At 63.3% G+C, this 55,379-nt stretch carries 54 protein-coding genes (1 of these 54 running past the window's edge); 26 read left to right on the forward strand and 28 right to left on the reverse strand.

The genetic code is table 11. The features are described 5' to 3' along the window. Positions 1-606: 606 nt before the first annotated feature. The 11 genes from hslU to regB all read right to left on the reverse strand — a co-directional run bounded on the left by hslU (position 607) and on the right by regB (position 16,201). On the reverse strand, positions 607-1,914 hold the full coding sequence (hslU, locus tag BHD06_RS13800; protein WP_080457563.1) for an ATP-dependent protease ATPase subunit HslU: 1,308 nt from the start codon (positions 1,912-1,914) through the stop codon (positions 607-609). Further along, entirely contained in the window at positions 1,911-2,465 is a 555-nt protein-coding gene (hslV, locus tag BHD06_RS13805) for an ATP-dependent protease subunit HslV (protein ID WP_080457564.1), read from the reverse strand. Before hslV ends, hslU begins: the two co-directional genes overlap by 4 nt. Before the next feature lie 63 nt (positions 2,466-2,528). Beyond that, the gene (locus BHD06_RS13810) at positions 2,529-3,677 is read right to left on the reverse strand and encodes an amidohydrolase (RefSeq protein WP_080457565.1); all 1,149 of its coding nucleotides are present in this window, start codon (positions 3,675-3,677) and stop codon (positions 2,529-2,531) included. 681 nt (positions 3,678-4,358) lie between these two features. Then, complete coding sequence (gene trxA / locus BHD06_RS13820; protein ID WP_080457567.1) at positions 4,359-4,679, reverse strand: thioredoxin; 321 nt, start codon at positions 4,677-4,679, stop codon at positions 4,359-4,361. Between the two features lie 60 nt (positions 4,680-4,739). Next, complete coding sequence (gene addA / locus BHD06_RS13825; RefSeq protein WP_080457568.1) at positions 4,740-8,096, reverse strand: double-strand break repair helicase AddA; 3,357 nt, start codon at positions 8,094-8,096, stop codon at positions 4,740-4,742. After that, a complete protein-coding gene (gene addB, locus BHD06_RS13830) occupies positions 8,093-11,032 on the reverse strand; it encodes a double-strand break repair protein AddB (protein WP_080457569.1) in 2,940 nt (979 codons plus the stop codon). Before addB ends, addA begins: the two co-directional genes overlap by 4 nt. After that, a complete protein-coding gene (locus BHD06_RS13835) occupies positions 11,025-11,708 on the reverse strand; it encodes a nucleotidyltransferase family protein (protein WP_139784744.1) in 684 nt (227 codons plus the stop codon). Before BHD06_RS13835 ends, addB begins: the two co-directional genes overlap by 8 nt. Next, positions 11,705-12,715 carry an aminoglycoside phosphotransferase family protein gene (locus BHD06_RS13840; protein WP_080457571.1) on the reverse strand — a complete coding sequence of 337 codons (1,011 nt, stop codon included), beginning with the start codon at positions 12,713-12,715 and terminating at the stop codon, positions 11,705-11,707. Before BHD06_RS13840 ends, BHD06_RS13835 begins: the two co-directional genes overlap by 4 nt. Continuing rightward, positions 12,708-13,184, reverse strand: coding sequence for a tRNA (adenosine(37)-N6)-threonylcarbamoyltransferase complex ATPase subunit type 1 TsaE (gene tsaE, locus BHD06_RS13845; RefSeq protein ID WP_080457572.1), 477 nt, complete (start codon positions 13,182-13,184; stop codon positions 12,708-12,710). Before tsaE ends, BHD06_RS13840 begins: the two co-directional genes overlap by 8 nt. Positions 13,185-13,224: 40 nt before the next feature. After that, on the reverse strand, positions 13,225-14,727 hold the full coding sequence (locus BHD06_RS13850; RefSeq protein WP_254892422.1) for a PAS-domain containing protein: 1,503 nt from the start codon (positions 14,725-14,727) through the stop codon (positions 13,225-13,227). Between the two features lie 88 nt (positions 14,728-14,815). Beyond that, on the reverse strand, positions 14,816-16,201 hold the full coding sequence (gene regB, locus BHD06_RS13855; protein WP_080457574.1) for a sensor histidine kinase RegB: 1,386 nt from the start codon (positions 16,199-16,201) through the stop codon (positions 14,816-14,818). An 89-nt stretch (positions 16,202-16,290) separates the two neighbouring features. Between regB and BHD06_RS13860 the strand changes: the two genes are divergently transcribed. From BHD06_RS13860 to BHD06_RS13880, 5 genes are all read left to right on the forward strand, one after another. Further along, a complete protein-coding gene (locus tag BHD06_RS13860) occupies positions 16,291-16,917 on the forward strand; it encodes an SCO family protein (RefSeq protein WP_080457575.1) in 627 nt (208 codons plus the stop codon). Between the two features lie 71 nt (positions 16,918-16,988). Further along, on the forward strand, positions 16,989-17,540 hold the full coding sequence (locus tag BHD06_RS13865; protein WP_074787883.1) for an ActR/PrrA/RegA family redox response regulator transcription factor: 552 nt from the start codon (positions 16,989-16,991) through the stop codon (positions 17,538-17,540). 139 nt (positions 17,541-17,679) lie between these two features. Beyond that, positions 17,680-18,666, forward strand: coding sequence for a glycosyltransferase family 2 protein (locus BHD06_RS13870; protein ID WP_080457576.1), 987 nt, complete (start codon positions 17,680-17,682; stop codon positions 18,664-18,666). A gap of 19 nt (positions 18,667-18,685) precedes the next feature. Next, entirely contained in the window at positions 18,686-20,386 is a 1,701-nt protein-coding gene (locus BHD06_RS13875) for a beta-1,6-N-acetylglucosaminyltransferase (RefSeq protein ID WP_080457577.1), read from the forward strand. A 6-nt stretch (positions 20,387-20,392) separates the two neighbouring features. Further along, positions 20,393-21,820, forward strand: coding sequence for a sulfotransferase family 2 domain-containing protein (locus BHD06_RS13880; RefSeq protein WP_080457578.1), 1,428 nt, complete (start codon positions 20,393-20,395; stop codon positions 21,818-21,820). 16 nt (positions 21,821-21,836) lie between these two features. Here BHD06_RS13880 and BHD06_RS13885 read toward each other — a convergent pair whose 3' ends face one another. Next, on the reverse strand, positions 21,837-22,742 hold the full coding sequence (locus BHD06_RS13885; protein ID WP_080457579.1) for a LysR family transcriptional regulator: 906 nt from the start codon (positions 22,740-22,742) through the stop codon (positions 21,837-21,839). 107 nt (positions 22,743-22,849) lie between these two features. Between BHD06_RS13885 and BHD06_RS13890 the strand changes: the two genes are divergently transcribed. From BHD06_RS13890 to murJ, 5 genes are all read left to right on the forward strand, one after another. Continuing rightward, positions 22,850-24,088, forward strand: coding sequence for a urate hydroxylase PuuD (locus BHD06_RS13890; protein ID WP_080457580.1), 1,239 nt, complete (start codon positions 22,850-22,852; stop codon positions 24,086-24,088). Positions 24,089-24,221: 133 nt separating this feature from the next. Further along, positions 24,222-25,115 (forward strand): UTP--glucose-1-phosphate uridylyltransferase GalU, encoded by an 894-nt coding sequence (gene galU / locus BHD06_RS13895; protein ID WP_080457581.1) that lies wholly within the window; start codon positions 24,222-24,224, stop codon positions 25,113-25,115. Positions 25,116-25,136: 21 nt separating this feature from the next. Beyond that, entirely contained in the window at positions 25,137-26,120 is a 984-nt protein-coding gene (gene galE / locus BHD06_RS13900; RefSeq protein ID WP_080457582.1) for a UDP-glucose 4-epimerase GalE, read from the forward strand. A 35-nt stretch (positions 26,121-26,155) separates the two neighbouring features. Continuing rightward, on the forward strand, positions 26,156-27,187 hold the full coding sequence (locus tag BHD06_RS13905) for a glycosyltransferase family 2 protein (RefSeq protein ID WP_080457583.1): 1,032 nt from the start codon (positions 26,156-26,158) through the stop codon (positions 27,185-27,187). Between the two features lie 86 nt (positions 27,188-27,273). Further along, a complete protein-coding gene (murJ, locus tag BHD06_RS13910; protein WP_080457650.1) occupies positions 27,274-28,812 on the forward strand; it encodes a murein biosynthesis integral membrane protein MurJ in 1,539 nt (512 codons plus the stop codon). A 13-nt stretch (positions 28,813-28,825) separates the two neighbouring features. Here murJ and BHD06_RS13915 read toward each other — a convergent pair whose 3' ends face one another. After that, positions 28,826-29,512 (reverse strand): rhomboid family intramembrane serine protease, encoded by a 687-nt coding sequence (locus tag BHD06_RS13915; RefSeq protein ID WP_080457584.1) that lies wholly within the window; start codon positions 29,510-29,512, stop codon positions 28,826-28,828. A 74-nt stretch (positions 29,513-29,586) separates the two neighbouring features. Here BHD06_RS13915 and trpS point away from each other — a divergent pair, with 74 nt between their 5' ends. The 9 genes from trpS to BHD06_RS13960 all read left to right on the forward strand — a co-directional run bounded on the left by trpS (position 29,587) and on the right by BHD06_RS13960 (position 37,747). Continuing rightward, positions 29,587-30,615 carry a tryptophan--tRNA ligase gene (trpS, locus tag BHD06_RS13920; protein ID WP_080457585.1) on the forward strand — a complete coding sequence of 343 codons (1,029 nt, stop codon included), beginning with the start codon at positions 29,587-29,589 and terminating at the stop codon, positions 30,613-30,615. Between the two features lie 66 nt (positions 30,616-30,681). Next, positions 30,682-31,164 carry an RNA pyrophosphohydrolase gene (locus BHD06_RS13925; RefSeq protein WP_080457586.1) on the forward strand — a complete coding sequence of 161 codons (483 nt, stop codon included), beginning with the start codon at positions 30,682-30,684 and terminating at the stop codon, positions 31,162-31,164. Positions 31,165-31,181: 17 nt separating this feature from the next. Beyond that, positions 31,182-31,649 (forward strand): hypothetical protein, encoded by a 468-nt coding sequence (locus tag BHD06_RS13930; RefSeq protein WP_254892423.1) that lies wholly within the window; start codon positions 31,182-31,184, stop codon positions 31,647-31,649. A gap of 193 nt (positions 31,650-31,842) precedes the next feature. Beyond that, positions 31,843-34,701, forward strand: a complete 2,859-nt coding sequence (locus BHD06_RS13935; protein WP_080457651.1) for a monovalent cation/H+ antiporter subunit A — start codon at positions 31,843-31,845, stop codon at positions 34,699-34,701. 1 nt (position 34,702) lies between these two features. Further along, positions 34,703-35,056, forward strand: a complete 354-nt coding sequence (locus tag BHD06_RS13940; RefSeq protein ID WP_080457588.1) for a Na+/H+ antiporter subunit C — start codon at positions 34,703-34,705, stop codon at positions 35,054-35,056. Further along, positions 35,053-36,570 carry a monovalent cation/H+ antiporter subunit D gene (locus tag BHD06_RS13945; RefSeq protein ID WP_080457589.1) on the forward strand — a complete coding sequence of 506 codons (1,518 nt, stop codon included), beginning with the start codon at positions 35,053-35,055 and terminating at the stop codon, positions 36,568-36,570. Before BHD06_RS13940 ends, BHD06_RS13945 begins: the two co-directional genes overlap by 4 nt. A gap of 14 nt (positions 36,571-36,584) precedes the next feature. After that, the gene (locus tag BHD06_RS13950) at positions 36,585-37,076 is read left to right on the forward strand and encodes a Na+/H+ antiporter subunit E (protein WP_080457590.1); all 492 of its coding nucleotides are present in this window, start codon (positions 36,585-36,587) and stop codon (positions 37,074-37,076) included. Beyond that, on the forward strand, positions 37,073-37,342 hold the full coding sequence (locus BHD06_RS13955) for a K+/H+ antiporter subunit F (protein ID WP_050663755.1): 270 nt from the start codon (positions 37,073-37,075) through the stop codon (positions 37,340-37,342). Before BHD06_RS13950 ends, BHD06_RS13955 begins: the two co-directional genes overlap by 4 nt. A 12-nt stretch (positions 37,343-37,354) precedes the next feature. After that, positions 37,355-37,747 carry a Na+/H+ antiporter subunit G gene (locus BHD06_RS13960; protein WP_080457591.1) on the forward strand — a complete coding sequence of 131 codons (393 nt, stop codon included), beginning with the start codon at positions 37,355-37,357 and terminating at the stop codon, positions 37,745-37,747. 18 nt (positions 37,748-37,765) lie between these two features. Here the strand turns inward: BHD06_RS13960 and zapE are convergent, their stop codons facing one another. Continuing rightward, positions 37,766-38,836: a cell division protein ZapE gene (gene zapE / locus BHD06_RS13965; RefSeq protein ID WP_080457592.1), complete on the reverse strand. Its 1,071-nt coding sequence runs from the start codon at positions 38,834-38,836 to the stop codon at positions 37,766-37,768. A 46-nt stretch (positions 38,837-38,882) separates the two neighbouring features. Continuing rightward, on the reverse strand, positions 38,883-39,857 hold the full coding sequence (gene pip, locus BHD06_RS13970) for a prolyl aminopeptidase (protein ID WP_080457593.1): 975 nt from the start codon (positions 39,855-39,857) through the stop codon (positions 38,883-38,885). Between the two features lie 49 nt (positions 39,858-39,906). On the opposite strand from pip, the gene ubiG reads away from it, so the two are divergent. Then, the gene (gene ubiG, locus BHD06_RS13975; RefSeq protein WP_080457594.1) at positions 39,907-40,656 is read left to right on the forward strand and encodes a bifunctional 2-polyprenyl-6-hydroxyphenol methylase/3-demethylubiquinol 3-O-methyltransferase UbiG; all 750 of its coding nucleotides are present in this window, start codon (positions 39,907-39,909) and stop codon (positions 40,654-40,656) included. On the opposite strand, the gene BHD06_RS13980 is transcribed toward ubiG, so the two are convergent. The 4 genes from BHD06_RS13980 to BHD06_RS13995 are packed head-to-tail and all read right to left on the reverse strand — an operon-like array spanning position 40,640 to position 42,935. Beyond that, positions 40,640-41,080 (reverse strand): MarR family winged helix-turn-helix transcriptional regulator, encoded by a 441-nt coding sequence (locus BHD06_RS13980; RefSeq protein ID WP_080457595.1) that lies wholly within the window; start codon positions 41,078-41,080, stop codon positions 40,640-40,642. The two genes, ubiG and BHD06_RS13980, sit on opposite strands and share 17 nt — an antisense overlap. Next, the gene (locus BHD06_RS13985; protein WP_080457596.1) at positions 41,081-41,911 is read right to left on the reverse strand and encodes a carbon-nitrogen hydrolase family protein; all 831 of its coding nucleotides are present in this window, start codon (positions 41,909-41,911) and stop codon (positions 41,081-41,083) included. It abuts the gene before it with no gap. Between the two features lie 4 nt (positions 41,912-41,915). Continuing rightward, positions 41,916-42,173, reverse strand: a complete 258-nt coding sequence (gene grxC, locus BHD06_RS13990) for a glutaredoxin 3 (protein ID WP_080457597.1) — start codon at positions 42,171-42,173, stop codon at positions 41,916-41,918. 30 nt (positions 42,174-42,203) lie between these two features. Further along, entirely contained in the window at positions 42,204-42,935 is a 732-nt protein-coding gene (locus tag BHD06_RS13995; RefSeq protein WP_254892424.1) for a ComF family protein, read from the reverse strand. A 15-nt stretch (positions 42,936-42,950) separates the two neighbouring features. On the opposite strand from BHD06_RS13995, the gene BHD06_RS14000 reads away from it, so the two are divergent. Continuing rightward, positions 42,951-43,769 (forward strand): methyltransferase domain-containing protein, encoded by an 819-nt coding sequence (locus tag BHD06_RS14000; protein ID WP_080457599.1) that lies wholly within the window; start codon positions 42,951-42,953, stop codon positions 43,767-43,769. A 59-nt stretch (positions 43,770-43,828) separates the two neighbouring features. After that, entirely contained in the window at positions 43,829-44,893 is a 1,065-nt protein-coding gene (hemH, locus tag BHD06_RS14005) for a ferrochelatase (RefSeq protein WP_080457600.1), read from the forward strand. A gap of 71 nt (positions 44,894-44,964) precedes the next feature. On the opposite strand, the gene BHD06_RS14010 is transcribed toward hemH, so the two are convergent. Further along, on the reverse strand, positions 44,965-45,153 hold the full coding sequence (locus tag BHD06_RS14010; RefSeq protein WP_080457601.1) for a hypothetical protein: 189 nt from the start codon (positions 45,151-45,153) through the stop codon (positions 44,965-44,967). A 145-nt stretch (positions 45,154-45,298) separates the two neighbouring features. After that, complete coding sequence (locus BHD06_RS14015) at positions 45,299-45,901, reverse strand: L,D-transpeptidase (protein ID WP_080457602.1); 603 nt, start codon at positions 45,899-45,901, stop codon at positions 45,299-45,301. A 168-nt stretch (positions 45,902-46,069) separates the two neighbouring features. Between BHD06_RS14015 and BHD06_RS14020 the strand changes: the two genes are divergently transcribed. Then, entirely contained in the window at positions 46,070-46,588 is a 519-nt protein-coding gene (locus BHD06_RS14020; RefSeq protein ID WP_080457603.1) for a CAP domain-containing protein, read from the forward strand. Here the strand turns inward: BHD06_RS14020 and BHD06_RS14025 are convergent, their stop codons facing one another. The 5 genes from BHD06_RS14025 to BHD06_RS14045 all read right to left on the reverse strand — a co-directional run bounded on the left by BHD06_RS14025 (position 46,589) and on the right by BHD06_RS14045 (position 51,121). After that, entirely contained in the window at positions 46,589-47,089 is a 501-nt protein-coding gene (locus tag BHD06_RS14025; protein WP_080457604.1) for a murein L,D-transpeptidase family protein, read from the reverse strand. Positions 47,090-47,171: 82 nt separating this feature from the next. Further along, positions 47,172-48,395: a class I SAM-dependent RNA methyltransferase gene (locus BHD06_RS14030; protein ID WP_080457605.1), complete on the reverse strand. Its 1,224-nt coding sequence runs from the start codon at positions 48,393-48,395 to the stop codon at positions 47,172-47,174. After that, positions 48,392-49,537, reverse strand: a complete 1,146-nt coding sequence (locus BHD06_RS14035) for a CCA tRNA nucleotidyltransferase (RefSeq protein ID WP_080457606.1) — start codon at positions 49,535-49,537, stop codon at positions 48,392-48,394. The genes BHD06_RS14030 and BHD06_RS14035 overlap by 4 nt, the downstream gene beginning before the upstream one ends. After that, positions 49,534-50,157 carry a CoA pyrophosphatase gene (locus BHD06_RS14040; protein WP_080457607.1) on the reverse strand — a complete coding sequence of 208 codons (624 nt, stop codon included), beginning with the start codon at positions 50,155-50,157 and terminating at the stop codon, positions 49,534-49,536. Before BHD06_RS14040 ends, BHD06_RS14035 begins: the two co-directional genes overlap by 4 nt. Beyond that, positions 50,126-51,121 (reverse strand): Hsp33 family molecular chaperone HslO, encoded by a 996-nt coding sequence (locus tag BHD06_RS14045; protein WP_080457608.1) that lies wholly within the window; start codon positions 51,119-51,121, stop codon positions 50,126-50,128. The genes BHD06_RS14040 and BHD06_RS14045 overlap by 32 nt, the downstream gene beginning before the upstream one ends. A gap of 78 nt (positions 51,122-51,199) precedes the next feature. On the opposite strand from BHD06_RS14045, the gene BHD06_RS14050 reads away from it, so the two are divergent. After that, the gene (locus BHD06_RS14050) at positions 51,200-51,643 is read left to right on the forward strand and encodes an NUDIX domain-containing protein (protein WP_080457609.1); all 444 of its coding nucleotides are present in this window, start codon (positions 51,200-51,202) and stop codon (positions 51,641-51,643) included. On the opposite strand, the gene BHD06_RS14055 is transcribed toward BHD06_RS14050, so the two are convergent. Next, on the reverse strand, positions 51,618-52,901 hold the full coding sequence (locus BHD06_RS14055; protein WP_080457610.1) for a PP2C family protein-serine/threonine phosphatase: 1,284 nt from the start codon (positions 52,899-52,901) through the stop codon (positions 51,618-51,620). The two genes, BHD06_RS14050 and BHD06_RS14055, sit on opposite strands and share 26 nt — an antisense overlap. A gap of 141 nt (positions 52,902-53,042) precedes the next feature. Between BHD06_RS14055 and BHD06_RS14060 the strand changes: the two genes are divergently transcribed. Beyond that, positions 53,043-53,378: an Hpt domain-containing protein gene (locus BHD06_RS14060; RefSeq protein ID WP_080457611.1), complete on the forward strand. Its 336-nt coding sequence runs from the start codon at positions 53,043-53,045 to the stop codon at positions 53,376-53,378. On the opposite strand, the gene ilvA is transcribed toward BHD06_RS14060, so the two are convergent. Then, the gene (ilvA, locus tag BHD06_RS14065) at positions 53,375-54,613 is read right to left on the reverse strand and encodes a threonine ammonia-lyase IlvA (RefSeq protein ID WP_080457612.1); all 1,239 of its coding nucleotides are present in this window, start codon (positions 54,611-54,613) and stop codon (positions 53,375-53,377) included. The two genes, BHD06_RS14060 and ilvA, sit on opposite strands and share 4 nt — an antisense overlap. Before the next feature lie 105 nt (positions 54,614-54,718). On the opposite strand from ilvA, the gene BHD06_RS14070 reads away from it, so the two are divergent. Then, on the forward strand, positions 54,719-55,379 hold the 5' portion of the coding sequence (locus BHD06_RS14070; protein ID WP_080457613.1) for an argininosuccinate synthase. It continues 566 nt past the right edge of the window; 661 of the gene's 1,227 nt are visible here — the first part of the coding sequence; it begins with the start codon at positions 54,719-54,721; its stop codon lies off the right edge, out of view.

Below are 55,379 nucleotides of genomic sequence, written 5' to 3' on the forward strand. Positions count from 1 at the left end.
AGCCCCAGAGGACATTGCCGTCCGCCGTTAACCCGGACGCAGATCACGCTCGAGCTCGTCATGGCACCCTCGCGCAAAACATGGTCTCACGGCCGATCATACAGGTGTCGTGAATTATCCGGGTTAACTCAAGCGCGTTATCTTGTCTTCCTTTAGGCTCGGCCAAAAGGATTATAGGTATCGGAAAACCGTTGATGATAGAATCGATGAAACTCTGTTTCTCTTGGAGCGTCCAAATCAACTTCCTTTGGTACCTCCGATTTACAAGATATTTCTTGGCAAGGTACGAGATATAAATACGCTCTACCTGCTCGCCTCTTACTATAAGCTCTTGGTTTTGGTTGACCATTCGTTGTCCAATCAATCTTGTTAGGCTCTAGGAAAACAGATTAGGTTACGGCTTGTCGATGGCACAACCACTTTGGTTCGCCGATACACGCGGGATAGCCGAACGTATCCTCCAATCCGGCCATTGGTTACCTTGACAACCTGTCCGGGCGATACCGTGATGCACTATGTGTCAATCGTCGGGATACATTGGAAAAGAACATGGTGCATTTGTCATTTAGTGACAGGATTTAGCGTGGTCTGATCCAAATCTTCCCCTCACAACACATACCTCGACAAATCCGCCGAGCGCATCAGCTCGCCGAGGTTCTCCTCGACAAAGGCCGCGTCCACCGTCACGGACTCGCCCGCGCGGTCGGGGGCGGTGAAGGACAGCTCCTCGAACACCCGTTCCATCACCGTGTAGAGCCGCCGCGCGCCGATGTTCTCGACCGATTGGTTGACCTCGGCGGCGATGCGGGCGAGCGCGGCGATGCCGTCTTCGGTGAAGTCGACCGTCACCTCCTCGGTGCCCATGAGGGCGGTGTATTGGCGGGTGAGGGCGTTGTCGGTCTCGGTCAGGATGCGGACGAAATCGGCCTCGGTCAGGGCGCGCAGCTCGACCCGGATGGGCAGGCGGCCTTGCAGTTCGGGCAGCAGATCTGACGGTTTGGCGATGTGAAAGGCGCCCGACGCGATGAAGAGGATATGGTCGGTCTTGACCGCGCCGTGCTTGGTCGAGACGGTGGTGCCCTCGATCAGCGGCAGCAGGTCGCGCTGCACCCCCTCGCGGGAGACATCGCCGCCGCGCGCGTCGGATTTGGCGCAGACCTTGTCGATCTCGTCGAGGAAGACGATGCCGTTCTGTTCGACGGATTCGAGTGCGGTGCGGGTGACGGCCTCATCATCGAGGAGCTTGTCGGCCTCCTCGCTGACCAGCAGATCGTGGCTGTCGGCGACGGTGATGCGCTTGGTGGTGGTGCGGTTGCCGAACGCCTTGCCGAAGATATCGCCGAGGTTCATCATCCCCATCTGGCCGCCGGGCTGGCCGGGAATGTCCATCATGCCCAATGGGTTGGAGCTGTCGGAGACCTCGATCTCGATCTCGGTGTCGTCAAGCAGGCCATCGCGAAGCTTCTTGCGGAACATCTCGCGGGTGCCCTCGCGGGCGTCTTCGCCTGCGATGGCGGTGATGACGCGTTCCTCGGCGGCGGCATTGGCGCGGGTACGCACGTCTTCGCGCATGTAGTCGCGGGTCTGGACGATGGCGCTGTCAACGAGATCGCGGATGATCTGTTCGACGTCGCGGCCGACATAGCCGACCTCTGTGAACTTGGTGGCCTCGACCTTGATGAACGGGGCGCGGGCGAGTTTGGCGAGACGGCGGGAGATCTCGGTCTTGCCGACGCCGGTGGGGCCGATCATCAGGATGTTCTTGGGGTAGACCTCGTCGCGCAGGTCATCCGAGAGCTGCTTGCGGCGCCAGCGGTTGCGCAGGGCGACGGCGGTGGCGCGCTTGGCGTCCTTCTGGCCGATGATGAAACGGTCGAGCTCCGAGACGATCTCGCGCGGGGTCAGGTCGGTCATTTTGTGATTTTCTCCACCGTCAGGTTGCCATTGGTGTAGACGCAGATATCGGCGGCGATGGACATGGCCTGGCGGGCGATGTCTTCGGCGGAGAGGTCGGTTCTCTCCGCGAGGCCGCGCGCCGCTGCGAGGGCGAAATTGCCACCTGAGCCGATGGCGGCGATGTCGTGCTCGGGCTCGAGCACGTCGCCTGCGCCAGTGATGACGTAAAGCTGATCGCCATCGGTGACGATCAGCATCGCCTCAAGCTTTTGCAGGTATTTGTCAGTGCGCCAGTCCTTGGCGAGATCGACGCAGGCGCGTTGGAGCTGTCCGGGGGTGGCCTCAAGCTTGCTTTCGAGCCGTTCCAGCAGGGTAAAGGCGTCTGCCGTGGAACCCGCGAAGCCCGCGACCACGTCATAGCCGCCGGGGCTGAGGCGGCGCACCTTGCGGGCGGTGCCCTTGATCACGGTCTGGCCGAGGCTGACCTGCCCGTCGCCCGCGATCACGACCTCACCGCCCCTGCGCACACCGATGATGGTGGTGCCGTGCCAACCGGGAAAATCGCTCATGTCAGGGCCTCCGTTCTGGTCTGCCCTATATGGAAGGCGGCAGAGATGGGTGCAAGGGTGGGCTTACCCGAGCAGATCGCGCGCGACGCGGTGAAAAATCTGCGCGCCTATGGGAATGAGATCGTCGGGAAAGTCATAATCAGGATTGTGGAGCGCGGCGTGATCGGTGCCCGCGCCGAGAAAGAGCATGGCGGATTTGGCGATATGGCCGAAGCGGCCGAAATCCTCTGAGGCACGCATCGGCAAGCCGCTGTTGTCATGACTGATGGCAAGCGTGTCGAGTGCATTGCGCAGGATTTGGGTCGCATCCGGGTGGTTTTCGCAATGGGCGAAGATGTCGTGATAGGTGAGCGCGAAGGTCAGGCCATGCGCGTGGGCGGCCTTCTCCACCAGCGTTTCGGCGGCATCGCACAGCGCGGCCATGCCATCATCGGTCAGCGTGCGCAGCGTGACGTAAAGCGTGGCCTCGCCCGGGGCGATGCCGAAGGCGGGCGCGCCCATTTGCGCGTGCGTCACCGTGGCGAGGGTAAAATCCGCGCCCTGCGGCGTGCCGTGGCCAAGTGCGGTGAGGTCTGGCATGAGGCTGCTGAGCGCCGCCATCGGCGAGGCACCGTTCTCCGGCTCTGACGCGTGTGCGGATTTGCCGGTGAGGGTGACGGCCATGCCGCGCGAGGCGCAGTTGACCGGGCCGGGGATGAGGCCGACATGGCCCAGAGGCAGGCCCGGCATGTTATGCAAGGCAAATGCGTAATCGGGTGAAACAGTCCCGAATTTCGGATCGTCCAGCACGGCGATGGCTCCGGCCCCGGTTTCCTCGGCCGGTTGGAAGAGCAGCACGGCGCGGCCGCGTGCGGGGCGGTGGCGTGACAAGAGCCGCGCCAGCCCCATTATCACGGTCATATGCCCGTCATGGCCGCAGAGATGGCCCTTGCCCGAACGGGTCGAACAGTGTGGCAGATTGCCCTGTTCCTCGATCGGCAGCGCGTCGAGTTCGCAGCGGAAAAGCACCGTCGGGCCGCTTTCGGCCCCGGCATAGACCGCCGCGACACCATGATCGCCAAGACCGGTCAGCAGGGTATCGGGCGGCGCGGCGTTGAGCGCCGTGGTGATGCGGCGCGCGGTCTCGCCTTCCTCGCCCGAGATCTCGGGGTGGCGGTGCAGGTCATGCCGCAGTGCAGTCAGCTCGGCGATATCGGAATTGGTCAGATTCATGCGGCGATCATGCGTGTTTTGCGGGCAAAGAAAAGGGGCCGCGCGCTGCGCGACCCCTTCTGAAGCTGAACGCAATCACGCGTACTGAATCAACTTCCAGGTAACCGCACGACCACCATGCGGGGGCATGACGTTACCCTTGGCGATTGGAGCAGTTGTCGAGTTGACATCCTGCGATTTCCAGACGCCGCTTTCGGGGCAGCGCTCCCCCGTGCGAGCAGTCGTTCCGATAGGTTTCTTGTTACTGTGATAGTTCATTTCGCTAACTCCATAGCATTTGGATTGGAGCCGCGATGAATGAAGAAGCTGCTAGACCCGACACGCACCGCGACTCAGCCCCCATGTTGAGGACATACACAAAACGTTATCAATGTTCCGGGTCAGGTCAATGCAAATAGTGTCAATCCACTATATATCGCTAAAAGCTAAGTAAAATCATCAATATAGCGTAAAAAAACCCCAGCAGTCCCTGAAGGCTACTGGGGTTTTGATCCAAATCGCAGTGCGAATCGGGTCTAGCCTCCCCACTCTCTAATGAAATGAATCCTGTTTCAACTATAAACAAGCGCGAATTGTTCTTTTTTGAGTTTTCGTAGAAACGAAAAAGTCAAGAAAAAAGATGGGTAAAAAGAAAGGGGCCGCGCGCTGCGCGACCCCAATCCATGAGGTAGCCTGACTGCGTCAGATGCTCTCTTCGATCCAGCTTTGCAGTGCGGCCTTGGGGGCGGCACCGGCGCGGTTCGAGATCACTTCGCCATTCTTGAAAATGAAGAGCGCCGGAATGCCGCGCACGCCCATGGCGACGGCGGAATTCGGGTTGCTGTCGACATCGACCTTGGCAACCTTGATCTTGCCTTCCATCTCGGTCGCCAGCTCTTCGAGGGCCGGGCCGATCTGCTTGCAGGGGCCGCACCATTCGGCCCAGAAATCCACCACGACGGGGATATCGGAATTCTTCACCTCGGCGTCGAAGGTGTCGTCGGTTACGGCAACGGTAGCCATTTGCATGTCTCCTAGCGGTCAGGGTTTCGACGCTGAACCTATGGAGCCGGACGGGTCGCGTCAAGCGATCCCGGCGGAATCGAGCGCCTCGCTCACGCTCTCGTGCGGGAGGCGCATGAGGGTGGCGGTGCGGGTCCAGAGGATCGCCGTTTCGATGCGCCGATCGGGGTAGAGTTGGCTGAGCGCATGGGCATAGGCCCCCATCTGCCGCAAGAGGCCATCGGGGCAATCGACCAAGGCGTGGGGAACCATCGCGTTGGTCTTGAAATCTACGGCCAGGACATGATCGGGGCCGAGGATCAGCCGGTCGATGACGCCATGCAGACGGCTGCGGCCAAGATCGGCGGTGATCGCCACCTCGGTCAGGGCATCGGCGGCGAAAAGCGGGGCTAGGCTGGGCCGGGTCAGGACCTTTTCGGCCTCGGCCAGCAGGAGTGCAAGCTCCTCGCCCTGCGCGGCATCCGGGCCGTTGGAGAGAAGGCGGGCCGCAGTCGCGGGCCAGTCCGGGGCGGGCACCTGCGGGAGGAATTCGAGCAGGCGATGCACCTGACGACCGCGGCGCTTGGCGGCCTCTTCATCAAGGCCGCGTTCACTAGGCAGGGCCTTGTCGCCGCCGAGATCGGAGGGGCTGAGCGTCTTGATCCGTCCGAGCGCCGGCGGCGCGGGGCGTTCGAAAAGAGGGATGAGGGCTGGGGTGCGCGGGGTTTGAGATTCATTAGATTCAGTCTCTGTTTCAACCCAAACCCCATGTTGCAGGCGCAGACCTGGCCCCTGCGCGAAAACATGGGCGGTGGCCCCTGCCGCCTCCATCCCACGTTGCACCTTTTCATACCAGGTATTGCCCTGCTGCCCCAGGTCGCCATGCGCCGCGACGATCAGCCATTTCTCGGCCCGGGTCATCGCGACATAGAGCAGGCGGTCGCGCTCGGCCTCTTGTGCGGCGCGGCGCTGATCGACGGCGTTGCGGATCACGGTGGGCATGTCAGGGGCGAGCCCGGTCCAGAGCGGCACGTCACCTGATGCCACGATCTGCGGCATGGGCGAGGCGCGCCAGGCCCCGGTTTCGGGGAGGATCACCACCGGCGCCTCCAGCCCCTTGGCGCCGTGGACGGTCATCACGCGAATTCGGTCGCCGGCGCTGTCCATCTGGCGCTTGATCTCGAGATCGTCGGTTTCCATCCAGACGAGAAAGCCGGTAAGGCTGTCGACGGCACGCTGTTCATAGGCCATGGCCTGCGACAAGAGCGCGTCGATGCCGTCCTCGGCCTCGGCCCCGAGGCGGGCGAGAAGTTTGCGCCGCCCGTCATGGCGGGTGAGGATGCGTTCGATCAACTCATAGGGGCGCAGGTAATCGACGTGATTGAGCAGGTCGTCGATGACCTGCAGCACGGCGGGAAACTCTGTTCGGCGGTCGCGCAGGGCCTGCCAGAGGTAGCGCTGGCTGCGGTGGTGGGCGAGTTCGTATAGCTGCGCCTCGGTCCAGCCGAAAAGCGGCGATTTTAGCGCGGTGGCGAGCGACAGATCATCCTCGGGTGTTGAAAGGAAGGAGAGAAACGCGGCCAGATCGCGGACAGCGAGTTCCGCACCGACCTTAAGTCGGTCGGCTCCGGCGATGGGCAGGCCCTGCGCCTTGCATTCGCGGATGATCTCGTGAAAGAGCGTGGAGCGGCGGCGCACGAGGATCAAGAAATCGCCGGGGCGGATGCGGCGAAAGCCGTCGCCGTCGGGGATCGTCTCGCCTCGGTCTAGCATGGCACGCATCTCGGCAGCGACCTGCCGGGCCAGGATGATCGCGGGGTGATTGGTGGCCTGCACATCGACGGGCATATGCCAGGCGGGGGGCTCCTCGCGCTCGGGCTTTTCGACAAGGGGCCAGAGATCGACGCGGCCGGGGAGGGTTTCAAAAAACGCCTTGTGACCCTCTTCCGGCGTAAAACCGCTATCTTCGCTTTGGTCGAAGCAGCAATCAACAGTGGTCAGGATTGCGCGAGACGAGCGGAAGGAATAGGCCAAAACACGCGATTGCAGCGGTGTGCCGGTGTTTTCCAGCCGCGCGCTGAAATCGCGCTGCATGCGGTCGAATTCGCGCGGATCGGCGCCCTGGAAGGAATAGATCGACTGTTTCTTGTCGCCGACGACAAAGATCGTGCGGCGGGTGTCGGGGCGGGCGCCCTGTCCGCTGGTGAATTCCTGCGCCAGCCGTTCGATGACCTGCCATTGTACCGGGCTGGTATCCTGTGCTTCGTCGACAAGAATATGGTCGATGCCGCCATCGAGCCGGTAGAGCACCCATGCGGCGACGGCAGGATCGGTGAGCAGGTCGCGGGCGCGCAGGATCAGGTCGTCGAAATCAAGCCACCCGCGCAGTTGCTTGGCGTGCTCATATGCGGGCAGGAATGCACGGGCAAAGTCGTGCAAAGCGCGGGTTTTCTGTAGTGCGAGAACGGCAAGGCGGGTCTGGCGGGTGTTCTCGACGCGCAGCATCCATTGCTCGATCTGGTCGATCGTGGTGCCAAGGGCTTCGCGCGTAGCCTTGGTTGGAAAAGAGCCTATCTTGGCGGAAAACGGTGCCTTCGCGCCAGGGCCTGTGAGGAACACATCCTCGAGGATCGGCAGGGCACGGTGATCCAGCATGGCGATAGGCGAGAGCTTGGCCGCGGCCTTGATGTCGTTGGCCGAGCCCGCCTGAAGCGCCGGAATGAGGTGGTTGAGCAGGCTGGATTCATTGCCGAGGAAAACGCGCGCCTCGACATCAGCCATGCTCAGCCCTTCGGGCAGATCAAAACTAACCGCAAGCTCGGCCTCGCTGACCGGGCGGGCGAAACCGCTGCGGTGGCGGGTGATCTCTGCGGTCAGATCATCGAGTGTTTCGCCGGAATAGTACCGCGCGAGGGTGTAGAGCGTTTCGGCCTGCGGCCCGGCGGCCAGATCTTCGACGATCTCAGTGCGCAAGAGGCGGGCGGTGCGGTCTTCCATCTCGGTGAATTGCGGCGAGACTTGCGCTTCCAACGGGAAGCGGCGCAGGAGGGCGGCGCAGAAGGAGTGGATGGTCTGGATGCGCAACCCGCCGGGGGTTTCGATCGCCTGGGCAAAGAGACGGCGGGCGCGGCGCAGGGTGTCGTGGTCGATCGTGGCCTCGTGACCCAACTCGCGCAGCGCGTCCGACAGATCGCGATTGCCCAGCATCGCCCATGCGCCAAGCCGCTGAAATAGGCGGTTCTGCATCTCGCTCGCGGCGGCCTTGGTATAGGTGAGGCAGAGAATGTGCTGCGGGTTGACCCCGTCGAGCAGGAGCCGCGCCACGCGGTCGGTGAGCACGCGGGTCTTGCCCGAACCAGCATTGGCCGAGAGCCATGTGGAGAGGTCAGGGCGCGCGGCATCGACCTGCGCCTGCGTGGCGGCATCGCGCGCGGTCATTGGCCCACCCCGCTTTCATCCGGGGGGTCGGTCACGTCCCATTCGCCGAAGCGGGCAAGTTGATCGTAATCGCCGCGATCCTCGGAACTGTGCGGCGCGCGGCGGGCGACATAGCCTTTATGCGGCACTGAATAGGCCAAAATCAGCTCTTTGAACTCTGACCAGACCTGATCGGGCGGTTCTTCATCCAGCGGGGCCGCGACCTCTTTCGGGGTGCTGCCCAACCCGATAAAGGCGGCGCGCATCACCGGGACCGGGCCGATATCGCCAAAGCCGCCGCGTTCGGCCATCGCGGCCTCGAGCAGCAATTGCTTGTCGAAGCTCTTTTGTTCTTTGGCCGTGGGCGGCGTGCCGGTCTTGTAGTCGTAGATATACATCCGCCCATGCGCGTCGAGATCGAGCCTGTCGGCCTTGGCTGAGAGGGTGAAGCCAAGCTCGGGGATCTCGGCGCGGCCCTTTTCCTCGAACTGCGCGGGCATGGCTAGCGTGCGGCGCTCGGCCTCGGTCTCGATAAACCAGTCGGCGACCCGTTCCAGCCGCGCGAGCCAGAGCGCGCGCGCCTCACCCCAGGGGACGTTTTCGGTCAGAACAGTGTCAGCAATGCCTAACAGCGCCTCGCGCATGGCCTGTTCGGGATGGGCGAGGGAGTGTTTGACAAACAACTCCAGGATCTCGTGCAAGACGGTGCCGCGCAGGAGCGCGTCGGGCAGTTTCATCAGCGGATCGAGCGGGCGCAGGCGCAAGACGTGGCGCGCGTAGATCGCGTAAGGGTCGCGGATCAGGCGTTTAATTTCCGTGACGCTGAGGTGATCGGGGCGCGCGGCGACGGGCGGAGCGGGGGCCGGTCGTGGGGCGCGAGGCACCTCGGTGGGCGTTTCCAGTGCGGTGACCTGATCGAGCCACGTTTGCCCGCGGGCGCGCATGGCGGCGAGCGCCTCGGGGCCGCCCTGACCGGGCAGGCCCGAGAGCAGGTTCTGCACGCGGTTGAGCCAGCGCGACACCACGGTTTCGGCATCATCGGAGCGCACCGAGCGGGTGAGCCAGACCTCCTTCGCCGCAATGGCCTGCTGGAAATCATGCGCCGAGAGGCCGATGCGCCGCTCGGGGAGCAAGAGCCCGGCCTGATGGCGCAGCGCGCGGTTGAGCCACGGGTCGGGCTTGGGCACCTCGGGCCAGCTGCCTTCGTTGAGGCCGGCGAGAATCAGCAGGTCGGCACCCTGAACCCGCGCCTCGAGCGTGCCCCAGATCAGGATATGGGGGTGCGGTTCGGTCGGGTCGCGGACCTCTTCACCGGAGAGGATGCTGTGAAAGAGGCTGGCATAATCCGTGGCGTTGAGCGCGCCTGCCGCGCCTGCCTCTTCGCGCAGGGAATTAACGACTTTGAGAGCGTGCTGTCCCGCCTCCTTTTCCCAGAGCGTGCCGGAGCCCTCATCGCGACTGCCCTGCGCGATGCGTTCGGCGAGCATGACATGCGCCGCGACGCGGGTGTCGAGCGGCGCATCGTCGGGTTGGGCGCGGTCGGTGAAGCATTCGCAGAGCCAGTCGACCCAATCGACAAGGAATTGATCGGGGTCATCCTTGATCCATTTCGCCAGGCTGTCACGGGTCGGGTAAGGCGGCCCGTTGCGGCGCAGGTGCAGTTCGAGGTCGCGGGTCAGGCGCAGGTGGTCGTTGCGCGCGCTGCCGCGATGGGTGAGCGGGTGCTTGAGCAGGGTGAGCAGCGCATCGGCGCTGAGGGAGTGGCGAAAGAGATCGGCCACGTGCCGAAGGAGCCGCCCGGGCGGCGAGAGGTGCAGCGGCTGACCGGCGCTGTCATCGGGCAGGATGTGCCAGCGGTCAAGCGCGGCGGTGACCTGACGGGTGAGCGCGCGGTCTGGGGTGATGAGCGCGGCGGTCTGGCCATCCTCGGCCGCCTGCCGCAGGCGCATCGCGATGGCGAGCGCCTCTGTGCGGGTCGATTGCGCCTCGATCAGGGTGACATCGGCCATGGAAAGGCCGATATCGCGCAGGTTCGGCCCGTCGCGCAGCCATTGATCGGTAACCGGCGCAGGACGCAGGGCGAGCGAGACGAGCGCATTGCGCGCAGGATGCGGGGGAATGTCGTCGGACCATGGGGCGATGTCCTGCGGGGCGATGCCCGCGCCTTGGGCAAAACGGACGAAGCGGTATTGCGGATGGTCCTCGGAGGTCATTGGATCGGCGAGCGCGTCCCAGACATGGGCGGGCGCGTCGAAATCGAAACCGGGCAGCACCACCGCGCCTTGCGGCAGCCGTGCCACCGCCTGCATCAGGAGTTGCGTGGCCCCGCGCGAACCGGTGGAACCTGCGACGATGATTGGCGATTGCGGTGGGTTGTCAGCCCAGAGATTGGTCAGCCGCTCGATCACGAGGCGCTGCCGGGTTTCGACGTCGGGGTTTTCGGGATCGGCCTCGAAATAGTGACGAACAATGCCCAGGAACGATTTTATCCGTGCCCAATGGCCGGATTGATCGGTGACGTCGAGGTCCTCGATTACCTGCGGCGGCACGCCTTCGCCGTGCATTTCGTCCATCAGCGCGGCGAGGCTGTCGGAAAGATCGAAGATCGCGCTGCGCGGGGCGAGGTCGGGCTGATTGTCGAGCAGGGTCGAGATCAGCTGCACCAGTTCCAGCCGCCGACGCAGGCGCGGCACGGGGTCGGGGATATGCGCGAGATCCCACATCTCGCCGAGATCGGTGACCAGGCTGATGCGCGGCAGCAGGCAGGGCGGGCCCTGATCGAAGAGGTCGCGGATGCGGCGGGCCATGCGGCGGGTGTTGACGATGAGGGTGACGCGGGCGAGCGTCTCGGGCGGCTGACCGGCATGGCGGGCGCGCAGCCCTTCGACCAGCGCGCGCGGGAAATCGACGCCGGGGGCAAGGCCGAAGACGCGAGGGGTGTCGGAGGGGTCAAACATCGCGCTGTCCCAGCATCGCCTCGGCCTGGTCGATGCCGTCGGGGTGGCCCACATCGCACCATTGGCCGGGATAGGGCAGGGCAGACAGGCGGTTCTCGGCCAGCATGCGATCCCATAGGAGGTTGAGCGAAAAGGCGGGGTCGTCGATCTGGTGCAGCAGGTCAGGCTTGATGATCTGCACGCCGGAATAGATCAGGCCGGGGCCTCGTGTGGCGCGCCCATCCTTGGCGATCAGGAAATCTCCGGTGCCGGAATGGCCGATGGCCTGACGTTTGGGGATGCAGAGGAGCAGCGCGTCCATCTGCTCAGGGTGCCATGCCTCGGCGAGCAGTGAAAGTGGGTTCGGGCCCTGCCAGACCGCATCGGTATTCATGGTAAAGACTGGACCCGGACCGAGGAGCGGCAGAGCGGCGCGCAATCCGCCGCCGGTTTCAAGGATGTCGGGTGTTTCGTGGGAAAAGGCGATGTCGCGCCCCATCAGATGGGCGGTGATCTGCTCGGGCAGGTAGTGCAGGTTGACCACCGTGCGGGGCGGGCCGTAGGCGGTGACAAGATCGAGCGCATGGTCGATGAGCGGTTTGCCCGCAACCTCGATCAGCGGCTTGGGGCGCGTTTTCGTGAGCGCACCCATCCGCGTTCCGAACCCGGCGGCAAAGAGCATGACTGGCAGTGTCATGTTGCGCACTGCTCCTTGAGGTGGGTCAGGATGGCCGGGGTAGGCGCGGGAAGTGTGCTTTGCACGAGGGAGGCGAGGGGGGCGAGTGCCGGATGCGCGAGGTCGCGCTGCAATAGCCCCCAGACGCGAGGAATGAGGTCGATGTAATGCGCCTTGCCATCGCGCAGGCAGAGCCGGGCAAAGACCCCGAGGATGCGCAGGTTTCGTTGTGCGCCGAGCGCGTGATAGGCGGTGGTGAACCTGTCGGGGTCGGTGTCGGCGGCGGCGGTGTAATGGGCGATCATCGCGGTTTCGGTGGCGGGGGCGACATCGCGGCGGGCGTCTTGCAGGACTGAGACCAGATCATAGGCCCGGTGGCCGCGCATCGCGTCCTGAAAATCGAGCAGGCCGACGCGGGCGGTGCCTGATCGCTCGGGCAGCCAGAGCAGGTTTTCGGCGTGATAGTCGCGCTGGATGAGCACGTCCTGTTCCGGCGCGCGGAGCTGAAGTAGGTCGTGAATCGTGGTATGTAACTCGGCCCGTGCCGGGCTGTCCTGACCGGTGGTGCCCTTGAGATACCAGTCGAAGCTGAGCGCGGCCATGTCGGCCATGAGTTGCGGGGAGTAGGGCGGCAGATCGGTCGGCGGGGCGTGATGGTGCAGCGCGACGAGGACGTCGGTTGCGGCGGTATAGAGCCGCATTTCGTCCTCTGGCGTGCGTTCCAGCACGCGGGCGAAGAGCGCGTCTCCGAGATCTTCGAGGATGAGAAAGCCGCGGGTTGCGTCCTCGGCGAGAATGGCCGGGGCGGAGAGGCCAAGGCCAGTGAGGTAGCGGGCGATGCGGGTGAAGGGGCGTACGTCTTCGCCCTTTTCCGGGGGCGCGTCCATCAGCACGGCGCGCGCGCCATCTGAGCGGTGCAGGCGCAGGTAGCGGCGGTTCGAGGCGTCACCGGCAAGCGGGCGTGCCTCGGCCTCGTGCCAGTCGGTCACGGCGAGGAAATCGGCCATCGCGGCGCTGCGATCAGTCATCGGTAAGTCCCTTCAGGCGCGTTGTCCAGCGTGGGTCGGACCATGTGAGGGAGAGGTGGCGCGTGTCCTCTGCCGCACCCGGTGTGAAATCGAGGGCGATGGCGCCGGAAGGGGTCAGATCGCCGAGGCGGTCGGGCCATTCGACGAGGGCGATGGCGCTCTCGAATGCCTCGGTGAGGCCGAGTTCGATGACCTCGGTGGGATCGCTGAGCCGGTAGAGATCGGCATGCCAGATCTCGCAGGGGGTGCCGGGATAGGTCTGCACCAGCGTGTAGGTGGGCGAGGGCACGTCTTCGGGCGTGAGCAGGAGCGCGCGGATCAGGCAGCGGGCGAAATGGGTCTTGCCCGCGCCGACCCCGCCAGACAGAAGCAGGACGTCACCGGCCGACAGCCGCGACCCAAGCGCCTGCGCAAAGGCGCAGGTCGCATCGGGGCTGGCGAGGGTGAGGGAGTGGCGGCGTCCGGACATAGCCCGACACTACACGCGCCACGCCTGCCCGCAAGCCGGATCAGCCGGTGTGTTCGTGCATCAGGGCCGCGCCTTCCGCCGCGTGATGGCAGAGCGACAACATGGTGTTTCCCCGCCCGAGCGGCGTGTGCCGCAAGTCGAGCCGCCCGGCCCCGTCCGCGAGGGTTATGCTCTGCGTGGCGGCGGCACCGGTGGCGATCTTGCGCTCCAGCCCCGGCCAGGCATTGGTCTGCGGGAAACGTGCCTGACAGGCGGCGATGATGTCGCGCAGCGTCGCCTCTGCGATGCTGCTGTCCGGGTCGATGCCGAGAAGCGCGCCGAAGCCGGCATTGCAGAATATCAGGCGATGATCCGGTGACAGCACGGCAATCGCGGCATCGAGATCGTCGATCACGGCCTGTCTCAGATCCATCTCGGTGCGGTGATTGCGCGCCTCCGAGATTTCGGGTGTGATATCCTCGAACAGAAAGGCCACCGCTCCGTTGGGATGGGGTCGCCCGGTGATGCGATAGGTCTGCCCGGACACAAGGCTCCAGTAGTCTTGATAAAGTCCACCGCGCGCGGCGCTGACCATATCGTTGATCTGGCTGCGCCAGTTGGCGTAATTCTTGGGCTCTGGCATGACCTGTGCGTCGCGCAGCATGTCGAAAAAGCTCATGACATTTGGGCGTGCGCTGAGAAACCCGACTGGCAGGCCGGTAAGATCGATCAGGGCCGGATTGAACAGCGCCAGCGATTTCGCATGATCGAAGACCGCCAGCCCGGTGGGCAGATCGGCAAAGGTGCGGCCCAGGGTCTGCACGAAATCGCGTTGCGCGGTTTCGGCGCTGACAAGGGCGGACACGTCACAGGCGTAAAAGGCGTGTCCCGCCTGCGTGCGGGTGACGGTGAGATCGAACCAGCGATCCGGCGCATTGCCGTTGGCATCGGGGACGCTGACGCGCTGGGTTCGCGCTTCGGTCGGTTCGGGCAGCGGGCTGAGCGCGGCGGTCATCCGGGCGATGCTCTCGGGGCGGAACGCGCGGGCCGCGTCGTTTTGCCAGATCAGGTGACCGCTGGTGCCGTGAATCCAGACCGGTTGCGGTGCCGCATGCAGCGCCGCCCTGGGCACATCCAGCACCATCAGGCGGCGTCGCCCCTCATGCAGGTGAGCGGGGCAGGACGGCCCGCCTTCTTGCAGGGTGGCGCGCAGGCTGTGGGCGCTGGCATGCAGTTCGAGCCGTGCGGGATCATCCGGCAGGGTGCTGTCGAATGTCAGCGATTCTCCGGTCGTGATGCTGAGCGGATCAACCGGCAGATCGCCGAACCGAAACCCGAGCCAGCTGCGAAACCGTGACCAGTCGTCATTGGGCGCATTGCTGTCATCGGGCCAGAGGACACCGGCGTCATGGTCGATGAGGGTCGCGCCGCGAAACAGGAAATGACATTCCGGCGCGGCGGGAAGTTCGGCCTGGGATGGGGCCGGGCCGGGCAGCCGCCCCACGAGCCAGATCACGGCGAGCGAGACCAGCATTGCCCCAGCGAGGAGGGTCGCGATTTCCATGATCGTCATCGTCACCATCAAGCACCTTGTCGAGCCGTTTCCGACAAGCGTGGCGCAAACTGGTTAAAACCGTCTTAACGCCGATCCGTCAGCTGCGGATGGGCTGGTTTTCGCCCAGCGCGGGCGTATCTGGCACTTCGAAGGCCTTGCGCGGCCATGTCACCTCGACCAGGGCGCCGCTGCGGGCGGCATCGGGCGCCTCTGCCCAGGTCACATCGGCCCCGTTGGCGAAGGTCAGGTCTGCGCCGGAGCGTTCCAGCAGGGTCTTGGCGATGAAAAGCCCGAGGCCCATGCCTTCGTATTCCGGGCGGCGAGGGTCGGTTGCGGGGGCGCGGCGGCGGATGAACGGATCGCCGATGCGGCCCAGCATGTCGGCGGGATAGCCGCGCCCGTCATCCATGATCCGCAGGGTGATGGTCTGTTCACCCCAGCGGGTTTCGACCCAGACACTGGCGCGGGCGAAATCCACCGCGTTCTGGATCAGGTTGCGTAGTCCGTGGATCACTTCGGGACGGCGCAGCACGATGGGCTGATCCATCAGATCCGCACCGCCCGCCGCGTGATCGAAATGAATGTGCTTGCCGCGATCGACATGCGGCTCGGCGGCCTCTTCGACAAGCGCGCTGAGGGGGGTGCGGCGCAGGTGCAGATCATCCTTGCCCGCCCGCCCCATGGAGCGCAGGATATCGCGGCAGCGGTCCGCCTGTTCGCGGATCAGAAGGGCGTCGTCGCGCAGTTCGGGATGGTCTTCCAGCTCTTCTGCGAGTTCCGCGCTGGTCAGCTTGATCGTCGCCAGCGGTGTGCCCAGCTCATGCGCGGCGGCGGCGACGACGCCACCCAGATCGGTCAGTTTCTGCTCGCGGGCGAGGGCCATCTGCGTGGCCTGGAGCGCGTCGGACATGGTGCGCATTTCCTGCACGATCCAGCGGGAATAGACCCCGAGGAACAGCACCGCGATCACGATCGCCACCCAACTGCCGAAGCGGAACACGTCGGGCACGCGCAGCACGAACCCCTCTTCGGTGCGCAGCGGCAGGTAGAACTGCATCAGCAATGTCACGATCACGATGGCCATCATGCCCAGAAACGCGGTCGAACGCCCGGAGAGCGCCGAGGCGGAGACGGTGACGGGGCCGACGATCAGGATGGTGAAGGGGTTGTGCATGCCCCCCGTGAGATAGAGCAACAGCCCAAGCTGAAGCATGTCGAAGAGCACGACGAGGAAGGTGTCTTGTTCCGACAGGCGCTTGTTCTCGGCAAAGATGAAACCGGCGACGAGGTTCGACGCGACCGACACCCCGATGACCAGAAAGCACAGCCCCATTTCGAGATTGAGGTGATAGACCCGGTCGGCGACGATCAGCGCGCTGGCCTGACCGATGATCGCCCACCAGCGCAGTAGCACGAGCGTGCGCAGGCGAATCCAGTTGCCCCTGTTGCGGGCCTTGAAGAGACCGGAGGCGGGATCGGTCATATCAGGGGGCTTGTCCATTGCGTGCGTGATCTGGGATGCTAAATAGAAGGAAGGTTGCACCCCGTCCACCGAAACGCAAGGAAATCCACATGACCCGCCTGATTGCCATTGTCGCCGCCGTCGTTGTTGTCCTGGGTTTGGGCGCGACCTATTACGTCGTGACCGCCGGGTCTGGAGACGCGGATCAATTCGCGCAATGCCGGGCGTCGAACGTGGCGGGCGGTTCGGCGCAGATCGGCGGGCCGTTCGAGCTGGTGAGCGAGACCGGTGAGACGGTCACCGACAAGGATGTGATCGACCGGCCGACGCTGATCTACTTCGGCTATACGTTCTGCCCGGATGTCTGCCCGATGGATGCCGCGCGCAATGCCGAAGCGGTGGATCTCCTCGAAGAGCGGGGTGACATGGTCAAGCCGGTGTTCATTTCCATTGACCCTAGGCGCGACACGCCGGAGGTGATGGCGGAGTACACAGAGTATCTGCATCCCCGGATGCTGGGCCTGACCGGGAGCGAGGCGCAGGTGCGCGAGGCGTCCAAGGCCTACCGGACCTTCTTTCAATCCCGCGACGAGGGCGATGACGAGTTCTACCTCGTCGATCACTCGACAATGACCTACCTGTCGCTGCCCGAACACGGCTTTGTCGAGTTCTTTCGCCGCGATGTCACGGCAGAGCAGATGGCCGACCGCGTGCAGTGTTTTATTCAAGCCAGCTAAGCGTTTGTTTTGACGGGGGGCCGGGCGCGGGCTAAAACATCTGGCAACGGCGCGTAAACAGGAGGAGCGGCATGGCCGAGGACATGCAGGATATCGGTGACGACAAGACGCTGCTTCTCGTGGACGATGACGAGGCATTTCTGCGTCGGCTGGCCAAGGCGATGGAAAAGCGCGGTTTCGAGGTCGAGACCGCCGGGTCGGTGGCCGCCGGACGCGCCATCGCCACGAACCGGCCCCCGGCCTATGCGGTGTGCGATCTGCGGCTTGAGGATGGCAACGGGCTCGACGTGGTTGAGGTGATCCGCGAAAAGCGGCCCGACAGCCGGATCGTGGTGCTTACCGGATACGGCGCGATTGCCACCGCCGTCGCCGCCGTCAAGATCGGGGCGACGGATTACCTGTCGAAACCCGCCGATGCCACGGATATCACCAACGCGCTATTGGCCAACGGGGCCGATCTGCCGCCGCCGCCGGAAAATCCGATGAGCGCGGACCGGGTGCGCTGGGAGCATATTCAGCGGGTTTATGAGCTGTGCGACCGCAATGTCAGCGAGACGGCGCGTCGGCTGAACATGCACCGGCGCACGCTGCAACGCATTTTGGCGAAACGCTCGCCACGCTGAACGTCGATTTTGGCAACGATTCCGGAATTTTATCGAGATTGTCCTCAAAAAGGTTGTATTACCAGCCGTTAGATAGTCTGAGGCGATCTAAAAAGACAAATGGAGGTCCGATCTCGTGGGGGCGTGGCAATCATACCGGATGCGGCTGCGACGCAAACGGGCCAAGGTGCGTGCCTTTCGCAAGCATTTCTCGATGCAGTCCGTCGTCGATCGCACCGACCGTATACGCCCCGGTGACGTGCTGCTGTTTTCGACCATGCGGGACGAGCATGTCCGCCTGCCTTATTTCCTGCGCTACTACCGCGATCTGGGGATTTCGCATTTCCTGATTGTTGACAATGACAGCACCGATGGCGGTGCGGATTATCTGTTGCAGCAAGAGGATGTGTCGCTTTGGTCCACCAAGGCGAGTTACAAGCGCGCGCGGTTCGGCATCGACTGGCTCAACTGGCTGCAATCGAAATACGGGCACGGGCATTGGACGCTAGTGGTCGATCCCGATGAGTTCTTTGTCTACCCGTTTTGTGACACCCGGCCCATTCGCGCGCTGACCGATTGGCTGGATACCTCTCAGGTCAAATCCTTTGGTTCGATGCTGCTCGATATGTATCCCAAGGGGCGGATCGACGCGGTGCCCTACCGTGCCGGGCAGAACCCGCTGGAGATTGCCGCCTGGTTCGATCCCGGCAATTACGTGATCGAAAAGAACAAGAATTTTGGCAACCTGTGGATACAGGGCGGGCCCCGTGCGCGTGTCTTCTTTCCCGACAATCCGAAAAAGGCGCCCGCGCTCAACAAGACGCCATTGGTCAAGTGGCATCGGCGCTATGCCTACGAAAGCTCCACCCATATGGTGCTGCCGCGTGGTTTGAACCTGACCTATGACGAGTGGGGCGGCGAAAAGGCGAGCGGTATCCTGCTCCATGCCAAGTTCTTGGATACCTTTACCGCCAAGGCCGCCGAGGAACTGACCCGCCGCCAGCATTATTCGGCGAGCGTCGAATACAAGGCCTATGCCGAGATCGTGCAACACAATCCCGAACTTTGGTGCAAATGGTCGGAAAAATATATAAACTGGCGGCAATTGGAAATCCTCGGGCTGATGTCCAAGGGGAACTGGGCATGAGCAACGGGGCAGTACACGCATGAGCGTCGGGATTATCATGCTGGTTCACACCGCTTTTGGGCGCGCCGAACAGGTGGCGCGGCACTGGGCGGCGTCGGGCTGTCCGCTGGTGATCCATGTCGACAAGGCGGTGCCGCGCAAGACCTACAATGCATTTGTGAATGCCCTGTCCGATATCAAGGATGTGCGCTTTGCGGCCCGGCACCGCTGTGAATGGGGCACCTGGGGGCTGGTCGCGGCCACGCAGGGGGCGTCGGAGATCATGCTCCGCGAGTTTCGAGAGGTCCGACATGTCTATCTCGCCTCGGGGTCGTGCCTGCCGCTGCGCCCGGTGCAAGAGCTGATCGACTATCTGGCCGCGCGTCCGCATACCGATTTCATCGAGAGCGCGACGACGGCAGATGTGCCCTGGACCATCGGTGGTCTGGATCAGGAACGCTTTACCCTGCGGTTCCCGTTCTCTTGGCGGAACCATCGCTTTCTGTTTGACAAATACGTGGCTCTGCAACGCCTTATCAGGTTCAAGCGGCGCATTCCCAACGGCATCGTGCCCCATATGGGCAGCCAGTGGTGGTGTCTGACGCGGCAGACGCTTTCGGCCATTCTGGATGACCCTTACCGGCGGGTGTATGATCGGTATTTTTCCCAGGTGTGGATTCCGGACGAGAGCTATTTCCAGACCCTTGCCCGGCAATATTCCCGTCAGATCGAGAGCCGGTCGCTGACCCTGTCGAAATTCGACTACCAGGGCAAGCCGCATATCTTTTACGACGATCACCTGCAACTTTTGCGTCGGTCAGACTGTTTCGTGGCGCGCAAGATCTGGCCATTTGCCGATCGCCTGTATGAGGCGTTTCTGACCGATCAGGCGGGGGCGATGAAACGCACAGAGCCCAACCCGGGCAAGATTGACCGCATCTTTGCCAAGGCGGTGGAGCGGCGCACGCGCGGGCGGCCGGGCCTTTACATGCAGAGCCGCTTTCCGGTGGAGACCCGCGAGAACGGGCTGACCTGTGCGCCCTATTCGGTGTTTCAGGGGTTCAGCGATCTGTTCGAGAATTTCGAACCGTGGCTGGCGCGGATGACCGGGATGCGGGTGCATGGGCATCTCTTTGCGCCGGAGCGGGCCGAGTTTTCGGATGGGCAGACGGTGATGAACGGGGCGCTGTCGGACAGTGCGGCGCTGCGCGACTACAATCCGCGCGCCTTTCTGGCCAGCCTGATCTGGAACACCCGCGGTGAGCGGCAGTGTTTCCAGTTCGGACCGCGCGACGTGATCAAGGATGTCGAGTGGTATATCGCCAAGGATCCGAATGCGCAGATCTCGGTGATTTCGGGGGCCTGGGCGGTGCCGCTCTTCAAGGCCAACGGCAATTTCGCCGATATCAGGCGCGAGGCGGCGCTGTTGCAGCAGATCGAGAGCCAGCATCTCAAGGTGCTGCGGTCGCCCTGGACCAAGGCGCGGGTGCGGATCTGGACAATGGCGGAATTCATCGAGGCCCCGATGGAGCCGTTGCAGACCATCATCGACGAGATCGGGCAGCAGAACCTGCGCGGTCTGGCCGAGGTGCCGCGCATGGCTGACCTAACCGGGTTCGGGCAATTCCTGCAAAACCTCAAGAATCAGGGGATGCATCCCTATCTGATGGGCGATTTTCCGGTCGAGCAGGGCCTCCACAGCCCGCAGCAGGATGCGCGCAAACCCTATCTGGTGCGGTAAGAGTGAATGACAGGCCCGTTTGACTATTTCGTCGTGTTCGCGGAAATGCGCACCGGCTCCAATTTTCTGGAAAGCAACCTGAATGCTTTTGACGGGATCGAATGCCATGGCGAGGCGTTCAACCCGCATTTCATCGGCTATCCCAACAAGACCGAATTACTCGGGCTGACACAGGCCGAACGCGACGAGGAACCGGCGCGCCTGATTGGAGCGATCAAGGGGCAGTCGCAGGGCATCGGCGGCTTTCGGTTCTTTCACGACCATGACCCGCGCGTTCTGGATTATGCACTGGACGATCCGCGCTGTGCCAAGATCATCCTGACGCGCAACCCGGTCGACAGCTACGTGTCGTGGAAGATCGCGCAAGCCACCGGGCAGTGGAAATTGACCAATGTGAAACGCCGTCGCGATGCGCCGATTGCCTTTGATCCGGGCGAGTTCGAGACACATCTTGCCAAGTTGCAGGCGTTTCAGGTGTTCCTCCTTAACCGGCTTCAGGCGATCGGGCAGACGGCGTTTTACGTGGCCTACGAGGATTTGCAGAGCCTTGAGGTGATGAACGGGCTGGCGCGGTATCTGGGCTGCGAGACGCGGCTTGAGGCGCTTGATGCCTCGCTCAAGCCGCAAAACCCCGAGCCATTGGAAAACAAGGTCTCCAACTTCAAGGATATGGAGCATGCGCTGGCCGGGCGCGACCCCTACAACCTGACCCGCACGCCGAATTTCGAGCCGCGCCGGGGGGCCGCCGTGCCCGGTTTTGTCAGCGCCGTGCGCGCGCCGCTCCTCTATATGCCGGTCCGGTCCGGGCCGGAGGCCGAGGTGCGCGGGTGGCTTGCGGCGCTCGATCAGGTGCGTGAGGAGACGTTGCCGAGTAAGCTCAACCAAAAGGCGCTGCGCCAGTGGATGCGGCGCAAGCCCGGGCATCGGCGGTTCACCGTGCTGCGTCATCCGGTGGCGCGCGCGCATGCTGCTTTTTGTGACAAGATCCTGATCAAGGGGCCGGGATGCTATCGCGATATCCGCCGTACCCTGCGCAATTTCCACAAGCTGCCGATACCCGGCAATGTGCCCGACGAGGGCTATGACCTGGCCGCGCACAAGGTGGCGTTCTTGGCGTTTCTGGAGTTTCTCAAGGCGAATCTGGCCGGTCAGACCGCAATCCGGGTCGATGCACATTGGTGCACGCAGGCCGCGGCCGTCGAGGGCATGGCGCAGTTCGGCGCGCCCGACATGATCCTGCGTGAGGACGAGATGCCGGGCTACCTGGCCGCACTGGCGCGGCAGGTGGGCTATGCGAAACCGCCCGCGCCGCCACAGGTGGAACGGCAAGAGCCTTTTGGCCTTGCGGATATTTACGACGACCGGATCGAGACACTGGCACAGACGGTCTATCAGCGGGATTATGTTCTGTTCGGGTTTGGGGCCTGGCGGTAGGTTGACGTCAGGCCCGTCACCCCGGCATCGCCGCGAGAATACGCTCGATCATGAACTCGATCAGCAGCCGCGCCTTGGGGTCCTGCCGCCGTTTATGCGGATAGAGACAGGCCATCTGTATGGGCACTGGCGGCTCACTCTCCAGCACCGGCACGAGGCGACCCGCCTCGAGATGGTCATGCACCTCGAAGCGGGGTTTGAGGATGATGCCGTGCCCGTTGAGTGCCCATTGCGTCAGCGCATCGCCATGATCCGACTCAAAAGGCCCCGAGACCGAGATGCGCCTTACCCCGTCGGGTGTGCGCAGCGGCCACTGGAATTCCGGCGCGCCCGCATAGCGCAGGTTCAGGCAGTCATGCGCCCCCGAGGCGAGGCTGTCGCTGGTCTCGGGTAGACCCTTGCGCGCGATATAGGCGGGTGCGGCGCACAGGATGCGCACGCAATCGGCGATCTTGCGGATGCGCAGCGACGAATCTTCGGGCAGGCCGAGAAAGAACATCGCGTCGAGCCCCTCGGTGGCCAGATCGAGCCTGCGATCCGACAGGCGCAGGCGGATGTTGATCAGCGGGTAAAGCGCCTTGAAATCAGGCACGGCGGGGGCGATGATCCGCTGGCCCAGACCAAGCGGGGCCGCAATGTGCAGCGTGCCGCGCGGGCTGCGGGTGACCTGCCCGATTTCGGCCTCGGCCTCGTCCACCGCCTCGATGATCCTAAGCGCGCTGTGGTAGAAGAGCGCGCCCTGTTCGGTGGGGTTGAGCTTGCGCGTGGTGCGCTGAAACAGGCGGATGTCGAGATGTTCTTCGAGAGCGGCGATGCGGGCAGAGGCCACGGCCGCCGAAATCCGCTGATCGCGCGCGGCGGCGGACATGCTGCCCAATTCATAGACGCGCACGAATGTCCTGATATTCTCCAGATAGGCCATGCGCCGAGATTATTAGGGTACTCTTGAAACAGCTAGGGATTTTTCTCGGATGCAGCGCAATCGCGTTTTGTGGCATCCAGGGTCAGGCGTGAAAAGGAGACAGCGACATGCAAGATCTTGTGATCATCTGGGACTGGCTCAGCTTTGCGCTGCGCTGGCTGCATGTCATCACGGCGATGGCGTGGATCGGATCGTCGTTCTATTTCATCGCGCTCGACCTGGGGCTGCGCCGGGCGGATGACCTGCCCGAGGGCGCGCAGGGCGAGGAATGGCAAGTGCATGGCGGCGGGTTCTATCATATCCGCAAATACCTCGTGGCCCCGGCGCGGATGCCCGAACATCTGACCTGGTTCAAATGGGAGAGTTATTCGACATGGCTGTCGGGGGCGGCGCTGTTGATGGTGGTCTACTGGGCGGGGGCGGAGATCTATCTGATCGCGCCTGAAAGCGGGCTGAGCACTTGGCAGGGGATCGCGATTTCCGCCGCCTCTCTGGGCCTTGGCTGGCTGATCTATGACGGGTTGTGCAAATCGGGGCTGGCGGGGCGGCCGACACTGTTGATGCTGGTGCTCTTCGCGCTGCTGATCGCGATGGGGTGGGGCTATACGCAGGTGTTCACGGGCCGCGCGATGATGCTGCATCTGGGGGCCTTCACCGCCACGATCATGACGGCGAACGTGTTTTTCATCATCATGCCCAATCAGCGCATCGTTGTCGCCGACCTCAAGGCCGGGCGCGTCCCGGAGGGCAAATATGGGCGCATCGCCAAGCTGCGCTCGACCCATAACAATTACCTCACGCTGCCGGTGATTTTCTTGATGCTGAGCAATCACTACCCGCTGGCCTTTGCTACGGAGTATAACTGGATCATCGCCGCGCTGGTGTTCCTGATGGGGGTGACGATCCGGCATTTTTTCAACACCATGCATGCGGGCAGCGGCTATCGCTGGTGGACCTGGGGCGCGACGGCGCTGCTCTTTGCTGCGATAATCTGGCTGTCGATGGCCCCGTTGCGCCATGACGGCTATGAGCAAGGCGCTGCACGCCCGCTGAGCGCGCGCGAGCGGGTCTTTACCGAGGTCGACGGTTTTGACGAGGTGGCGGCGATCATTCCGGGGCGCTGTTCCATGTGCCACGCGCGCGTGCCCTATTTCAAGGGTATCCACCACGCCCCGAAAAACGTGTTGCTGGAGACCGAGGCCGATATCGCCCATGCGGCGCGGGCGATCTATCTGCAAGCGGGGGTTACCCACGCTATGCCGCCGGCCAATCTCAGCTACATGGAAGACGATGAACGGCGGGCGGTGCGGCGCTGGTATCTTGCGGCAAAAGCCGACGGCGGATAGGCGCGCCTTGTGCCTTTGCCAAGCGGGTGGCGTTATTCTGCCGAAAAAATTTTCAAACTTTCCCCTTAACTACATACAAAGGCTGCTGTTGTTGTGTATGCTAGGGCAAAAATATTGAGTTGAGGTGCGGGTGATGCGCAAGAAGATAACTAAAGCGATTTTTCCTGTTGCGGGTTTGGGGACACGGTTCCTTCCGGCGACGAAATCGGTGCCCAAGGAGATCATGACGCTGGTGGACCGCCCGCTGGTGCAATACGCGATCGACGAGGCGCGGGCGGCGGGGATCAGGGAGTTCATCTTCGTGACCTCGCGCGGCAAGGGGGCGCTGGAGGACTATTTCGACAACGCCCCGCAGCTCGAGCAGGAGCTGCGCAAGAAGGGCAAGGACGATCTTCTCGAGATCCTGAAAGCCACCAACATGGACAGCGGCGAGATCGCCTATCTGCGCCAGCACAAGCCGCTTGGCCTGGGCCATGCGGTGTGGTGTGCGCGGCGGCTGATCGCCAATGAGCCCTTCGCGGTGATCCTGCCCGATGACGTGATCGCGGCGGAAAGGCCCTGCCTGCAGCAGATGGTCGAGGCGTTCGAGGAGACCGGCGGCAACGTGGTGGCGGCGATGGAGGTGCCGGATGAGGCTACGAAATCCTACGGCATCCTCGACGTGAAAGAGGACATGGGCAGCATCGTGTCGACCAAGGGCATGGTGGAGAAACCCGAAGCGGGCAGCGCGCCGTCGAACCTGGCGGTGATCGGGCGCTATATCCTGACGCCCACGGTGTTGCAGAAGCTCAACAAGAAGGAGGCGGGCGCGGGCGGCGAGATCCAGCTGACCGATGCCATCGACGCGGCGCGCGAGGACGGCGAGGAGGTCTATGGCTTCCGCTTTCAGGGGCAGCGCTTCGATTGCGGCTCCAAGTCGGGGTTTCTGCAGGCGACGGTGGCCTTTGCGCTGGCGCGCGACGACCTGCGCGACGATCTGTGGAATTACATCTCGGATGTCGTGCATGCCGACAAGGCGGCACAGTAGACAGGCACACGGGGGCGGCTCTTGACGAATGTTTTGGTCACCGGAGGTGCGGGCTATATCGGTAGCCACGCTTGCAAGGCACTCAGTCGGGCAGGCTATACCCCTGTCACCTATGACAACCTGAGCACCGGCTGGGAAGACGCCGTCAGGTTTGGCCCCTTTGAGCGGGGCTGTCTCACGGATCGCGCGCGGCTCGACCAGATCTTTGCCGCCTACCAGCCGCAGGCGGTGATGCATTTCGCCGCCCTCAGCCAGGTCGGCGAGAGCATGCGCGCGCCAGAGCTTTATTGGCACAACAACGTGGCGGGCTCGCTCAGTCTGATGCAGGCGGCGGTGGCGGCGGGCTGTCTCGACGTGGTCTTTTCATCGACCTGTGCCACCTATGGCGACCAGGACAACGTGCTGCTCGACGAGGGCTGCGCGCAGCATCCGATCAACGCCTACGGCGCGTCGAAACGCGCGATCGAGGATATGCTGCGCGATTTCGAGGCGGCGTATGGCCTGCGCCACGTGATCTTTCGCTATTTCAACGTGGCGGGCGCAGACCCCGAGGCCGAGATTGGCGAGTTTCACCAGCCCGAGACGCATCTCATTCCGCTGATGCTGGATGCGATCGACGGCAAACGCAACGCACTGACGATCTTTGGCACCGATTACGATACGCCCGACGGCACCTGCATCCGCGATTATGTGCATGTCTGCGATCTGGTGCAGGCGCATGTGCTGGGGCTGAACTGGCTGGAAGAGAGACGCGGCAGCCGGGTCTTCAACCTTGGCACCGGCACAGGGTTTTCGGTGCGCGAGGTGATCGAGCAGTCGGCGGCGGTGACCAATCGCGTCGTTCCCATTGTCGAGGGGCCGCGCCGTCCGGGCGATTGCGCGCGTCTCGTCTCGGGCTCGACCCGGGCAACGGTGGAGTTGGGCTGGCAGGCCAGTCGTTCGACGCTGGCGCAGATGATCGGCGATGCCTGGCGTTGGCATCAGTCTGGACATTACACGAAATAGCACCGACTCTGCCGGATGGGGATCAAGAGGGCCGCATGGGCAAGGGTGACGCGATAGGGGACATGGCGATGGCCTATCGCCTGCGGTGGAGGCGCCGCCGCTTGCTCTGGCGAAGTTTCCGCAAGCGTCGGCAGTTGCGCGCGGTCGCTGATCGTACGGCGCAGATCGGGCGGGACGATATCCTGTGCTTCAGTACCATGCGCAACGAGGCGCTGCGGCTGCCATATTTCCTCGATCATCACCGGCGACTGGGCGTGCGGCATTTCCTGATCGTCGAGAATGCCAGTGACGACGGCACGCGCGACTACCTGGCTTCGCAGCCCGATGTCTCGCTCTGGAGTACGACGCAGAGCTACAAGCTGTCACGCTTCGGCGTCGATTGGTTGACCTGGTTGCAGATGCGGTACGGGGTAGGCCATTGGTGCCTGACGCTCGATGCCGATGAATGCCTCGTCTATCCTTATCACGAAACCAGGCCCCTGCCTGCGCTGTGCGACTGGCTGGAGCAGCAGGGGCGGGCCTCGTTCGGGGCGCTGATGCTGGATATGTATCCCGAGGGGCGGCTCTCGGCGCATCCTTACCTGCCGGGGGATGATCCGTTCGAGCGGCTGTGCTGGTTCGATGGCGGCAATTACTCGATGCGGCGCAAGGCGGATTTGCAGACCCTGTGGATTCAGGGCGGGCCGCGTGCGCGGATGTTCTTTGCCGGCGATCCCCGCCGCGCGCCTACCATGGGCAAGGTGCCGCTGGTCAAATGGAACCGGCGCTATGCCTATGTCAGTTCGGCCCATTCGCTGCTGCCCCGGCGGCTCAACCACGTCTATGATGGGCAGGGCGGCGAGCTGACCTCGGGCGTGCTGTTGCACAGCAAGTTCCTGAACACGGTCGTGGAACGCTCTGCCGAGGAAAAGACGCGGCAAGAGCATTTCGCCAACAGTTCTCTTTACGAAGGCTATTACGACGCCTTGACCGAGGACCCGGATCTGTGGTGTCCGGCCTCGACCCGGATCACCGGTTGGCGGCAGCTTGAAGCGATGGGATTGATGTCGCGCGGTGGTTGGATCTAGCAGATCGCGGGGGTGGACAGGCCCCTTTCGCGATGCCGCCGAATGGGCTAAGCCTGCCGCGTGCCGTCACCCCGGAGTCGCCCCGCATGAAACCTGTCCGCCTGCTCACCGGGATCCTGACCGTGGGGGGCTGGACATTGATGAGCCGTGTTCTCGGCTTTGCGCGCGATGTGATGATCGCGAGCCTGATCGGGCCGGGCATGGTGATGGACGCCTTTGTCGCGGCCTTCCGCCTGCCCAACATGTTCCGCCGGTTCTTTGCAGAAGGGGCGTTCAACGCAGCGTTTGTCCCGATGTTCTCAAAGCGGCTGGAGGCGGATGAGCACCCTCTGGCCTTTGCATCGCTTGCCCTGTCGGGCCTGGGGCTGGTTCTGCTGGTGTTGTCCGCGCTTGCGATGATCTTCATGCCCGCCCTCGTCTGGGCCACAGCCGAGGGGTTTGCGGGCGATGCGCGCTTTGGCATGACCGTGGAGTATGGGCGCATCGTCTTTCCCTACGTGTTCTTCATCTCGCTTGCGGCGCTGTTTTCCGGGGTGCTGAATGCGGCCGGGCGATTTGCCGCCGCCGCTGCCGCCCCGGTACTTCTCAACGTCTTGCTGATCGGGGCCATGACCGGCGCGATGTATCTCGGCACCGAGGTGGTGCGGGCCGTGGTCTGGGCCATTCCGCTCGCTGGGGTGGCGCAACTGGCTCTGGTCTGGCACGCCGCGACGCGGGCCGGGCTGCGTATCCGTCCGGTACGACCGCGCTGGACGCCCGAGATGACACAGCTTGTGCGGGTCGCGGTGCCCGCCGCGCTTGCCGGGGGCGTGGTGCAGGTCAATCTCGTGGTGGGGCAGTTGGTGGCCTCGAACTACGAGAAGGCGGTGAGCTGGCTCTATTCCGCCGACCGCCTTTATCAATTGCCGCTCGGTGTGGTGGGCATTGCCGTGGGGATCGTGCTGCTTCCGGATCTGTCGCGACGTCTCAAGGCTGGTGACGATATCGGGGCACGCTATGCGTTGTCGCGTGCGGGAGAGGTGGCGCTGGCGCTGACCATCCCCTGTGCCGTGGCGCTTGTGGTGATTCCTTTGCCGCTCGTCTCGGTTCTGTTCGAGCGCGGGGCCTTCAACGCCGACGATACCGCCGCGACCGCGCTTGCGGTGACGATCTACGGCCTCGGATTGCCGGCCTTCGTGCTGCAAAAAATCCTGCAGCCGCTGTTTTTCGCGCGTGAGAACACCAAGAGCCCGTTCTACTACGCGCTCGTGGCGATGGTGGTGAACGCGGTTCTGGCGGTCGGGCTGGCCTATGCCGTGGGCTGGCTGGCGGCGGCCATCGCGACCACTGTGGCGGCCTGGGTTATGGTCGTGCAACTGGCGCGCGGGGCGCGCGGATTTGGCGACGTGGCGCGGTTCGACGGCCAGTTCCGGCGCAGGCTGTGGCGCATCGTGCTGGCCTCGGCGCTGATGGGCGCGGTGCTTTGGGGCATGAGCGCCGTGCTGGGGCCGGCCTTTGGCATGGCCGGGTGGCGGTGGCTGGCGATGCTCGTGCTCATCGCCGTCGGCACGGCGGCCTATGGTCTTTTTGGTCAGGGCCTCGGGGCGTTCCAGCTTCAGGAAATCCAGAGCCGGTTGCGGCGCTGATCGGCGGTCGCGGTCAATCGTGCCGGATGCGCGCGCGCAGCTTGGCAAGACCGCCGGGGCTGAGCACGAAGGACGCGAGAAAGCCCACGACAAAGCCGCTGACATCGGCCACCCAGGTGGCATTCGCGCCAAACAGCAGGCCAAAGACCAGTTGCAGCCCCATCAAGACGCCGATCAGGGTAAAGGCCCGCGCCTGATTGCTGCCCAACTGTCCCAGCCGCAACCACATGATATAGGTAAAGCCGCCAATGAGGCCGTAAACCCCGGGAAAGGCCCCGATCAGCCACGGCCGATCCTGCACCACCAGGCCAAAGACCAGCGCGCCGCCGACCGTGCTGAGCAGGAAGAGCGCGAGAACCGCCCAGTGGCGGAACACCTCGCTCAGGAACTTGCCCATGGCCAGCAGCAGCACCCCGGCAAAGAGTGCGTGGGTGAAGCTGCCATGCACGAAGGCGTAGGTCACAAAGCGGCGCAGATGTTCCGTGGGCCAGACGTTGTTCTGCATCATCCATGTCAGGATATCGCCATTGAACCCGTAATCCTCGATCGCGCCCGCGCGCCAGCCGATTGCCTCGGGCCCGCCGACCATGCCGCGCGCGCCGAGTGAGACCATCGCCTCGACCCCGATGATCACCAGAAACAGCGCGATCACGAAGGGTGGCACCGGGTTGAGCGGGCTGGGGCGCTGTGGGTCTTGCATTGCGGCTCTCCTTGACGGGGCAATGGCGCATGGGTAAGCGAGGCAGGCACAGAAATCCACCACGGAGTTGAGCCATGACCGAGGCGGCCTTTACCCCCCGCGTGTTTTCGGGAATCCAGCCCTCGGGCAACCTGCATCTCGGCAATTATCTGGGCGCTCTCAAGCGCTTTGCCGATGCGCAGAACCAGGGGGTGCAGACGCTCTATTGCATGGTCGACCTGCACGCCGTCACCGTCTGGCAGAAGCCCGCCGCTCTGCGCCACGCGACGCGCGAACTGGCCGCCGGGTTCATCGCCTCGGGTCTCGATCCGGCGCGCTCGATCCTGTTCAACCAGAGCCAGGTGGCCGAGCATGCGCAGCTGGCCTGGGTGTTCAACTGCGTGGCGCGCATGGGCTGGATGCAGCGCATGACCCAGTTCAAGGACAAGGCGGGCAAGAACGCGCAGAACGCATCATTGGGGCTATTTGCCTATCCGGCGCTGATGGCCGCGGATATTCTGGCCTATCACGCCACCCATGTGCCGGTGGGCGAGGATCAGAAGCAGCACCTGGAGCTGACGCGCGATATCGCGATCAAGTTCAACAACGATTTCGGTACCGACTTTTTCCCGATCCCCGAACCGGTGATCGAGGGTGCCGCGACCCGGGTGATGAGTCTGCGGGACGGTGCCAAGAAGATGTCGAAATCCGATCCCTCGGATATGAGCCGGATCAACCTGACCGACGATGCCGACACGATTGCGAGGAAAATTCGCAAGGCCAAGACCGATCCGGAGCCGCTCCCCCTCGATGCCAAGGGGTTGGAGGATCGTCCCGAGGCACGCAATCTGGTCAATATCTACGCCGCCCTCGCGGATATGAGCGTGGATCAGGTGATGGCCGAGGCGGGCGGCAAGCCGTTTTCCGAGTTCAAGCCGATGCTGGCCGATCTGGCGGTTGAAAAGATGGCGCCGATCTCGACCGAGATGTCCCGGCTGATGCAGGACGTGACCGAGATCGACCGCATCCTTGCCGATGGGGCGGATCGGGCCCGCGCCATCGCTGCTCCGATCCTGCGTCAGACCTATGAGATCATGGGCATGGTTGTCAGCCGCGAGGTCTGACGGGTTCACCTGCTTGACGCGCGGCGCGTGACGTCGCAGGATTTGCACGCTCAGGAAAGGCCCGCCATGACCCCGGAAGAGATCGCGAAACTTCCCTACCGTGCCTGTGTGGGCGTGATGCTCGTCAACTCTGCGGGGCATGTCTTTGTCGGGCAGCGCATCGACAACGACGCCCCCGCCTGGCAGATGCCGCAGGGCGGGATAGACCCCGGCGAGACCGCGCAACAGGCCGCCTTGCGCGAGTTGTGGGAAGAGACCGGCGTCACCTCCGACAAGGTCCGGATCGAGGCTGAGGCCGGGGGATGGCTCTATTACGATCTGCCGCATGATCTCGTGCCGCGCATCTGGAAGGGGCGCTATCGGGGGCAACAGCAAAAATGGGTGCTGATGCGGTTTCTGGGGCGGGATGCGGATGTGAACATCGCCACCGATCACCCGGAATTTTCCGAATGGCGCTGGCTGCCGCCTGGCGATCTGGTGGCGAGTATCGTGCCGTTCAAGCGCGCCGTCTATAGTGCCGTGCTTGACGAATTCGGGGCGTTATTGTGATCCGCGCGGCGCTCATCATGATGATTTGCGCGCTCACCGGTCCGGCGTTCGCGCTGTCCTGTCTGCCGCCTGAAGTGACACGCACCTATCAGCAGGCCACCGAGGCGGAAGCGGCCTATATCGCGGTGCATGCCCGGCTTGAATTCGATCCCGATGCCTTGCCGCGCACCGATTGGCAGGATCAGGCGGCAACCCCGCCGCATACCCTGATCCCGGCGCGCATGACCGGGCAGGCGCTGACCAAGACCGGGTTTAATCTGCCGTTCGATCGCCGGATTACCCTCGATGCGCAATGCCTCGGGCCGTGGTGCGCGGGTGCCAGCCCCGGCGCATCCTATCTCGCCTTCCTGAAGCGTACGGAGACCGGTTACCTGCTCGCGCTCGACCCGTGTGGCGGCATGGGATTTGTCGATCCGACGCCCGAAACGCTACGCCGGGTCGAGACCTGTTACAGCGGCGGAATTTGCGCGCCGCAAAGCCCCTGACCGCCCCGATGGTACGTGTTTTGCAAGGCACAGATCGAAAATCGACCGGATTCGGGTTGTTGCGGGCAAGGGCATCAATATATTACCGATGGATAATCGAGATGGTCTGACCTGCGCCGCATGACCGGCGCAGACCTATAAGCGGGCCACAGGGACGGGACAGGGGGGCAGGACACGCATGGACAGCGCAGCAATCTATTTGCCGATCATTGCGGCATTGCCATTCTTGGGCGCGCTCTTTCCGGGGTTGATGATTCAGGCGGGCCGCAACACCTGCGCTGCCTTCACCGCCTCTGCCACGATCCTTGCCCTGATCCTGCTGTTGCTCTGCGCCCCCGCCGTGATGCGCGGCGAGGTGCTGACCTTTGGCATCGACTGGCTTCCGTCGCTCGGGTTGAACGTCAATTTCATGCTGGATGGGCTTGGGCTGCTCTTTGCCGGGCTGATCCTCGGGATCGGCCTGTTGATCATCCTCTATGCGCGGTTCTATCTCTCGCGAGAGGATCCGATGGGGCAGTTCTATACCTATCTGCTGCTCTTTCAGGGGGCGATGGTGGGGATCGTCCTGAGCGACAACATCCTGCTGTTGCTGGTCTTCTGGGAATTGACATCGCTCTCGTCCTTCCTGCTGATCGGCTATTGGAAGCACCTGCCCGAGGGGCGGCAGGGCGCGCGTATGGCGCTGACCGTCACCGGCCTCGGTGGTCTTGCGATGATCGCGGGTATGCTGATCCTGGGCAATATCGCGGGCAGCTATGACCTGAGCGTGATCCTGACGCAGAAAGAGGCGATTCAGGCAAGCCCGCTCTATCTGCCCGCGCTGATCCTGATCCTGCTGGGCTGTTTCACGAAATCGGCACAGTTCCCGTTCCATTTCTGGCTGCCGCACGCGATGGCCGCGCCCACCCCCGTCTCGGCCTACCTGCATTCGGCGACGATGGTGAAGGCGGGGCTGTTTCTGATGGCGCGGATGTGGCCGGTGCTGGCGGGCACGCCGGAATGGTTCTGGATCGTGGCGTCCACCGGCCTGATCACCATGGTGATGGCCGCCAAGATCGCGCTTTTCAAGGACGATCTCAAGGCGCTGCTGGCCTTCTCGACGGTCAGCCATCTGGGCCTGATCACGATGCTTCTGGGCCTTGGCACCAAGGCGGCGGCGGTCGTGGCGGTGTTCCACATCATCAACCACGCTACCTTCAAGGCCGCGCTCTTTATGACCGCGGGCATCATCGACCACGAGGCGCATACCCGCGACATCAAACGGTTGGGCGGCTTGCGGCATCTGATGCCGATCACCTTCACCATCGCCACCGTCGCGGCGCTGTCGATGGCGGGCATTCCGCCGCTCAACGGGTTCCTGTCCAAGGAAATGATGCTGGAAGAGGTGGCGCATACCCACTGGATCGGGCCGCATTGGCTGATGGGCGCGGTGGCGACGCTTGGCGCGCTCTTCTCGGTGGCCTATTCGTTTCGCTACATCGCGCATGTGTTTCTCGGCCGCGAGCGCAACGATTACCCCGCCAAGCCGCATGACCCAGGTTTCGGCATGTGGGCGGCTCCTGCCTTTCTGACGGTGCTGGTGGTGCTGATCGGGGTCATGCCGATGACCTTCGCGGGTGATCTGGTGAAAGTGACGGCGCAGGCGGTGACGCAGGCCGACCCTTACGTCAAGATCTACCACTGGCACGGGTTGGTGCCCGCCTTCTGGATGTCGGCGATCGCGGTACTGGGCGGCGCGCTGTTGTTGGCGCTGCATGGCCCGTTGATGCGGATGTGGAACGCCGCGCCGCGCCCCGAGGCAAAGGTGATGTTCGACGCGGTGACGCGCGCGGCGACATCGCTGTCCAACGCGCTGACAGATGGCGTCCACAACGGCGCGCTCACCCGTAACGCGGCCGTCTTCATGGTTGCGGTGATCATCGCCGGAGCGCTGGCCTGGTCCGGCGGCAGCGCGCTCGGCCCGGTGCGCGAGGCGTTACCGATCACCATCATTCCAGCCATTGGCTGGTTGCTTCTGGTGCTGGCGACGATTTGCCTCGTGGCATTTCACCGCAACCGCTTCATCGCGTTGGTGCTGATGGGGATTGTCGGGCTGATGGTCTCGCTCGGCTTCGTCTATTTCTCGGCCCCCGATCTTGCGCTCACGCAAATTTCGGTCGAGGTGGTGACGATCATCCTGCTGTTGCTCGCGCTCAACTTCCTGCCGCGCGAGACGCCTGCCGAGAGCAGCCCGGCGCGCCGCCTGCGCGACGCAGTCATTGCCGTGATCGGCGGCGTGGCGGTCACTGCGCTCACCTATGCCATCCTTGTGCGTGACTTCGCACAGGAAAGCATTTCAGCCTTCCACCTCGCCAATTCCTACAAGGGCGGCGGCGGCACCAATGTGGTTAATGTGATCCTCGTGGATTTCCGGGGCTTTGACACCTATGGCGAGATCATCGTCCTGGGCATCGCGGCGCTGGTGATCTACGCGCTGACCGAAACCGTGCTCAAGGGGCCGGGCGGCCGCTGGCTCGCCAATTGGGACGCGCGTCGCTATGCCGAGGCGGGCGACCGTCACCCGCTGATGATGGTGGTCGCCACCCGCGTGATGATGCCGATTGCGCTGATGGTCGGGGCATTCATCTTTCTGCGCGGCCATAACGAGCCGGGCGGCGGTTTTATCGCCGGTCTGATTGTGGCCATCGCGTTCCTGATGCAATACATGGCCTCGGGCTTTGCCTGGGCCGAAGACCGGCAGCGCGTGACTTATCACGCCACCATCGGCTTTGGCGTGCTGATCGCGTCGGTAACCGGCATCGGCGCGTGGTTGAACGGGCGGCCCTTCCTGACGTCGGATTACGGCTATCTGCATTTCCCGCCGATCGAGGAATTCGAATGGGCCACCGCCATGGCCTTTGACGTGGGCGTGTTCCTGACGGTGGTGGGGGCGGTGATGCTGGCGCTCAACAGCCTGTCGAGCATGGCGCGCCGGTCGGGAGAGACGGTCAACGTCTTCCCGATGGATATCAACCCGGCGCGCGAGGACGCACCGAAAGAGAGAGGGGCCTGACATGGAACTTCTGTTCGCGACAGCCATCGGGCTTCTCACCGCCGCCGGTATATACCTCGTGCTGCGCCTGCGCAGCTTTCCGGTGATCATCGGGATTTCGCTGCTGACCTATGCGGTCAACCTGTTTATCTTCGGCGCGGGGCGGTTGGCGATCAACCTGCCCCCGGTTCTGCGCAAGGGGGTTGAGACCTATACCGACCCGCTGCCGCAGGCACTGGTGCTGACCGCCATCGTGATTTCCTTCGGGATGACGGCTGTGGTGGTGATGCTGGCGCTCGGGGCGTACCTGTCGGGCCGCGAGGACTGCGTGAACATGGATGAAGGCACCGCGCCCGGTCAGGAGAATGAGGCATGAACCACTGGATTATCGCCCCTGTGGTCCTCCCGGCGGTGCTCGCGGCGGTGCTGACGCTGACGATGCGGCATCATCCGCCCTTGCAGCGGGTGTTTTCGCTGGCGGGCGTGGTGGCGATGCTGGCGGTGGCGCTTGGCCTGACGCTGCATGCCGCCACCGGCACAATCGAGGTTTATGAGCTGGGCAACTGGCCCGCGCCGTTCGGCATCGTGCTGGTGCTGGATCGGCTGTCGGCGCTGATGGTGCTGCTGACGGCCGTGTTGGCCGGGCTGGTGCTGCTCTATGCCGTCGGCTCGGGCTGGGATCAACGCGGCAAAAATTTTCACCCGCTGTTCCAGTTTCAGCTGATGGGCATTTTCGGCGCGTTCCTAACCGGCGACGCCTTCAACCTGTTTGTGTTCTTCGAGGTGCTGTTGATCGCCTCTTACGGGTTGATGATCCACGCAGGCGGGGTGCGCAGGCTCAAGGCGGGGGTGCAATATGTCATCTACAACCTACTGGGCTCCACCCTCTTCCTATTTGCGCTCGGCACGCTTTATGCGGTGACCGGCACCCTCAACATGGCCGATCTGGCGGTGCGCGCGGCGGAAATTCCGGTCGAGGACAGCGCGCTGTTGCGCGTCGGCGCGATGCTGTTGTTTCTGGTCTTCGCCATCAAGGCCGCGCTTTTGCCGCTGCATTTCTGGCTGCCCGAAACATATGCCGAGGCCCCGGCCCCGGTGGCCGCGCTATTCGCGATCATGACCAAGGTCGGCGCCTATGCGATCCTGCGTATGTACACGCTGGTCTTCGGCCCTGATCTTGGGGCAACGGCGGAACTCATCGACCAGATGATGATCTATACCGCCCTCATCACGCTGGCCGTTGGGATGATCGGCATCCTCGGGGCCAAGCGTCTCGGGCGGCTCGCAGCCTTTGCCGCAATCGGTTCGATGGGCACGCTGCTCATTGCCATTGCGGGTTTTCGCCCTGAGACGACGGCGGCGGCGATCTATTACATGCTGCATTCCGCGCTTGCCGGGGCGCTGCTCTTTCTCGTGGTCGATCTGGTGCGTGAACGGCGCGGGGATATGGGCGGCGCACTGCGACCCGGCCCGCGCATGGCACAGCACGGGCTGATCTCGGCGCTGTTTTTTGGTGCGGCCATCGCCACGGCGGGGATGCCACCGCTCTCGGGCTTCATCGGCAAGCTGCTGGTGCTTGACGCGGTGCGCGACATGCCCGAGGTCTGGCTGATCTGGACGGTGGTCCTTGCCACCTCGCTGGTGGCGATCCTGGGCCTGTCACAGGCGGGCAGCGCGGTGTTCTGGAAACCCGCACCGGCCCCGGATGACGCCCCCCAAGCGGCCCCCGCCGCGCAACCTGCATTGCCGCTGGTGGCGGTCTGCGCGATGCTGGGGGTGATCGTCGCGCTGTCGGTCTTCGCTGGGCCGATGATGGGCTATATCGACGCCACGGCCGCGCAACTGCACGCACCGGATGGCTATGTCGCCGCCGTGCTTGGCACCAACTGAGGAGGCACACATTGATGCTCCGCAAACTGCTGCCCCATCCCTTCCTCACGCTTACGCTGATCGTGGTCTGGCAGATGCTGGTCAACAAGCTGACCCTCGGCAACCTGCTGCTCGGCACAATTCTGGCCCTGATCATCCCGGTCATGACCTCTCCCTACTGGCCCAACCGGCCCAAGCTGCGCAGCGCGCCGCGTATCGTGGAATACGTGCTGATCGTGCTGTGGGATATCTGCGTGGCCAATGTGCAGGTGGCCTATGTGATCCTGTTCAAGACAAACGCCAACACAAAACCGGCGTGGATTTCCATCCCGCTCGAGCTGCGCACCCCAGAGGCGATCACAGTGCTGGCGGGCACCATCACCATGACCCCCGGCACCGTATCGAGTGACGTGGCGGCGGACGGGCGCAGCCTGCTGGTGCATTGCCTCGACGCAGCCGACCCGGACGCCGTGCGCGACGAGATCAAGTCGCGCTACGAGGCCCGGCTGAAGGAGATTTTCGAATGATCGAGTATGCTCTCTATTTCGCCTTCGCCTGTTTCGGCCTTGGCCTGTTGATGAACATCTACCGGGTGATCAGCGCGCCTGCTGTGGGCGACCGTATTCTGGCGCTCGACACGATGGTGGTGAACGCCATCGCGCTGCTGGCGCTCTATGGCATCCACAAGGGCACCACGGTCTATTTCGAGGCCTCGATGATCATCGCCATGACCGGCTTTATCTCCACCGTCTCCTATACGCGTTTTTTGCTGCGCGGCGACATCATCGAATAAGGAGAAAAGATCATGCTCATCGACATTCTCATTTCCGCCTTTCTGGTGATCAGCGGCATTTTCGGGCTGGTGGGCTCGTTCGGCCTGATCAAGCTGCCCGACCCGATGATGCGCCTGCATGCGCCGACCAAGGCGACGACGCTCGGGGTTGGCGGCGCGCTGATTGCCTCGATGCTGTATTTCTATTTCGTCGTCGGGAATTTCTCGTTTCACGAGCTGATGATCACGCTGTTCCTGTTCCTGACAGCCCCAATTACCGGTCATTTCATCGCCAAGACGCATCTGCACCTGATGCATAAGCCCGCCGATCTGCCGCCCACCGGCACCGACCGGCCCTGGGCCAGCTATGAAAGCGACGGGGAACGTCAGAGTTTTGAAGAGGCGGCAAAGACAGGGGATGCCTGACGCAGGATTGACATTGCGTCAGGCGGGCGTGCGGTCGTCCCCCCAACCTTCGGATTGCATTTCCTGCAACCGGCTGGCGGTGCGTTCGAATTCGAACGAGCCTTCGCCCTCGATATAGAGATATTCCGGCTTTGCCGCAGCCGAGCAGATCAGCCGCACCCGCGCCTCGTAAAGCGCGTCGATGAGGGTGACGAATCGCTTGGCCTCGTTGAAGTTGCTGCGCCCGAGTTCCGGAACGTTCTCGAGGATCAACACGCGGGCCGCCTCGGCCAGTGCGAGATAATCGGCGGGGCCGAGCGGCTGCGCGCAAAGGTCGTAGAACGTCGCCCGCGCGACCCCGTTGTGAAACGCCCGGATCTCGATCTTGCGCTTGTTGACCACGATGTCATGCGGGGCACCTTCGCCGCCGGTGAAATCCTGCCATATCGTCTCTATTGCGGCCCGACTCTCGGAATTGATCGGCGTGAAATAGGTCTGGCTCCCGGCGAGGCGATCTTGGCGGTAATCGGTGGGACCGACCATTTCATGCACGACCATGCGGTCCTTGAGCAAGGCGATGAAGGGCAGGAAAAGCTGGCGGTTCAGGCCGTCCTTGTAGAGATCATCCGGCACCCGGTTGGAGGTCGTGACCACCACCACCCCTGCCGAAAACAGCGCATCGAACAGTCGCCCCACGATCATTGCATCGGTGATGTCGGTGATCTGCATTTCGTCAAAGGCCAGCAACCGTACGGAATTTGCAACCTCTGCGGCAACCGGGGCGAGTGCGTCTGCCTCATTGCGGGCGCGCGCGGCGTGCAGCCCGGCATGGATTTCCTGCATGAAAGCGTGGAAATGCACACGCCTGTTGGGCACGTCGAGGGTTTGGACGAACATGTCCATCACCATGGATTTGCCGCGCCCGACCCCGCCCCAGATATAAAGCCCTTTGGGCGGCTCCGGAGCGCGGCGAAACCAGCCCTTGCGCGGCGCATCGGCGAGGGCTGCGCGAATGCGCTCGAATTCCGGCAAGACCGCCTCTTGCGCGTCATCGCGGGTCAATTCACCCTCTGACACCAGACGGTCATAGAGTTGGGGCAGCGTTTCCATACCCTTCGGAATATCGCGATGCGGGGCGCGGGAAAAGCGCGAATGCTTAGGCGCGGTCGGCCAGTTTCTGCATCACACTCACCAGATCGGCACTGATTCCCGGCTCTGACAGTGCATGACCGGCGACGGGGATCATCCGCAGATCGCATTTCGGCCAGAGCGCGGCCACCTTGTGGGCGGTGATCGGCGGGCAGATCATGTCATAGCGGCCTTGCACGATGGTACCGGGCACATCGCGCAGCCGGTCCATGCGGGCAAGGATATGTCCGTCCTCCTCCAGAAAGCCGCGATGCGTGAAATAGTGGTTTTCGAGCCGGGCGAAGGCGCGGGCGTAATCCGCAGGGCTGTCGCCGCCGACACCGGTGGATTGCACCGTGGCAAGCGCGTTTTCCCAAGCCGACCACGCCTTGGCATGGGTGATCTCCTGTGCCAGATCGCCGGAAAAGAGCCGCTTGTGATAGGCGGCAATGAGGTCGTGGCGTTCCTCCTCGGGGATGAGCGCCACGAAACGCACCCAGGTTTCCGGCCAGAACGCCCCGGCCCCGCCGCCATAGAACCAGTCAAGCTCGCCTTCTGTCATGGTGAACACGCCGCGCAGCACCAGATGCAGCGCGCGGTCGGGATGGGTCTGGCCATAGATCAGCGCCAGCGTGGCACCCCAACTGCCGCCAAAGACGATCCAGCGGTCGATGCCGAGAGTTTCGCGGATCTGCTCGATATCGCGCACCAGATGCCACGTGGTGTTGGCCTCGACGCTGGCATGCGGGCGCGAGCGGCCGCAGCCGCGTTGATCGAAGAGGATGATTCGGTAAATCTCGGGATCGAAATACCGCCGCATCCCGGGGCTGCACCCACCGCCCGGCCCACCATGCAAGACAACGACTGGCTGGCCATCGGCGCGGCCCGACTGTTCCACATAGATCGTGTGGCCGTCGCCCACGTCGAGCATCTGCCGATCGAAGGGTTCGACCGGGGGAAAGAGATATTGCACTGCGCTTTTATGGCCCGAGACTTTATCCATGAATGTCCTATATATCGCACGTCACCAATTGAGCCATAGGGAGACCGGAATGCAAGCCGCGCAAAGCACCATAGATGCCGCCGAGGTCGCGAAATTCGAAGCGATGGCCGCCGAATGGTGGGATCCGAACGGCAAATTCAAGCCGCTTCACATGCTGAATCCTTGCAGGCTGGACTATATCACCTCGCAGATCGCGGCGGAATTCGATCGTGACCTACAGGTGAATGCGCCGTTCGAGGGTTTGCGCATTCTCGATATCGGTTGTGGCGGCGGCTTGTTGAGCGAGCCTATGGCGCGGCTTGGGGCCGATGTGGTGGGTGCCGATGCCGCCCCGCGCAATATCCCCGTGGCGCAGGTGCATGCCGAGCAATCAGGGCTGGAGATCGACTATCGCCACACCACGGCCGAAGACATGGCCGCAGAGGGCGAGCGGTTCGACGTGGTGCTCAACATGGAGGTGGTGGAGCATGTCGCCGATCCGCTGGCCTATCTGACCGCCTGTCAGCAGTTGCTGAGACCCGGCGGGCTGATGGTCTGCTCGACGATCAACCGCAACCCCAAGAGTTTCGCCATGGCCATAGTGGGCGCGGAATACGTGATGCGCTGGCTGCCCAAGGGCACGCATGAATGGTCGAAGTTCATCACCCCGGACGAGCTTTACGGCCTGATTTCGCAGGCCGGGCTCACGCCGGTGGATCGCAAGGGGTTCGTGTTCAACCCGGTGACCTGGCAATGGCGGCTGTCGGATCGGGATCTGAGCGTGAATTACGTGACGGCGAGCGTCAAAGCTCCAGCCTGATGCGCAATTCACGCAGCACCGGCAGGCTGGCGCGTACACGGTCCCCGCCCAGATCGCGAATGAGGTCCGAGACCATCGGCGTGATCGCCGCCATCGCCGCATCGCGCGCCTGACGGCCCGACGGGCTGATCGTCACCATCTTGCGGCGGGCATCGTCCCAATCGGGCCGGATATGCACATAGCCTGCCCATTCCAGTTTCGACAACGTGTTAGTCATCGCCCCGCGCGTAACGTGAAAACTCTTGGCCAGTTGCGCCGGGTTACGCTCGTCCCCGATCCGGGCAAGATGGTTCAGCACCGAGAAATGCGAGATTTCCATACCCTTCGGTAGCACCCGGCTCAGCCGGTTGCGGATCAACTGCTCGTTGGTGAGGATCTCGCTAAAGAGCGTCACCGCAAGGGAATTACTGGTTGTCTCGTCCATTCAGGGGCCATCGAACACGCGGTCATGGCGCAGCGAAGGCACGCGCCTGCGTGCTTGTGCCACTTGCCGGGGGTCAAAATCAACCGTCACAATCCCGTGATCTGTGCCGCCATCGGCCAGAACCTCGCCCCAGGGTGCAACGACAAGGCTATGCCCATGCGTTGTGCGAGCCCGCCCCGTAGCGGCGGCATGGGTGCCGGTTTGTGCGGGGGCCAACACGAAACAGCCGGTTTCAATGGCCCGCGCGCGCAGCAAGGTTTCCCAATGTGCGGCCCCCGTCACGGGGGAAAACGCGGCGGGCACGGTCAGGATATCGGCCCCGGCATGGGCCAGGCGGCGATGCAGGGCGGGAAAGCGGATATCGTAGCAGATCGTCATGCCGAGCTTGCCCCAAGGGGTTTCTGCCAGCACCGCGCGCGCGCCCGGGCGAAAGCCATCGGATTCGCGATAGGTTTCCTCGGGCGTCACGTCGACGTCGAACATGTGGATCTTGTCATAGCGCGCCTGAACGTTGCCTTGCGAATCGATCAGGAAGGACCGATTGGCAAAGCGCCCGTCGGGATCATCGGTCTTGAGCGCGAGCGAGCCGATCAGCAGCCAGACGCCATGCCGGGCCGCCTCCGCTTGCAATCCGGCCAGAACAGGGTCTGATTCTTCGGGATGCAGCACCGTGTTCTGGTGGTTTCGGCTGGTTGAGACGCAGTTGGTCACCTCGGGCGTGAGGATGAACTCCGCGCCCTGTGCCACGGCCCTCTCCATCATCGCGCGCACCGTGGCCAGGTTGCCCTCTGGCTGGTCGCTGCTGGTCAGTTGCAGAAGGGCCGCGCGCATCGGATCAGCCCTGCAGCATCGGATCGAGCTTGCCCGCGCGTTCCAGCGCATATAGCTCGTCGCAGCCGCCGACATGCGTCTTGCCGATGAAGATCTGCGGCACGGTGTGGCGGCCATTGGCGCGGCTCATCATCTCGGCCTTGCGCCTGGGCTGCGCCAGAACGTTGATCTCGGAGAAGTTGACGCCCTTCTGTTTCAAAAGGCGTTTTGCCGCGTGACAAAAACCACAAAGCGGCGAGGAGTAGATTTCGACTGGTTGCATTTCTTTGGTCCCGTTCTGTTTGACGGAAACTTAAGCATCCTTGACGACACGCGCCAGTGTCAGAATGCACACATCCTGCGCACCGCCGGCGAGTGCGGCCTGTGTGGCGACCGAGAGCGTGGCACCCGAGGTCATCACATCATCGACGATCAGCACCGGGCGATCCATGATCAGCGCACGGCGGGCCGGATTGATGCGAATCGCATCGCTGAGCATGGCGTGACGCGCAGCCCGGTCGAGGCCCTTGAGCGATTGCGTCCGTTTGGAGCGTTGCAGCAGGTCGAGACAGTCCGACAGCCCGGTCTCGCGCGCAAGCGCCTGCACCAGCAGGGCCGATTGATTGTAGCGCCGCCGCAGCGTGCGCGTCCAGTGCAGCGGCACCGGCGCAAGCAGGGTGTCGGGCTGTAAAAGCGGCGCGGCGGCGCGCGCAAGCCATTTCGCCGCCGGGCGGATGACATCATGCCGGTCGCCATGCTTGAGCGCGAGCACGAGGCGGCGGCCATTCTCGTGATAGAGCAGCGCCGCGCGCCCACGTGACCAGGGCCGCGCATGGGTAAGACACTCATCGCAGAACTCGGCCTGTGCGCCCGCCTCGCCGGGCAGGGGTACACCGCAGGCGTCGCAGACCAGCCCGGAAATAAAAGGCGTATCGCGCCAACAGGGACCGCACAGGCCGAAATCGCTATCGACAGTCACGCCACAGAGCGTACAACGCGACGGATAGATCAACCGGACCGCTGTTTGAAATGCCGCTCTGTGCACCCTAGTCTCCTGCCTATGACCCAGACACCGCTCACCGACCGTCCTGCATTGATCCGCAACCGCCTGCGTGCGGCGCGGGCCCCGGCGCTGTTCCTGCACGAGGTGGCGGCGGATGAGATCGAGGATCGTCTGGCGGTGGTTAACAAATCCTTTACCGCGCCCGCCGTGGTGACGGGTTTTCCCGATTTCTGGCAGGCGCGCCTGCCGGAGGCGCGGGTGGTCGCGGATGACGACACGCTGGCGCTAGAGCCGGGGGCGCATGATCTGGTGATCCATGCCATGTGCCTGCATTGGGCAAGCGACCCGGTGGGGCAGCTCATTCAGATGCGGCGCGCGTTGCGGCCTGATGGGCTGATGCTGGGGGCGCTGATGGGGGGTGGCAGTTTGCAGGAGTTGCGCGCGGCCTTGGCGCAGGCCGAGGCGGATGTGACCGGGGGCCTCTCGCCGCGTATCCTGCCGATGGGGGAAATCCGCGATCTCGGCGCGCTGTTGCAGCGGGCGGGATATACCCTGCCAGTCGCCGACCGGCTGCCGCTGAGCGTCGAGTATCGCGATCCCTGGCACCTGATGCGCGACCTGCGCGCCATGGGCGAGACCAACGCGATGAGTGCCCGGCCCAGGCGGATCATGCGGCGCGCGGTCCTGAATCGGGCCTGCGACATATACGCGCGTGAATTCGGGACGGGCGCAGGCAGCATTCCTGCGACCTTCGAGATGATTTTCCTGACAGGCTGGTCGCCTGACGAAAGCCAGCCACAACCCTTGCGCCCCGGTTCGGCCAAGGCACGGCTGGCGGACGCGCTCGGCGCAGAGGAAAAACCGCTGAAAGATTGACCTTGGGCTGCGAACCTCTATGTCACCCGTGACCCGAGACTGACAGGATTAACCAAGCCATGCTCGACTCCAGCCGCGATGCCGCACGCCCCGCCCATGCCCCTGGCGATCACCCCAAGGTGCCGAGGGCCAGGACCGGTGTGCTGCTGGCCAATCTCGGGACGCCGGATCATTACAGCTATTGGCCGATGCGCCGCTATCTCAACGAGTTCCTCTCGGACCGGCGGGTGATCGACTATAGCCCTTGGAAATGGCAACCGCTATTGCAGTTGATCATCCTGACCAAGCGGCCCTTTACCAGCGGCGAGGCGTATAAATCCATCTGGAACGAGGACAAGGGCGAGAGCCCGCTGATGACCATCACCCGCGACCAGACCGAGAAGATGGCCAAGGCGATGGAAGAGCGTTATGGCGATCAGGTGATGGTCGATTTCTGCATGCGCTATGGCAATCCGTCCACGAAATCCAAGGTCAGGGCGATGGTCGAGGCGGGATGCACGCGCATCCTGTTCTTTCCGCTCTATCCGCATTACGCGGGGGCCACCTCGGCCACGGCCAACGACCAGTTCTTTCGCGCGCTAATGGACGAGACATGGCAGCCGATTGCCCGCGTGGTGGAGCCTTATTTTGAGAATCCGCTTTATATCGAGGCGCTCGCCGAATCGGTCGAGCGCGCCTATTCGCAGATCGAGACGCGGCCCGAGATCCTTGTCGTGTCGTATCATGGCATGCCTAAACGCTATCTGATGCAGGGTGACCCCTATCATTGCCACTGCCAGAAAACGACGCGGCTGCTCAAGGAACGGTTGGGCTGGGAGGATACCGAGATCACCACCACGTTCCAGTCGGTGTTCGGCCCTGAGGAATGGCTCAAGCCCTACACCGTCGATGAAGTGGCACGGCTGGCAAGCGAAGAGGGCAAGAAACGCATCGCGGTGATGGCCCCGGCGTTTTCCGCCGACTGCATCGAGACGCTGGAAGAGATCAACGAGGAAATCCGCGAGAGCTTTGAGGAGGCGGGAGGTGAGGAATTCACCTATATTCCTTGTCTCAATGATGACGACGCGCATATCAGGGCGCTGTCATCCATCGTGGAGAGCAACCTCAAGGGCTGGCTCGACTGACACCGGCAATCTATGGAAACGCAAAAAGGCAGCGGAGACCGCTGCCTTTCTACATTTTGTCACTGATACGATCAGTCGATCGCGATCACGGCTGCCACAATGGCGAGCAGGACCAGCGGAACCCAGACTGCGGCTGCGGACGAGCCGTTGTTGGTTTCCTCAACGATCACCGGCGCCTCGATGACAGGCTCTGCAAGCGTACCGGCAAAACCGGTCGAAGCGGCTGCGGAGAGGGCGGCGGCGAGAACGAGCTTTTTCATTATAATCCTCCAGAAATCGGCCTGACGCTGCAACAGCACAACGGCAGGCATCCAAGACTTACCTCGTGTTATTTTTCTAAACAGCAATTCGTGAAGATTGCAATTGCATCTTGACAGCCCGGGCTGCGGCCCGGGCACTTTTTCGTCAAATAAGCAACACTTGTGTGCCCACTTTGGTCAAAGCGAAGAGTTCCTGGATATGTTCGTTGTAGAGCCCCACGCAACCGTTCGACGAGCGCCGACCGATCTTGCGCGTGTCATGCGTGCCGTGGATCCGGTAATACGTCCAGCTGAGATAGAGAGCGTGCGTTCCGAGCGGGTTGTCCGGGCCCGGCCCCACATAGGCGGGCCATTCCGGATTTCGTTCGAGCATTGAAGGCGTCGGACGCCAGCTTGGCCCCTCGACCTTGCGCACCACCGAGGTGCGGCCCCGGCGGGTGAGATCCTCGGTCAGCGGCACGGAGGAGGGGTAGAGTTTGTAGACGCTTTCATCCTCGCTCCAGAAATGCACAGCGCGCGAATCGATATCCACGAGGATCGCACCGTTGCGCAGGTTGGAGAAATAAGGCTTCCAGTCCAGCTTGCGAAACGCCGAGATGTTGCGGCGCACGGTCGTGGTGACGTCGCGCTCTGTCTCGACGGTCTCGGGGCCATCGACATCTTGGGCGAAGGCCGGCGCGCCCATCATCGCGGCGCTGCCAGCCAGAAAGGCACGTCGATTCCATGCCGTCCGGATATCAGAAGTCATTTTCGGGTCTCCCGTCGAACCTGATCAATATCCGCCTAATATATGGCGCAAAGGCCGCAGTCGCAATTCAAACCGCCGTCAAGGGGCACGCTTTCGCGGATGTGGGTTTGAAGTGCAACGCGAGCCGGGCTAAAGCAAAAGATGCAACAACCAGGGTGGTGTGGGATTATGGCGCGTCTGTTTATCATTTTTCTGTCGGCTATGTTGGCCCTGTCGGCCTGCGCGGCACCGCCGCCGCCGCCGCCACAGATCGGTGCCGATGGCAAGCCGCTGCCGCGCGTCTACCATATTCGCGATGGGCAAGAGCGTGAAATTCGCTTTCGGATGCTCGATTCGGTCAATGCGCTGCGCGAGGCCAACGGGGCCGGAACGGTCATTCTCGACGAACGTCTGACCGCCGCCGCCGCTACCCATTCGCGCGACATGTCGGTGCAGAACCGGCCCTGGCATTTCGGCTCTGACGGGTCGTCGCCGGTGGATCGCATCCGCCGCGTCGGTTACGAGGGCGACCTGGTGGGCGAGACTATTTCGGAGACCTACGAGACCGAACTCGAGACCCTCGCCGCATGGATGGAGGAAGAGGTCACGCGCCGCGTGATCCTGAACCCCGAGGCCACGCGCATGGGCTTTGATTGGCTCCAGGAGCCGGGCGGCAAGATCTGGTGGACGATGGTGCTGGGCAAGTGATCAGGCGTGGAGCAGGATCGGCGTGCCGTTGCGGATCATCGCATAGACATCCTCCATCTCGCGATTCTTGACCGAAATGCAGCCCGCCGTCCAATCCGGGCTGAAAACCGCGAGCGCGTTCGGCTCGCCGTGGATGAAGATGTCGCCCCCCGGCGATTGCCCCATTGCCCTGGCATGGGCGATGTCGGCCTCGTTCGGATAAGAAATTCCGAGCGAGAGGTGAAACGCACTGTTGGGGTTGCGCCGGTCGATAAGGTATTCGCCCTCGGGCGTGCGCCCGTCGCCTTCAAACTGCTTGTGTCCGTCGGGAGCAAAACCAAGATCGACCTGATAGCGTTTCAGCACCTTGCGGTGATGCAACAGGAACATCTCGCGTTCGCCCTTGTTAACGACGACGCGGGTCACCTCCGGGCCGTGATAGCTCCGGAACTTGGATTTCTGTGCGCAGCCCGCGAGTGTTGCCGCCCCGGCGAGTAGTGCGAAACGTCGTGTGAGTGTCATGCCTGTCACCGTGTTGCTGCCCGGTTGTTTTGCGGCATTTTACACTGTTTCCACGGTTTTGTGGTAGCGATTTCTTTGCTGATTATTCCGTGTTAAGCGTAAAACCTGCAACAAGTTCGACATGCGCCGACCAGCGAAATTGATCAATCACGCGCACCGGTCCGATCAGGTAGCCCTGTGACATCAGATGACGCGCGTCGCGGGCAAAGCTGAGCGGGTTGCAGGACACATAGGCCAGGCGCGGCAGGCGGGCGCGGGCAATTTCGGCGATCTGCGCCTCGGCCCCGGCGCGGGGCGGGTCGATCACCGCGCCGTCAAAGCGCGCCAGCTCATCCGGCAGGAGCGGGCGGCGGAAGAGATCGCGCGCCTCGGTGGTGACGGGCTTGAGGCCCTGCGCGTGTCGCCAGCCCGCGTCGAGTGCCTCGATCATGGCGCGATCGCCCTCGACCGCATGAACGGGTGCGCGACGCGCCAGCGGCAGCGCAAAGGTGCCGCAGCCCGCGAACAGGTCGACGATGCGGGTGGCATCATTCAGAATCATCTCTGTTTCTGCCAAAAGGGCGGCTTCACCCTCTGCCGTGGCCTGAAGGAAGGCCCCCGGCGGAGGTGTCACGAGGGCAGAGCCAAAGCCTTGTTGCGGCGGGCGGCGGGTGACCACCACCTCGCCGTCCCAGGCCAGCCGCGCCACATCATGTTTCTGCGCCAGCCCCGCCAGAGTGATACGCAACGGACCATCCAGCGGCTTGCCCCCGTGCACCGCCACGTCGAGACCACCGAGAGAGAGCGTGACACTCACGGCAAGCGGGGCCTTGCGGCTTGTCCCGTCCAGCGCCAGATCCTCAGCCAGCGGCAGAATCGGCATCAACTCGGGGTGCAGCAGGCGGCAATCGGGGATCTCGATGATCGTGTCGCTGCCGCGCGCGTGAAAGCCCGCCATCGCGCCCTTTTTCGTGCGCCGGGCGGCCAGTGTCGCCCGGCGGCGGGAATTCGGGAGGGAGGTGTAAACAGGCCCTATCTCGGCGGAAATATCATGCGCGGCGAGCGCGGTTTCGATGACCTGGCGTTTCCACCGCGCGGTGAAATCATCTGATGCGTGCTGCAACTGACAGCCTCCGCAGGATTTGAAATGCCGACATGGTGGCGCCACGCGATCCGGCGAGGGGGTGACAATGCGAATATCGCGCAGGGTCTGACCGTCGGGCGTGCCGGTTATCTCCTCACCCGGCAGGGTGAGCGGTGCGAAAAGCGGGCCCTCGGCGATTCCGTCGCCCTGATGGCCGAGGCGGTTGATCTGATGGGTCGTCATAGCAGGTCCTCACGGCTTAGTGTGAAACACGACGCGATCCAGCGATCCTCCAGTTCTTGCAGCTTTTGGCCAAGGGCGGGACCGGTGTAACCCGGCATGAGATCGGCAGGCTTGACCGGAAACGTGGCCGTCGCACCGCGTTCGAGTGTCTCCGAGGCCTTCGGTCCAAGCGGAGTATCGAGAAGAGCGGCCCGCAGGAGCAGCATATCCATGCCATCCGTCACGCCGTACCGATATCCAAGCTCGGCGGGCGGCATGGTGGAGGACGCACCGTTGCGCAAGAGCGCGAGCCGCCTGGCCTCGGCCCGTGACAGGCGCAGACGGTCGGAAATACCCTCACCGCCCAGTGCAGCAAGACGGCGCAGGGCATTTGGGGCCGTATTTGTCTCTGATTCAAGATGCACGAGCGGCGCGAGGGGCCGTGCATCCGCCCCCGGCAGGATCGTCGAAAGCACGCCGGTCATCTGCATCGCGGCCACCGAGGGAGCAGGATCGGGCGCGGCAAGCAGTTTGCGCATTTCGGCCCCGACACGCTCGCGCGAGAGCCCGGCCAGACCGCCGAGATGGGTGGCGCAGGCGGCGAGCGCGTCGGGGTCGAGACCGGCCTCTGCATCACCATAGCAGGCATGAAAGCGAAAAAAGCGGAGGATGCGCAGGTAATCTTCCTTGATCCGTGTCGCGCCATCGCCGATGAACCGCACGCGGCGGGCGATCAGATCGTCGATGCCGCCCAAAGGATCGATCACGGTGCCGTCGGGGCGGGCATAAAGCGCATTCATCGTGAAATCACGGCGGCGGGCATCGGCGTGCAGGTCCGTGCCAAAGGCCACCCGCGCGTGCCGCCCGAACGTATCCACATCCTCGCGAAAGGTGGTGACCTCATGCGGCGTGCCATCTGAAACCACGGTGACGGTGCCGTGGTCGATGCCGGTGGGCACGGGTTTCAGCCCGGCATCGGCGGCAAGCTGCATTACAGCTTGCGGCAGCGCATCCGTGGCGATGTCGATATCGCCGACTGGTATCCCCAAGAGCGCGTTGCGCACGCAGCCGCCGACGAAAAGCGCCTGGTGCCCGGCCTCGGTCAGCGCAGCGCAGACCGCCTGCGTGGCGGGCGCGGTGATCCAGCTGCCCGAGAGCTTCATCGCGGACCTGCCATTTCGGCCATGTTGCGCAGGATGCGCGCGGTTGCCCCCCAGATGTAATAGGGACCGAACGGCACCGAGTAATAGCGCCGCCAATCCCCGCGCCAGCGGCGCTTTTCGACCCTGAACCGGCCTAAATCCAACAAATGCGCCAACGGCACCTCGAACACTTCTGCAACCTCGCCGACCTCTGGCACCGGGGTAAAGGGCGCGGAAATACGGGCCAGAACCGGCGTCACGTCAAAGCCGGTTACCGTCTCGTGCCGGGGCAGAAAACCGAGCGTTTCGACTTGGGCCGGATCGAGGCCGATTTCCTCCTGCGCCTCGCGCAGGGCGGTGGCGGTGATATCGGGGTCGGCCGCATCCTGTTTGCCACCCGGAAAGGCGATCTGGCCGGGGTGATGCTTGAGCGCGGAGGACCGCTTGGTGAGGATCACGCGCGGCATGCCCCCGCTGCAAAGCACCGGTACCAGCACCCCTGCGGCGCGGAGTTTGCGCCCGGGCGGCAGGCGCACCTCGGGGTTCAGGTCATAATCGGACGACCCCGCGCGCCCAGACCCGAGCGCCGCGAGGATTGGGGCAAGCGGGTCACGCACCGTCACCGGGCCCCTTTGGCGCATCGAACCCCAGCGTTGCGGGATCGAGCCGGTAATGCGCGCCGCAGAACTGGCAATCAGCAGTCACGATCCCGTCATCGGTGGTCATCTTTTCAATGTCCTTGGCCGAATAGATCGACAGGCTGTTGCGCACGCGCTCTTCTGAACAGGTGCAGCCAAAGCGCACCGGTTGCAGGTCGAAAACGCGCGGAGCCTCTTCGTGAAACAGCCGCACGAGCAGGTCCGTGGGTGCCACGGACGGCCCGATCAGTTCGAGATCCTCGACCGTATCGAGCAGCATGTTCGCGCGATTCCAGTTCTCGGCATCGTCACCATCGACGATATCGCGCGCCTGCAATAGCCCTTCCTCGCCCGACCCGCCGCCGCTGGCAAAGGGCGAGGCCTTGGGCATGTGTTGCAGCATCACGCCCCCGGCGCGCCAATGCTCCACCCCGCCCGCCTCGTGCGATTTGCCAAAGCTGAGGGCAAAGCGCGTGGGCAATTGTTCGGACTGGGCGAAATAGGCCTCGGCGCAATTGCGCAACGCCTTGCCCGCGATCGGGGTAATGCCCTGATAAGGCGTCATTCCCTGCCCCTGATCGAGCAGAACGGCGAAATATCCCTCGCCCAACTGCCCGAACGGTGCGCCATCGTTGAGCCGGTCAGGATCAAAGCTGGCGTAGGCGCGCATACGCGCTGGCTCGCCCTCTTCTGATGGCCCGAAATAATCGGTGGCGATCATCTTTACCGCGCCCTTGGTCTGGACCTGAAGCGACAGCTTCCACCGCAGCTTGATCGTCTGGCCGATGAGCGCGGTCAAAAGCGCCATTTCGGCGATCAGCGCCTCGACCTGCGGTGGGTAATCATGCTGTTTCAGGATACCGTCCAGCACCCCGTCGAGCCGCGCCACGCGGCCCCGGATATCGGCATGATCGAGCTGGAACGGCAGGATCGTATCGTCCCAGGCGATTTTCTGTCCAAGAGTCATGGGGTTTCCTTATGCGCCTTGGTTCGGCATATCGCGTGTATGTAGGCAGGACAAGACGGGGCACCAAGGGGGCAAGCCATGATCCGGAGATTCGGCGAGGCACCGCGTCACGATGTGCGCTACCGGTTGCGGCCCGGGGTCTATGCGATTCTGCCGCGGGGTCGGCATCTGCTTGTGACGCATCAGGCCGAGCCGGTGCCGGAACTGCAATTGCCGGGCGGCGGGATCGACCCGGGCGAACATCCGCTGCGCGCGCTGCATCGCGAGGTTTACGAGGAAACCGGCTGGACCATCGCGCGGCCCCGTCGGATCGGGGCATTCCGGCGGTTCACCTATATGCCGGACTACGGGTTCTGGGCGGAAAAGCTCTGCGTGGTCTACCGCGCCGATCCGGTGCGTGCCCTCGGCGCACCGACAGAGCCGGGACATCGCGCGGTCTTGATCACTCCAGAGAATGCGGCAGAGCAGCTTGGCAATTCAGGGGACCGGCATTTCGTCAGCCGGGCATTGGATCTGGCCTGAATTCCAGCAGAACTGCGGAGATATCGTCCTGAAAATCCGCGTCCCCGGCGAAATCCGACAGTTTCCAGATCAGAGATTCGAGAAAGGCGGGGCCGCGTGTCTGGCGCAGATCGCGTAGGATGCGGGCAAGCCCTGTCTCGTCGAGCAGCGCACCATCGCGCGCGGCACATTCGGTGATGCCGTCAGAATGGATCATGAGCCTGTCACCGGGGGCCATCGTGACCTCGAACTGCTGGAACTCGGCGGCGTCGATCAGTCCCACGGGGAGGCCGCCCTGACCGATGAACTCCACCGCACCGCCCGCGCGTTGCAGCGCCGGGTAGGGATGCCCCGCCTGCGCGATGACGACATGGCCACTCTGAAGGTCGACATCGGCGAGCGCGATGGTGAAATAATGCTCGGTCTCCATCTCGGACATGATCACACGGTTGAGCATGGCGATCGCCTCGGCGGGGGGGCGTGGGGCAAAGCCGCCACAGTGCGTTTTCTGCAAGGCGAGGTTCTGTTCGGGTACCGAGGATGACAGATATCCCGCCAGCCGCGCTGTCATCAGCGCCGAACTGATACCATGTCCGGACACGTCGATCCCATAGAGACCGATGCGGCCCTCGCTAATCGGGAACATGCCAACCAGATCACCACCCACATGCCCCGCCGATTGCAAAAGCAATGACACCTCGGCTGTGCCGAAATCGCGATACCGTTCGCTGACCAGTGATTGTTGCAGCTTCTTGGCCTCGATCAGGTCGCTGTCGAGTGAATCATAGAGCGATTGCAGTTCATCGAGGGTAGAGGTGATCAGCCGGTTCTTGTCGGTCAGCTCCCGCTCCATCTTAAGGATGCGCGCCCCGGCGGCGATGCGGGCGCGCAATTCGGCGGCATTGATCGGTTTGGTCAGAAAGTCATCCGCCCCGGCATCGAGGCCGAGCGCCACCTCGTCCTTGTCGCTCTTGGATGTCAGCAGGATGAAATAGCCATAGCTGTCGCGGGCCATGTCGCGGAACGCCCGGCAGAATTCCAACCCGGTCATGCCCGGCATCATCCAGTCGCTGAGCACCAGATCAGGCGCGTAATCGGCGCAGATCCGGAGCGCGGAGCCGCCCGAGTCCGCCTCGCGCACGTCGAAGCCCCAGCGCTGCAGCGAGGCAGTCAGGATGCGGCGCTGCGCGCGGCTGTCATCGACGACAAGCACGCGGCGGATGACATTGCCGCCTGTCTCCACCCGTCCGCTTTCTGGTCTGAGCACCCGCACGATCATCCCTTTGTCCTGTTCCTCCCTGCGATAGCGCGGACGGGCTTAACGATGGGTAAAAGCTAAAACTGTGCAGGTTTCGATGTGCAGATTAACATTATCGAAGGGTTTGACGGGCACTGTTACAGGATTGAAGGAGGGCGGAGCATGATCGACTGGAACCGCGTTCGAATCCTGCGGGATGAAATCGGGACCGATGCGTTCGAAGAGGTCGTCGAGTTGTTTCTCGAAGAGGTCGAGACCGAGATAGAGACGCTGCGCGCGCCGGATGCGGCGCTGGATATCGAGGCGCAGTTGCATTTCCTTAAGGGCAGCGCGCTCAATCTCGGTTTTGCCGATTTCTCGGATCTTTGTCACCGTGGCGAGGGGGCCGCCGGCGCGGGTCGGGCGGCAGAGGTGAATCTGGAGCAAGTACTCGACTGTTTTGACCGGTCCAAGGCGGCGTTCCTGGCCGGGCTGACGGCAGAGGTGGTCGCCGCCTAGATCAGGAACTCCGCCAACACCTCGTCACGGGTGATGTCGCGGTAATCGAACCCGGCATCGTCCAGCTTGCGCAAGATATGAACGAAATTCTCGGGGCGCATCGTCTCGATCCCGATCAGGACGGAGCCGAAGTTGCGCGCCGACTTCTTGAGATACTCGAACCGTGCGATATCGTCCTCTGGGCCAAGTATCTCAAGGAAGTCGCGCAAGGCTCCGGGGCGCTGCGGCATGCGCAGGATAAAGTATTTTTTGACCCCCGAGTAGCGCTGCGCGCGTTCCTTGACCTCGGGCAGGCGTTCGAAATCGAAATTGCCGCCCGAGGTGACGCAGACCACGGTCTTGCCCTGGATCACGTCGCCCATGTCCTTGAGCGCATCGACGGCGAGCGCGCCTGCGGGCTCCAGCACGATACCCTCGATATTGAGCATTTCCAGCATCGTGGTGCAAAGCCGGTCCTCGTCGATCACCCGGGCCTGCGCGGGATCAAGATCGGCGAGGCGCGCAAAGGTGCGCTTGCCAATCTGCGCCACGGCGGCCCCGTCGGCGAAATTATCGACATGGCGCAGGCGCACCGGTTCCCCGGCGGCAAGGGCCGCGGCAAGACAGGCCCCGCCCGCAGGCTCGATCAGTGTCAGGTTGACGCTATCGCCCATGTAGCTTCGCACCCCGGCCGATAGCCCGCCACCACCCACCGGCAGGATCAGGTGATCGGGCATGCCACCCAACTGCGCCTCGATCTCGACGGCGACGCTGGCCTGCCCTTCGATCACGTCCTCGTCGTCGAAGGGAGACAGGAAATGCCCGCCCACCTTGGTGCAATAGGCCTGGGCGGCCTGCAGCGTGTCGTCGAAATAATCGCCGGTCAGGCGGATCGACACCGCATCGCCCCCGAATTTCTCGGTCTTGCCGATCTTTTGCTGCGGTGTCGTGACCGGCATGAAAATCACACCCTTAACCCCGAAATGCCGACACATGAAGGCCACACCCTGGGCATGATTGCCGGCACTGGCGCAGACGAATTGCGTGATCTCGGACCGCGCCGCCAGAGCCTTGCGCATGGCGTTGAACGCGCCGCGCAGCTTGTAGGAGCGCACCGGGCTCAGATCCTCGCGCTTGAGCAGGATCTCGGCCCCGTAGCGATCCGACAGGTGATCGTTGCGTTGCAGCGGCGTCGGCTCGAACACGGCGCGCATGGCGGCCTCGGCTTGGCGGGCGTTATTCTGGAACTCGGTCATCCCGTTTCAGTGCCGCAATCGGGGCGTGCTGGCAAGGGGCGCATCTTGCCCCGGCACCGAAAACCGGCTAAGCGCGCTGCGATATCCGCGAGAGAGGGGAAACACATGTCCGCGCCCAAGAAAGTTGTTCTGGCCTATTCCGGGGGTCTCGATACCTCGATCATCCTGAAATGGCTGCAGACCGAATATGGCTGCGAGGTAGTGACATTTACTGCCGATCTGGGGCAGGGTGAAGAGCTGGAGCCAGCGCGGGAAAAGGCGAAACTCCTCGGGATTAAAGAGGAGAATATCTATATCGAGGATGTGCGCGAGGAATTCGTGCGCGATTTCGTGTTTCCGATGTTCCGCGCCAATGCGCTCTATGAAGGGCTCTATCTGCTGGGCACCTCGATTGCCCGTCCGCTGATTTCCAAGCGTCTGGTCGAAATCGCGGCCGAAACCGGCGCCGATGCCGTGGCGCATGGCGCGACCGGTAAGGGCAACGATCAGGTGCGGTTCGAACTGGCGGCCTATGCGCTCAACCCCGATATCAAGGTGATTGCGCCCTGGCGGGAATGGGACCTGACCAGCCGCACACGACTGCTCGAGTTTGCGGAGAAAAACCAGATCCCGATCGCCAAGGACAAGCGCGGCGAGGCACCGTTCTCGGTCGATGCGAATCTGTTGCACACCTCAAGCGAGGGCAAGGTGCTGGAGGATCCGGCGGAGGCCGCGCCAGATTATGTCTATCAGCGCACGGTCAGCCCCGAGGCGGCCCCCGATACCC

Origin of the sequence: Roseovarius sp. A-2 (assembly GCF_002072155.1) — a bacterium.
In the GTDB taxonomy this organism is placed as follows: domain Bacteria; phylum Pseudomonadota; class Alphaproteobacteria; order Rhodobacterales; family Rhodobacteraceae; genus Roseovarius.

What these genes read in the sequence shown, in the direction of transcription:
- BHD06_RS13850 (WP_254892422.1), bottom strand. Translation starts at nt 14,727, where the DNA reads ATGGAAATCGCGACCCTCCTCGCTGGGGCAATGCTGGTCTCGCTCGCC.
- pip (WP_080457593.1), bottom strand. Translation starts at nt 39,857, where the DNA reads ATGGATAAAGTCTCGGGCCATAAAAGCGCAGTGCAATATCTCTTTCCC.
- BHD06_RS14060 (WP_080457611.1), top strand. Translation starts at nt 53,043, where the DNA reads ATGATCGACTGGAACCGCGTTCGAATCCTGCGGGATGAAATCGGGACC.
- BHD06_RS13875 (WP_080457577.1), top strand. Translation starts at nt 18,686, where the DNA reads ATGAGCGTCGGGATTATCATGCTGGTTCACACCGCTTTTGGGCGCGCC.
- BHD06_RS13955 (WP_050663755.1), top strand. Translation starts at nt 37,073, where the DNA reads ATGATCGAGTATGCTCTCTATTTCGCCTTCGCCTGTTTCGGCCTTGGC.
- ubiG (WP_080457594.1), top strand. Translation starts at nt 39,907, where the DNA reads ATGCAAGCCGCGCAAAGCACCATAGATGCCGCCGAGGTCGCGAAATTC.
- ilvA (WP_080457612.1), bottom strand. Translation starts at nt 54,613, where the DNA reads ATGACCGAGTTCCAGAATAACGCCCGCCAAGCCGAGGCCGCCATGCGC.
- zapE (WP_080457592.1), bottom strand. Translation starts at nt 38,836, where the DNA reads ATGGAAACGCTGCCCCAACTCTATGACCGTCTGGTGTCAGAGGGTGAA.
- BHD06_RS14025 (WP_080457604.1), bottom strand. Translation starts at nt 47,089, where the DNA reads ATGACACTCACACGACGTTTCGCACTACTCGCCGGGGCGGCAACACTC.
- BHD06_RS14010 (WP_080457601.1), bottom strand. Translation starts at nt 45,153, where the DNA reads ATGAAAAAGCTCGTTCTCGCCGCCGCCCTCTCCGCAGCCGCTTCGACC.
- BHD06_RS13915 (WP_080457584.1), bottom strand. Translation starts at nt 29,512, where the DNA reads ATGCAAGACCCACAGCGCCCCAGCCCGCTCAACCCGGTGCCACCCTTC.
- BHD06_RS13950 (WP_080457590.1), top strand. Translation starts at nt 36,585, where the DNA reads ATGCTCCGCAAACTGCTGCCCCATCCCTTCCTCACGCTTACGCTGATC.
- BHD06_RS14020 (WP_080457603.1), top strand. Translation starts at nt 46,070, where the DNA reads ATGGCGCGTCTGTTTATCATTTTTCTGTCGGCTATGTTGGCCCTGTCG.
- murJ (WP_080457650.1), top strand. Translation starts at nt 27,274, where the DNA reads ATGAAACCTGTCCGCCTGCTCACCGGGATCCTGACCGTGGGGGGCTGG.
- BHD06_RS13930 (WP_254892423.1), top strand. Translation starts at nt 31,182, where the DNA reads ATGATGATTTGCGCGCTCACCGGTCCGGCGTTCGCGCTGTCCTGTCTG.
- BHD06_RS13870 (WP_080457576.1), top strand. Translation starts at nt 17,680, where the DNA reads ATGCGGCTGCGACGCAAACGGGCCAAGGTGCGTGCCTTTCGCAAGCAT.
- BHD06_RS13940 (WP_080457588.1), top strand. Translation starts at nt 34,703, where the DNA reads ATGGAACTTCTGTTCGCGACAGCCATCGGGCTTCTCACCGCCGCCGGT.
- BHD06_RS13810 (WP_080457565.1), bottom strand. Translation starts at nt 3,677, where the DNA reads ATGAATCTGACCAATTCCGATATCGCCGAGCTGACTGCACTGCGGCAT.
- BHD06_RS14000 (WP_080457599.1), top strand. Translation starts at nt 42,951, where the DNA reads ATGACCCAGACACCGCTCACCGACCGTCCTGCATTGATCCGCAACCGC.
- BHD06_RS14035 (WP_080457606.1), bottom strand. Translation starts at nt 49,537, where the DNA reads ATGAAGCTCTCGGGCAGCTGGATCACCGCGCCCGCCACGCAGGCGGTC.
- addA (WP_080457568.1), bottom strand. Translation starts at nt 8,096, where the DNA reads ATGACCGCGCGCGATGCCGCCACGCAGGCGCAGGTCGATGCCGCGCGC.
- BHD06_RS13945 (WP_080457589.1), top strand. Translation starts at nt 35,053, where the DNA reads ATGAACCACTGGATTATCGCCCCTGTGGTCCTCCCGGCGGTGCTCGCG.
- BHD06_RS13840 (WP_080457571.1), bottom strand. Translation starts at nt 12,715, where the DNA reads ATGACTGATCGCAGCGCCGCGATGGCCGATTTCCTCGCCGTGACCGAC.
- BHD06_RS14055 (WP_080457610.1), bottom strand. Translation starts at nt 52,901, where the DNA reads ATGATCGTGCGGGTGCTCAGACCAGAAAGCGGACGGGTGGAGACAGGC.
- BHD06_RS14045 (WP_080457608.1), bottom strand. Translation starts at nt 51,121, where the DNA reads ATGACTCTTGGACAGAAAATCGCCTGGGACGATACGATCCTGCCGTTC.
- hemH (WP_080457600.1), top strand. Translation starts at nt 43,829, where the DNA reads ATGCTCGACTCCAGCCGCGATGCCGCACGCCCCGCCCATGCCCCTGGC.
- BHD06_RS13865 (WP_074787883.1), top strand. Translation starts at nt 16,989, where the DNA reads ATGGCCGAGGACATGCAGGATATCGGTGACGACAAGACGCTGCTTCTC.
- trpS (WP_080457585.1), top strand. Translation starts at nt 29,587, where the DNA reads ATGACCGAGGCGGCCTTTACCCCCCGCGTGTTTTCGGGAATCCAGCCC.
- hslV (WP_080457564.1), bottom strand. Translation starts at nt 2,465, where the DNA reads ATGAGCGATTTTCCCGGTTGGCACGGCACCACCATCATCGGTGTGCGC.
- tsaE (WP_080457572.1), bottom strand. Translation starts at nt 13,184, where the DNA reads ATGTCCGGACGCCGCCACTCCCTCACCCTCGCCAGCCCCGATGCGACC.
- BHD06_RS14015 (WP_080457602.1), bottom strand. Translation starts at nt 45,901, where the DNA reads ATGACTTCTGATATCCGGACGGCATGGAATCGACGTGCCTTTCTGGCT.
- trxA (WP_080457567.1), bottom strand. Translation starts at nt 4,679, where the DNA reads ATGGCTACCGTTGCCGTAACCGACGACACCTTCGACGCCGAGGTGAAG.
- regB (WP_080457574.1), bottom strand. Translation starts at nt 16,201, where the DNA reads ATGACCGATCCCGCCTCCGGTCTCTTCAAGGCCCGCAACAGGGGCAAC.
- BHD06_RS13905 (WP_080457583.1), top strand. Translation starts at nt 26,156, where the DNA reads ATGGGCAAGGGTGACGCGATAGGGGACATGGCGATGGCCTATCGCCTG.
- BHD06_RS13835 (WP_139784744.1), bottom strand. Translation starts at nt 11,708, where the DNA reads ATGACACTGCCAGTCATGCTCTTTGCCGCCGGGTTCGGAACGCGGATG.
- BHD06_RS13890 (WP_080457580.1), top strand. Translation starts at nt 22,850, where the DNA reads ATGCAAGATCTTGTGATCATCTGGGACTGGCTCAGCTTTGCGCTGCGC.
- BHD06_RS13960 (WP_080457591.1), top strand. Translation starts at nt 37,355, where the DNA reads ATGCTCATCGACATTCTCATTTCCGCCTTTCTGGTGATCAGCGGCATT.
- BHD06_RS13885 (WP_080457579.1), bottom strand. Translation starts at nt 22,742, where the DNA reads ATGGCCTATCTGGAGAATATCAGGACATTCGTGCGCGTCTATGAATTG.
- addB (WP_080457569.1), bottom strand. Translation starts at nt 11,032, where the DNA reads ATGTTTGACCCCTCCGACACCCCTCGCGTCTTCGGCCTTGCCCCCGGC.
- BHD06_RS14030 (WP_080457605.1), bottom strand. Translation starts at nt 48,395, where the DNA reads ATGACGACCCATCAGATCAACCGCCTCGGCCATCAGGGCGACGGAATC.
- BHD06_RS13980 (WP_080457595.1), bottom strand. Translation starts at nt 41,080, where the DNA reads ATGGACGAGACAACCAGTAATTCCCTTGCGGTGACGCTCTTTAGCGAG.
- BHD06_RS13925 (WP_080457586.1), top strand. Translation starts at nt 30,682, where the DNA reads ATGACCCCGGAAGAGATCGCGAAACTTCCCTACCGTGCCTGTGTGGGC.
- BHD06_RS14040 (WP_080457607.1), bottom strand. Translation starts at nt 50,157, where the DNA reads ATGCGCCAAAGGGGCCCGGTGACGGTGCGTGACCCGCTTGCCCCAATC.
- grxC (WP_080457597.1), bottom strand. Translation starts at nt 42,173, where the DNA reads ATGCAACCAGTCGAAATCTACTCCTCGCCGCTTTGTGGTTTTTGTCAC.
- hslU (WP_080457563.1), bottom strand. Translation starts at nt 1,914, where the DNA reads ATGACCGACCTGACCCCGCGCGAGATCGTCTCGGAGCTCGACCGTTTC.
- BHD06_RS13880 (WP_080457578.1), top strand. Translation starts at nt 20,393, where the DNA reads ATGACAGGCCCGTTTGACTATTTCGTCGTGTTCGCGGAAATGCGCACC.
- galU (WP_080457581.1), top strand. Translation starts at nt 24,222, where the DNA reads ATGCGCAAGAAGATAACTAAAGCGATTTTTCCTGTTGCGGGTTTGGGG.
- BHD06_RS14050 (WP_080457609.1), top strand. Translation starts at nt 51,200, where the DNA reads ATGATCCGGAGATTCGGCGAGGCACCGCGTCACGATGTGCGCTACCGG.
- BHD06_RS13860 (WP_080457575.1), top strand. Translation starts at nt 16,291, where the DNA reads ATGACCCGCCTGATTGCCATTGTCGCCGCCGTCGTTGTTGTCCTGGGT.
- BHD06_RS13985 (WP_080457596.1), bottom strand. Translation starts at nt 41,911, where the DNA reads ATGCGCGCGGCCCTTCTGCAACTGACCAGCAGCGACCAGCCAGAGGGC.